Below are 57,058 nucleotides of genomic sequence, written 5' to 3'. Positions count from 1 at the left end.
CGGCAATAAACAAGCCGTGATGTTGTCACGGTCGTGCGTTGTCCTATCTTGCTGCGTCAGCGAGATCAGGAGACCGACATGGCGATCAACAACATAGCCGATCTGTTCGTGGCAACGCTCGAACAGGCCGGCGTCAAGCGCATCTATGGCATTGTCGGCGACAGCCTCAACGGTCTCACCGAGGCGCTGCGCCGCCGCGGCACCATCGAATGGGTGCACGTCCGCCACGAGGAGGTCGCGGCCTTCGCGGCCGCCGGCGAAGCCGAGATGACGGGAAGCCTCGCGGTCTGCGCCGGCTCCTGCGGCCCGGGCAATCTGCATCTGATCAACGGCCTGTTCGACGCGCATCGCAGCCGCGTGCCGGTGCTGGCGATCGCGGCGCAGATCCCGTCGGCCGAGATCGGCGGCGGCTATTTCCAGGAGACCCATCCGCAGAATCTCTTCCGCGAATGCAGTCATTATTGCGAGCTGATCTCGGATCCGAGCCAGTTGCCTTTCGTGCTGGAGAACGCGATCCGCGCGGCTGTCGGTTTGCGCGGCGTCGCGGTTATCGCCATGCCCGGCGACGTTGCCTTCCGCGCGCCGCCGAAGCGTGCGCTGTCGACGCATCGCGGGCTCGCGCTCGCAGCGCCCAAGGTCGTGCCGCAGGCCGACGAGCTGAAGGCGCTCGCGGATCTCCTCAACAGCGCCGAGCGTATCACGCTGTTCTGCGGCCGCGGCTGCGCCGGCGCGCATGCCCCGCTGATGCAGCTCGCCGAAGCCTTGAAGAGCCCGATCGTGCATGCGCTCGGCGGCAAGGAGCATGTCGAGTACAACAACCCTTACGACGTCGGCATGACCGGCTTCATCGGCTTCTCCTCGGGCTATGCCGCCATGCATGCCTGCGACGCGCTGGTGATGCTCGGCACGGATTTTCCCTACAAGCAGTTCTTCCCTGATGATGCGAAGATTGCGCAGATCGACATTCGCCCGGAAAATCTGGGACGGCGGTGCAGGATCGATCTCGGCCTCGTCGGCGACGTCAAGCAGACGATCGAGGCGCTGCTGCCGCTGCTCAAGACCAAGTCGCAGCGCAAGCATCTCGACGATGCCGTCGCGCACTACAAGAAGGCGCGTGAGGGGCTGGATTCGCTGGCCAAGGGTACGCCGGGAGCTAAGCCGATCCATCCGCAATACCTTGCAAAAGTCATCAGCGATCATGCCTCCGACGATGCCGTCTTCACCGCCGATGTCGGCACGCCGACAGTGTGGGCTGCGCGCTATCTCAATATGAACGGCCGCCGCCGGCTGATCGGCTCGTTCGTGCACGGCTCGATGGCCAACGCCATGCCGCAGGCGATCGGCGCGCAGGCCTCGCAGCCGGGCCGTCAGGTGATCTCGCTCTCGGGCGACGGCGGCTTCACCATGCTGATGGGCGACCTGATCACGCTGACGCAGATGAAGCTGCCGGTAAAGGTGGTCATCTTCAACAACGGCGTGCTTGGCTTCGTCGCGCTGGAGATGAAGGCGGCGGGCTTCGTCGACACCAATGTCGATCTGGAGAATCCCGACTTCGCCGCGATGGCGCGTGCAATGGGCATCTTTGCCAAGCGCGTCGAGGATCCCGGCGAGCTTCCGGGCGCGATGAAGGAGATGCTGGCCCACAATGGCCCCGCGCTGCTCGACGTCGTCACTGCGAAGCAGGAGTTGTCGATGCCGCCGACCATCACGGCCGAACAGGTCAAGGGTTTTAGCCTGTGGATTCTGCGCGCGGTGATGAACGGCCGCGGCGACGAAGTTGTGGATCTCGCGAAAACGAATCTGCTGCCGCGCTAGCCACGCTTCGCCGACGGCACCGGCAACCGCTCATGGCGGCGCTGGAAGCGCTGCCAGTGCAGCACGATGCCGATCAGCGCGGCCGGGACGAAGCCGAGCGCGATCAGGAAGTGCGGCAGTTCCTTCGGCGAGATGAAAGCGATGGCGATGTCCGAGATCAGCCAGAGTGCTGCAAAAATCACCGCGAAATCTGTCCGCGGGCAGCGCAGATAGTAGAACACGGCGGTGATGATCACGGCGGGCCCGATCGCGATGGCGATCATGACCGCCGTCAGCTCCTTCGGCGTCAGCGCGTCAAGCACCATCGACGCCAGCAGCCAAAGCGCTGCAAACATGGCGATGATGTCGATCGGATGCCGCAACCCAAAACCTCTCGTGGGGAACGCGCTATCGTTGAGTCCCAAGCCTTCGACGTCAAGCCCGTTCCGTCAAGCAAAATACGCCTATTCCTCGTTGTTTCCGGGCGTCGGCCGCAGCATCAAATGGCCGAAAGCGGAGGCGATCGGCTTGTCCGGATCGTCCTGCCAGGCCCGCGCCTCGAAGGCGACGATACGCCGGCCCTGTTTCACGATCGAGACGTTGGCAATCGTGTCCAGCGCCCGGCCGGAGCGCAGATAGTTGATCGTCAGCCCGATCGGCTTCGGTAGCGTCGCGATCCCGAGCTCGCGCCGCACGCCGAGGATCGCTGTGGTCTCGAGGAAGGCGCCGGTCATGCCGCCGTGAATCGCGGGGAGGATCGGGTTGCCGATGATTTTTGGCGAGAACGGCATCGTCAGCGTGCCGTCGTCGTTGATGCGAATGCCGAGACAGCGTGCGAACGGGCTGTTGGCGAACGGGCCGTTCGGATCCTCCGGCGCCTCCAGCGTCGGAATGCTGCGCGAATCCATTCTGCAGTCTGCAAGCATGTTGGTGCGGTTGGCGCCGATCATGAAGCAGGCGGTGGCGGTTGCCACCGGATCGTCCTCGGATTCCTGGTAGGCCGTGGAGCGCACGAAGGCGATCGAGCGGGTGGTGCGGTAGCAGACCGAATGCGCCTTGATGGCGAGGCCGGGCGTGGCCGGCTTCTGGTAGTCGATGCGCAAATCGAGCGTTGCGATCGCGCTGGTGCCGTCGAGCGCAAGCTGAACCGCCATGCCGCAGCTCTCGTCCAGCATCGCGGTGACGACGCCGCCATGCAGCACGCCGGTCTCGGTGTCGCCGACGAAGACGGGGCGGTAGGGCAGGCTCGACCAGGCCTCGCCCGGTGCGGACCGGTCGAGCTGGAGTCCGCTGATATGGCCGTAATCGGAACGGCGGCCCTTGATGGCCTCGGCGAGTTCCTCGAAGGGAAGCGTGGTCGATGAATTGGACATGGTGACGTTCTAGACCAGCGCCGCGCGCCGCGCAAAACCCCGCATGTATCGCCGCACGAACGCCTTGCAAGGCCGGTTTGGCCTCGACAGAGCCGGCCGAAGCAACGATGGTGGGCGCTTCGCTTGTCGACTAGCCACAAGGAGTGCCCATGGCCGATCCCGAAACACCCGCTACCAGCCAGGGGCCCGTCACCATTTCCAGCTCGAGTTCCGAGCGGGCGCCGATCATCTATTTCGACGGCGCATCCTGCTTCGGCCATCACAACGGTGCGATCCAGATCGAGCTCGCCGCGAACCTGCTGATGCCGGTCGGCGCGGCCGTCAGGGTCGACGTGGTCCAGACCGCGCATCTGCGCTGCAGCCCGGCCGCGGCGCTGGCCTTGCGCGAAGCACTCGACAAGGCGCTCGCGATGCTCAAGCTGGGACAGCAGCAGCCGGACGAAGCGATCCCGGCGGTGAAGAACTGACGCTCATGGAACGCGATCGCATCTCGATGCGATCGCCGAACCTCAGCTCACATGCACCTTCGGCTTCCTGCCGCCGTTCCACTTGCCCTCGAGCGCACGCTCGATCTGGGCGGCGAGTTGCAGCAGCAGGCCGTCATTGGCCTGCTTGGCGATGGCCTGAATGCCGAGCGGCAGGTCGTGCTCTTGCGCGGCCATCGGCATCGAGATCGCCGGCATGCCGCAGAGATTGGCGAGCGGTGTGAAGGCGAAGAAGCGCCAGAGATTGCCGAACCAGTCGAGCACATCAGGATTGTCAGAGATGGTGAGATATTCCTTGGTGCCGACCTTCGGCGTCGGCAGCGCGGTGATCGGCGTCAGGATCACGTCCCACTGCTCGAAGAACGCACCGAAGCCGCGCGATGTCGTGTTGAACACGCCCTGCATCTTCGCGCGCTCGGCGAAGCTCGTGTAACGTCCGGCCTCCCAGATCCGGATGTTCATGGGCTCGATCAGATCTTCCGGCGGCTTTTCCAGCCCGCGCGCAGCGAGCATGTTGGAGATCACGACGGCAAAATTCGAGATGTAGCAGGTGGTCTGCGCCTCGAACGCGGCGCGGAAATCGAGCTCGGGCAGCGCGTAGTCGACGTGATGGCCGAGGCCTTCGAGGAAGCGGCCGGTCTTCTCCAACTCGGCTGCGATCTCAGGCGTCGCGGTGTAGTCGCCCCAGGTGTGCGATAGCGCGATGCGCAGCTTTGACGGATCGCGCTTGATCATCTCGCCGTAAGGCTGCGCCGTGGTCCAGAACGGCATGAACTCGCCGGGCGCGGGCCCGCGGGCATGGTCGACGAAAGCGGCAGTATCGCGCACCGTGCGCGACTGGCAGCCCTGGATTGAGACGAGGCCGGTGAGATCAGACATGTGCGGCGCCAGCGAGAATACGCCGCGCGAGACCTTCAGCCCGATATTGCCGTTGACGCCGGCGGGAATGCGGATCGAGCCGCCGCCGTCGGTCGCGTGAGCGATCGGCACCACGCCGGCCGCGACCATCGCGGCGCTGCCCGCCGACGAGCCGCAGGTGGTATAGTCGGTATCCCAGGGGTTGCGGGTGACATAGACGGCGGGATTGTCGGCCGATGAGCACACGCCGAATTCCGGCGTCGTGGTGCGTCCGATCAGGTTGAGCCCCGCCTGGCGGAATTTTCCGGTCAGGAACGTGTCGGCCGCGGCGCGATTGCCGCGCATCAGCAGCGAACCCATTTCCTGGAGCCGGCCCTTCATGGTCGGACCCAGATCCTTCATCAGGAAGGGCAGGCCGGCGAACGGACCGGCGAGATTGGCACCGTCCTTGGCGGGATCGGCGATCACGTCATCGAACAGCTCGACCACGCCGGACAGCGCCGGATTGACCTTGGCGACGGCGGCTGCAGCCTGACGTGCCAGTTCCTTCGCCGTCAACTCGCCCTTGCGGACGCGCGCCGCCAGGCCCACGCCATCGTGCTGCGCCCATTCGTTCCAGCTCATCGGCAACGTCATGAAGTCAAAATCCCTTTGATACGGGCGCCACCTTTTTCGCAAGGGCACGCGTGAATCAACTGAGCCGGCGCGAGGGGCAGGGTTGCGCCGGGCGGAGAGGTCGCGGGGGCTTTAGAGCAGCCGTGCGATCACCGCAACCGGTCCGCCGCCGGCCGGCCCCTGATGCTCGGCGCCGCCCGAGACGTAGACCGCGCTGGTGCCGGCGAGGCCGGCGATCAGGCCGCCGACCGCCGCGCGGGCGTGGCGTGTCGAGCTGATGTCGGTGTCTTCCAGCATGGTGTGGCGGAAGCCGCGCACGGTGCCATCAGGCGAGGCCTCGGCTTTGGCGAAGATGTTGACGAGCTCGCGGCCTGCTTTTGCCTGTGTGCCAAGTCCGACGCCGCTCAGCGCCGACGCCACGGCCGGCGCGTCGATCGCGTCGCTCATCACGGCATGCCCGATCTCGAACTCGCTCGCTGAGCCTTCCGAGTTGCCGAGCACGATGACGACGTTGTGCATCAGGTCGATCCCGGACGAGGTTGAAGCGACCTTCGAGAACAGATCGTAGCGCCGCAGCACGTCGTCATCGCGGACGTCGGATGCGATCTCACCGAGCGCAACCGCAACGCCGAGCGCGGAGGCGCCGCGCGAATAGGCCATCGAGCTGTAGGCGCTGATCGTCGCCGTCTTGTTGCCGCGCGCGGCGGCCGCCGCGACGCGCTCGCTGGTGAGCAGCGGGCACTTGATCTGGACGAAATGGACATCAGTGGGATCAGTGATGCCGGCATCCGCCATCGCGGCCTTCACCGCCCTGGCGGTCTCGCTGATCTGTGCCGAGCGGCCGAGCTCTTCAGGCAGGAAATCGCGCGTCTGCGCCATGCCGATGCTGAGGCGCTTGCCGGTGATGCCTATGGGCGACATCTCGACGTCCTTGCGTGTGAACACCGTGATATGCGGGCTGAGCACGCCCTCGGTGCCGCCGGACATCACGAAAGCGATGCGCCGCTCGACCTCGTGCGGCGTCAGGCCGAGCTTTGGCGCCAGCGCCGTGCACAGCGCCGCGACCGCATATTCCCGGGTGAAATCATTGACGCCGCCATTGCCCTCGGTCTTGCCGAGGACCGCCAGAATGGAGGCCGGATCGATCGCGCCTGTAACGATCAGGCTCATGAGGCCGGCTACGTCGCCGGGGCCCGTGGTGGCGACCTTGAAGACGCCGACCGATGTTGTCCGCATGGATAGTCCTCGTGGGGAATTCGGTGGTCCGGCAAGTCAAACAGCCGTGGAAGCGGGGTGGATGTCAAGGTGCCGCGGCAATCTCCATCGTCGTCCTGAAAGCCAGGACCCCATTACCGCATGGTGGCGTTTGGCGAAGACTCGTCGTTCGGTACTGATATCGACCTCAATCGATAGATCACGCGGTATGGGTCCTGGCTTTCGCCAGGACGACACTGGTGGTGTGGCGCGCACTGTCTCGGATAAGGGCGTTGGGTTACCATGACATCGCTCCTTGCTCCGTCATTGCGAGGAGCCTTGCGACGAAGCAATCCAGAATCGCTCCGCGGCGACGGTCTGGATTGCATCGCTGCGCTAAGAAGTAACTAGGCTGGATCAGGCGGCCTAAGAAGTAACTAGGCTGGATCAGGCGGCCTCCGGAAGTGGCTGGAGCTGAGCGGCATAACCAAGCTTGGCTAGCTGGGCGACGAGACGTCTGGCCTTTGCGGCGGTTGAGCGATGATCGAAATGCGCGGCGCCTAAGTCGTGGTGCTCGGTTCCGTCCTTCAACATATGATAGATGGCGGTGAGCAGGGAGGCTGCCACGGCGCAGATGGCTTTCTGTGGTCCACGGCGGCGGCTCAGGCGGTTGAAGCGGGCATTGTAGAAGCTGTCCTTCTTTCGCTTGGCGGCCCAGGCACACTGCACGAGCATGGTCTTCAGCCATGGCGCTCCTTTGCGCAGCCGCGTGCGTTTGCGCTTGCCGGCGCTCTCATTCTGTCCCGGACACAACCCAGCCCAGGCGACGAGATGGCCTGCGCTCGGGAAGCGGCTCATGTCGCGGCCAATCTCGGCCAGGATCGATGTGCCAGCCAAGGTGCTGACACCTGGGATCGTACAAAGGAGCGAGATCAGATCGCGAAAGGAGGCCTGGCCGTCGGCGGCCTCCTTATCCAGCCTGGCAATCGCGGTGTCGACTTGCCGATCGATCTGATCGATGGCCGCACTCAGGGCATCGTATTGCCCGATGTGCAATTGCAGGAGAAAACGATGATGCTCAGTCAGCCGACCATGGAGCGCGTCATAAAGCTGTTTGGGAGAGGCCTTGATCTGCGCATGAGCCAACGCTGCCAGCTTGCTCGGGTCACGCACCCCCGCGATCATCGCCTCGATCATGCGTCGGCCGCTGACACCCATGACCTCGCAGATCACCGAACCGAGCTTGATGTTGGCAGATTCCAGCGTCTTGTCGATTCTCTGCACATGCCGCGTCTGCTCGCGCGTAAGCTGTTTGCGGGTCCGCATCAGCGAGCGCAGCTCCTGCAGCCGTTCCTTGGGTACGAAGCTCGCCTTCAGCAGGCCGCATGCCACGAGATCGGCGATCCACATCGCATCGTTCATGTCGGTCTTGCGGCCAGGCACGTTCTTGATATGCGCGGCGTTGGCCAGGATGAGCTCGAAAGCGCCATCGCTCAGAATGTTCCAGACCGGCTTCCAATACACGCCGGTGGCCTCCATGGCGACATGCGTGCACTTGCTTTCTCTCAGCCACTCGAGCAAGGCCAGCAACCCTGCCGTCGTCGTCTCAAAGGTGCGGCATTCCCGCTCCACCTTCCCTGCCGTCGTTCTCCGCACACAGGCAACGACCGTCGCCTTATGCACATCCAATCCGGCCACTCGTTCGTATAAGACATCCATTGGCGCCTCCAACGCTTGCACTGCCGGCGTGGGGCCTCATCGATAGGAAGTCTAAGAAGCGGGCTCCGGGGCTCTCGCCCCGGGCTCCAGTTGGGGTCATCAAGGCATCCCGGGTCCAAACTCGCAATCGGGCTCTCGGCACCAGACAGCAGCCGACCTCGCTGCCGGCAGCTCCCCATCTTCCGACCTCGACGCCGTTACATCAAGCGCGGGTCGGCCACCGGCCGGTGCTAAACTCGCAATGACGACGTGGAGGGAATATGCGCCGAACCTCACTCTCGTGCCCCCGGATCCGCCGACATCCCCACGATTGTGGCGAGATCGCATCGGTTCGACAAAAAATCCTCTGTCGACGGTTCCGCGCCGCACCTTGATGAATCAACCTTGGTTGGTCCATAAGCGGCGTCCCGCAGCCGGATTTCGGTTTGCGTCGCGTGCTTGGATATAGAGGAAATCTCGCGTGGCAAATATCAACCAGAAAATTGCGCAGGAGCTTGGGGTACGGGCGGAGCAGGTCGAGGCGACGGTGACGTTGCTTGACGGCGGCGCCACGGTTCCCTTCATCGCGCGCTACCGCAAGGAAGCGACCGGTGCGCTCGACGACGCGCAATTGCGCACCCTGGAGGAGCGCCTGGGCTACCTGCGCGAGCTCGAAGACCGCCGCAAGGCGATCCTCGAATCAGTCCGCGAGCAGGGCAAGCTCGATGCCGCCCTGGAGGCCTCCATTCTTGCCGCCGACAGCAAGGCGCGCCTGGAAGACATCTACTTGCCGTTCAAGCCGAAGCGCCGCACCAAGGCCGAGATCGCCAAGGAGGCCGGCCTCGAGCCGCTCGCCAACCAGCTTATCGCTGAGCCCGGCAACGATCCCAAGGTCGTCGCCGAAGGCTTCATCAACGCCGAGAAGGGCGTCGCGGATGCCGTGGCCGCGCTCGATGGCGCCCGCGCCATCCTGGTCGAACGTTTTGACGAAGACGCCGATTTGATCGGCGTGCTCCGCGAGGAGATGTGGACCAACGCGCGCATGGCCTCGAAGGTGCGCGACGGCAAGAAGACCGAGGGCGAAAAATTCGCCGACTATTTTGAATTCTCCGAGCCGCTGACCAAGCTGCCGTCGCACCGCATTCTCGCGATGTTCCGCGGCGAGAAGGAAGAGATCCTCGATCTCCAGATCCAGGCCGAGGCCGAAGTGCCGCCAGCGGGCGTACCCGGCGCCTATGAACTGAAGATCATGAAGCGGTTCGGCATCGCCGACCTGAAGCGCGCCGGCGACCGCTGGTTGATCGACACCGTGCGCTGGGCCTGGCGCACCAAGATCCAGGTGCATCTCAATATCGACCTGAGGATGCGATTGTGGAATGCGGCCGAGACCGAGGCCGTGCGCGTGTTCGCCTCGAACCTGCGCGACCTCCTGCTGGCCGCGCCCGCCGGCACCCGCGCCACCATGGGGCTCGATCCCGGCTACCGCACCGGCGTCAAGGTCGCCGTCACTGACGCGACCGGCAAGGTGGTCGATACCGCCGTGGTCTATCCGCACGAGCCGCAGCGGCAGTGGAACGAGTCGCTTGCGATCCTCGGCAAGCTTGCGATAAAGCACCGCGTCGAGCTGATCGCGATCGGCAACGGCACCGCCTCGCGCGAAACGGACAAGCTCGCGGGCGATCTGGTCAAGGGCCTGGCCGAGTTGAAGATGTCGAAGATCGTGGTGTCGGAGGCCGGCGCGTCGGTCTATTCGGCCTCGGCTTTCGCCTCGGAGGAATTGCCTGATCTCGACGTCACCCTGCGCGGCGCGGTCTCGATCGCCCGTCGTCTGCAGGATCCGCTAGCCGAACTCGTCAAGATCGAGCCCAAGGCGATCGGCGTCGGCCAGTATCAGCACGATCTCGGCCAGGCCAAGCTCGCCAAATCGCTCGACGCGGTGGTCGAAGACTGCGTGAACGCGGTCGGCGTCGACGTCAACACCGCTTCGGCACCGTTGCTCGCCCGCGTGTCGGGCGTCGGATCTGGTCTGGCGCAGAGTATCGTGGCGCACCGTGACGCCAACGGCCCGTTCAAGTCGCGCAAGGCGCTCAAGGAAGTGCCGCGGCTCGGCCCGAAGGCGTTCGAGCAGTGCGCCGGCTTCCTGCGCATCCTCGGCGGCGAGGATCCGCTCGATGCCTCCGGCGTGCATCCGGAAGCCTATCCGGTGGTGCGCCGGATTCTCGCAGCGACCAAGAGCGACATCAAGGCGCTGATCGGCAGCAGCGAGGTCGTGCGCACGCTGAAGCCGAAGGATTTCGTCGACGAGACCTTCGGTCTGCCGACCGTCACCGACATTCTGCGCGAGCTGGAAAAGCCCGGCCGCGACCCGCGTCCGGCGTTCAAGGCGGCTGTGTTCAAGGAAGGCGTCGAGGAGATCAAGCATCTCCAGAAGGGCATGATCCTCGAGGGCACCGTGACCAACGTCGCCGCCTTCGGCGCCTTCGTCGACATCGGCGTGCACCAGGACGGTCTCGTGCACATCTCGGCGATGTCGAAGACCTTCATCAAGGATCCGCGCGAGGTGGTGAAGCCCGGCGACATCGTCAAGGTCAAGGTGCTGGACTTCGAGGTCGCCCGCAAGCGCATCTCATTGACGCTGCGCCTCGATGACGAGGTCGGCGCCAAGAAGGACGCGCCCGGCATGCAACGCGATAACACGCGCAACACCAACCGCATGACGTCATCGGCCCCGCGCAAGCAGGAATCTTCCAGCGGCGGCGGCGCACTCGCGGAGGCGATGCGCCGTGCAGCCGAAAAGAACGGCGGCAAGCGGGCGTAAGAGGCGAGTAAGGCAAGGTCTATCCACGTCGGCACTGCGAGCGCAGCGAAGCAAGGGCTCCTCGGAATGACGGTGAGAGAGCTGCGCGGCCTTTCTAACTCCAGCGTCAGAATCTGGCGCATTTGTAAGTTGAAGGAGAGGGCGCCTTCTTCTCATCTGATCCTCCCCGCGCGGCACATGTTGCCGCGCTGCATGGAGGATTTCCGATGAACAACAGGCGTCTCACTCGCCTTGCCGCGGCGACCGTCGTCGCGGTACTGGCACTCGCATCGCCCGTTCTCGCCCGAGGTGGTGGCGGAGGCGGTTTCGGCGGCGGCGGGCATTTCGGTGGTGGCGGCGGGATGCACGGCGGCGGCTTTGGCGGTGGTGGCCACTTCGGTGGCGGCGGCATGCACGCGGGCGGCTTCGGCGGTATGCATGTCGGTGGCATGGGCGGCGGTGCGCACTTCGCCCATGTCGGTGGACCACGCTTTGGTGGAGCTGCCTTCGGCGGTGCGCGCTTCGCGCATGCGGCGATCGGGCCGCGCTTCGCAGGGCCCGGCTTCCACGGTCGGCCGTTCATCGGCCGTCACGCCTTCTTCTTCCGCCACCATCATTTCCGGCGTTTCGCCGTCTTCGGCGCGCCTTACTATGCCAACTATTACGACGATGGCTGCTGGCGCAGGAGCTTAACGCCTTATGGGTGGCAATGGGTCAATGTGTGCGGGGAGAACTGGTACTAGCATCGCTGGCCCGCACCATTGTCGCGATCGCCACCGGGTGGTTCCGCTCAGCCCCGGAACGGGATAGTCTGGTGGCGATCGTCGCGCGGAGTTTGTCATGACCGGAGGCCACCGTCGTATCCTGGTCGTCGAGGACGATCCGGAAACCGCAGGCCAGCTCGTCGAGGAGCTGACGACGTCCGGTTACGACGTCGACCTCGCCGCCACGGGGCGTGAAGCCCTCAGCCACGGCGTCGCCCGTGACTATGCCGTGATCACCATCGACCGCATGCTGCCCGATATCGACGGCATCACCGTGATGCGGCAGATGCGTGACGATGGCGTTGCCTCGCCCTTCCTGATCATCTCCGCGCTCGGTGAGGTCGACGACCGCGTGCGCGGCCTGCGCGCCGGCGGCGACGATTACCTCGTCAAACCGTTCTCCTTCGTCGAGCTGCTCGCGCGCCTCGAGGCGCTCGGCCGCCGCAGCGAGACCATCGCCAAGGAAACCATTCTGCGCGTCGGCGATCTCGCCGTCGACCTGATCGCGCGCAACGCCAGCAGGCGCGGCCGCAAGATCCCACTGCTGCCGCGCGAATTCCAGCTGCTCGAATATCTCGTCCGCAACGAGGGCCGCGTGGTGTCGCGCGCGATGTTGCTCCAGCATGTCTGGGACCTGCACTTCGATCCCTCCACCAACATCATCGACGTCTATGTCGGGCGCGTCCGCCGCAAGGTCGACGATGCCCAGGCCTATCCATTGATCCACACCATCCGCGGCATCGGATATTGCCTCCGTGCTCCTGGCTAACACGCTTCGTTCCTCGACCTTCCGCCTGGCGCTGATCGCGATCGCGATCTTCGGCCTGATCGTCGCGGCGATCATGGCTTACGTCTATTTCGGCACGCTCGCCTATGTGCGGAGCCGGGTCGGCGATGTCGGCGACCACAGCGGATTCACTGCGATGCTCGAGCTCGCGATGATCGCGGTCGCCGTGTTGCTCTTGGTACTGGCCGGCCTCGCCGCCGTGCTGGTGACGCGGCGCACGGTCGGGCGAATCGAGGAGATCAATGCCACCAGCCGCGCCATCATGCTGTCCGGCCTCGACCGGCGCATTCCCTTGCGCGGCAGCCACGACGAATGGGACCGCGTCGCAGAAAACCTCAACCAGATGCTCGATCGCATCGAGACGCTGATGGGCGAGGTCAAGCAGGTCAGCGACAATGTCGCCCACGATCTGCGCACGCCGCTGACGCGCATGCGGGGCCGGCTGGAGAAGGCCTATCATGCTCCGCGCAACAGCGAAGCCGATGCCGGCCTGATCGGCGACACCATCGCGGATCTCGACGCCGTGCTCGGCATGTTCGCCTCGATCACGCGGATCTCGGAGATCGAGACCCGCGCCCGCAGGAGCGCGTTTCGCGCGCTCAACCTTGCCGAGATCGCCGGCGAGGTCGTCGAGCTCTACGACGCTGCCGCCGAACAGGTTGCGACGCGCCTGAGCCTCAGCGGTGATCGCGAGGTCGCAATCACCGGCGATCGTGACCTGCTGTTCGATGCCATCGCCAATCTCGTCGACAACGCGATCAAGCATGGCCGCCCGGGCGGACAGGTGACCGTGACCTGCCGCAATGCCGGCAACGGCGCGATGATCGCCATCGCCGACGATGGCCCCGGCATTACCGCCGGCCAGCACGATCACGTGTTCAAACGCTTCTACCGGCTCGAGCAGAGCCGCTACACGCCGGGCAACGGCCTGGGCCTGAGCCTGGTCGCGGCGGTGTCTCGCCTCCACGGCGCCGAGATCGCGCTGCATGACAATTCGCCGGGGCTGACAGTCCAGCTCAGCTTCCCGCTGGCGCTATAACTCGATCACGCCACGGCGCGCCGCATGCGCCACCGCATCGGTGCGCCCGGTGGCATCCAACTTGTCGAGCAGCGAGCCGACGTGGAATTTCACGGTATGCACGGAGATGTTGAGCTGCCGCGCGATCATCTTGTTGGAGGCGCCTTCCGCCATCAGCGCCAGCACGTCGAGCTCGCGCTGCGTCAGCGCGATGTCCACGGGCATGACGCGCGGATCGCGCGCAATGACTGTCGCCGTGGCGGTCTCGCCGGGGGCGGCAAGGCGAAGCCCCGCGACGCTGCCGAGCAGCGTCGCGAGGCGGTCCGCCAGCGCGGGATCGTCGATCTCCAGGGACAGCACGATCTCGGGTGCGTTGTCCTCGCTCACGCCTCCGGCCTTTCGCCAATCGTGACCTTGAAGCTCGCCGGCTCGCCGCCGCGGCGGATCGCGACGTCGATCACCTGGCCGACGCTCGCGGGTCCCAGTGTTCGCAATAGCGCGCGCACGCCGGAAAGTTTTTGGTCGTTGACTGCTACGATCACGTCGCCCTGGCGGATGCCCGCCGTGGCCGCCGGACCGGCCTTGTCGACATTCATCACCATCGCGCCGATGCCGTCGTCGAGGCGCAGCGGCTGCAGCCCGAGCCCGAGATACCCGCGCGCGATGCGGCCGCGCGTCTCAAGCTGGGCCGCGACGCGCTCTATCGTTGCCGTCGGAATCACCAGCACACGCCGCGGTCCGAGCACGGCCATGCCGAAGGCCGCGCCAGAGGCATCGAGGGCAAGGCCGCCCTCCTGGCTCGGACGCAGGCGAACGTCGAGCTCGATCCGCGCATCGATCTCGCCGCCGCGCAAGGAGCGCCAGCTCTTGCCGGAGACCGACACTATCCCCAGCGCCGCACTCTGTGCATCGCGATTGGTGGCGACCACGACCGACAGCGTGCCGAGGGCAGGGACCGTCGTGGCCAGCTTGACCGGGGCGATGGTGGTCTCGGCGCGCAGCAGCGCGATATCGGTGGTGTGGTCGCGGCCGACGATCGTCGCAGCGGTCGTGCTGCCGTCGGCAAGGACGATCTGGACGTCGCCCTCGTCGGCCAGCGCCTCGTCGGCGGTCACGATCAGGCCGGGCTTCCAGACGAAGCCGGTCGAGCGGGAGCGGTGCGAATGCACCGAGACGAGGGACGGCGCGATGCGCGCCACGACATCCGCGAGTGCGGACGACAGCGAGGTGAGAGGAGTGAAGTCGGTCATGGAAGGCTCCTGTAAGCTGTTCACAATCTGGGATGTTTCCGGCAATTGCGAAACTGCCCGGGTGGCCAGTCCTCCCAAGGCCACGGCCGACGAACATGTGATTGGGAGTCACTCACGGGAACGTGTACGTCCGCGCCCCGCGCTAAAACGGTTCATTCCCGTCAATGCCGGAGCGCCGGTCTCGCCGCCGTGCCGAGGACGTTGTCCCAGCGGTAGGAATAGCCGAAGCCGATGATGTAGTCCGGCGAATTCCGGTTGAGGCCGAAGGCCAGGTGAAAATCGACCTGCTCGGTCCGGTTCAAGAGATAGCCGCCGCCGACATTGAGCAGCGCCGTGCTCGCGCCGCGCGAGGGATAGTCGCCGACATATTCGGCGAACAGCGCGAGCTTCTCGCTGACCTTCCGTTCGATCACGAAGGTCGCCTCGCTGGTCTGGCGGTTGGCAAGATCCGATGGGCGGAAGAAGCTCGTGAACATGCCGCTGATGCCCCAGCCGCCGCCGAGCTCGTAGGACCAGGGAAACTGCAGATACGGCTGAAAGCCTGCGCCGGTGATCGCCGGCGCGCCGGTCGGCAGGCCGACGCCGAACACCACCGAGAGGTTCGCGGGCTCAGGCAGCCCACTGACCTGCCATTTCACGCCGGGGCTGACGTTGGTGAAACCGGTGTCGACCGTGCCGGTCAGCCTCCCGACATAGCTCGGCACGTCGACCAGCACTTCGAGGCAGGGTGCGACGCCGAAGCGGAGACGGCTGTTGCTGCTGTCGAAGCTCTTGCCGGCGCCCTGGCCGGATGTGTTGACGCCGTTCTCGATCTGGATGCTGCCCGCAGGCGCGACCAGGCTGGAATTGGTCACATCAGGACGATCGGTGGCGATCTCCGATTGCGGCGATGGGCATTCACCGGCCTCGGCCATGCCAGGGCATAGCGCGGCGGCGAGGAGGCTGGCGCAACGCAACGAAGCCCGCCAACGTTGCAGGACAATTTCCAAAACCACGAATATGCTCGTCGAAGGCAGGTGGCTTGCTGGCAATAGGGGCCCGTGATAGCACGCGCTGGATCGCACGCTTGCCGAACAAGACTCGAGCTTCCCGGACTTTATTCCCGACATGACCGATCTTCGCGGCGTCTTTCCCTATCTCGTCTCGCCCGTCGATGCCGACGGCACGGTGCGGACGGACGTGCTCGCAAAGCTCTGCGACGATTTGATCGGCGCCGGCGTGCACGGGCTGACGCCGCTCGGCTCGACCGGCGAGTTCGCCTATCTCAACGCCGCGCAGCGCATGGCGATCGTGCAGACCACGATCGAGGCCGCGAAGGGTCGCGTGACTGTAGTAGCGGGCGTCGCGTCGACCTCGACGGCAGACTCGGTGGCGCAGGCGAAGGCCTATCAAAAGCTCGGTGCCAATGGCATTCTGGCGATCCTTGAGGCGTATTTCCCGCTCACTGAGGCCCAGGTCGAATCCTATTTCCGCAGCATCGCGGACGCAGTGGACATTCCCGTCGTCATCTACACCAATCCGCAATTCCAGCGCTCGGACCTGACCCTCGATGTCATCGCGCGCCTCGCCGAGCATCCGCGCATCGGCTATATCAAGGATGCCTCGACCAACACCGGGCGGCTGCTCTCGATCATGAACCGCTGCGGCGATCGCTTGCGCGTGTTCTCGGCCTCCGCCCACATCCCGGCCGCGGTGATGCTGATCGGTGGCCTCGGCTGGATGGCGGGACCGGCCTGCATCATCCCGCGCCAGAGCGTCGCGCTCTACGACCTCTGCAAGGCCGGTCGCTGGGACGAGGCCATGGTGCTCCAGCGCAGGCTGTGGCGGATCAACGAGGCCTTCGCCCGCTTCAATCTCGCAGCCTGCATCAAGGCCGGGCTCGCGATCCAGGGCTACGACGTCGGCGATCCCGTCCCGCCGCAGGCCGCACTGTCGGCCGATGCGCGCAAGGTCGTGGAAGCGGCGCTCAGGGAGCTGACGTGATCGTCATTCCGGGGCGCCCGAAGGGCGAACCCGGAATCTCGAGATTCCGAGTTCGATGCTGCGCATCGCCCCGGAATGACGATCCTTCGATTGGCATGACAAATCCGTGGTCCGGCCGCCCAAAACCGCGGCTAGTACGCATCCGATCGATCCGCTAAAAGGCAGCCCGAATTTCAAGAGACCCCGAGGACCCAGCGGAATGAACATTCTTCCCGGCAATTTGCGTTTCGGAGCGGGCCAGCCCGTCAAGCGTTTGGAAGACCAGCGGCTGCTTACCGGGAAGGGGCAATTCATCGACGACAAGCCGGAGGAGGGCGCGCTGTGGTTGCACGTGCTGCGCTCGCCCCATGCGCACGCGAAGATCGTCTCGATCGACACCAGCGCGGCGGCATCGATGCCCGGCGTCACCGCGATCTATACCGGCGCCGATCTGATCAAGGACGACGTCGGCACCATCCCGACCCTGAGCATCTTCAAGCGCCCCGACGGCAAGCCGATGACGGTGCCGCCGCGGCGGCTGCTCGCCCATGAGGTCGTGCGTTACACCGGCGAGGCGGTAGCTTCGGTGGTCGCCTCGTCACGCGCTGAGGCCCAGAGCGCAGCCGAGGCGATCGTGGTCGAGTATGACGTGCAGCCCGCGGTGGTCGATCCCGTCGAAGCCGTAAAACCCGGCGCGCCCGTGGTATGGCCGGGCGCCCCCGATAACATCGTCGGTGCAATGAGCTATGGCGATGCGGCCAAGGTGGACGAGGCTTTCGCCAAGGCCGCGCATACCGTCGAGCTCGATCTCGTTAGCCAGCGCCTTGTGCCCTCTGCGATGGAGCCGCGCTCGACCATTGCTGAGATCGACAAGAAGACCGGCCGTCTCCTCCTGCACGTGCAGTCGCAGACGCCGGCCTCGACCCGTGATGTGCTGGCGGAAGCCGTGCTCAAGCGTCCCAAGGACAGCGTGCGCGTGCTGGTCGGCGACATCGGCGGCGGCTTTGGCCAGAAGACCAACCTCTATCCGGAAGACGGCATCGTCGCTTACGTCGCGACCAAGCTGAACAGGAAGATCCGCTGGCGCGGCGACCGCACCGACGAATTCGTCGGCGGCACCCACGGCCGCGATCTCACCTCGACAGCGTCCTTCGCGCTGGACGAGAACGGCAAGGTGCTGGCCTATCGCGTCACCTCGATCGGCTGCACCGGCGCCTATTCCTCGGGGGCGGCCAATATCATTCCGCTGGTGCTCGGGCCGTTCGTGCAGACCGGTGTCTACGACCTGCCGCTGGTGCATTTCGAAGTGAAGTCGGTGATGACCCACACCGCACCGGTCGGCGCCTATCGCGGTGCTGGCCGTCCCGAGGCCGTCTTCATCGTCGAGCGCCTCTTTGACGCCGCCGCGCGAAAAATCGGCATGGATCCGCGCGCGATCCGCAAAGCGAACTACATCAAGCCGGCGCAACTGCCCTACACCAACGCCGCCGGTCAGGTGTACGACTCCGGCGCCTTCGCCCACATGCTCGATCGCGCTGTCAAACTCGCCGACTGGGACGGCTTTGCCGCGCGCCAGAAGGCCGCGAAGAAGAAGGGCCTGCTCTACGGCCGCGGCCTGACCTCCTACATCGAATGGACCGGCGGCCGTGCCCATACCGAGAAGGTCAGCCTGCACGCGACCTCGGAAGGACGCGTCATCCTGCACTCCGGCACCATGGCGATGGGGCAGGGGCTGCAGACCACCTACACCCAGATGATCTCCGATACACTCGGCATTGCCATGGACAAGATCGACGTCGTCCAGGGCGACACCGATCTGGCGATGGGGTTTGGCAGCGTCGGCTCGCGCTCGCTGTTCGTCGGCGGCACTGCGGTCGCGGTTTCCTCCAACGATTTGATCCAGAAGGCCCGCGAGAAGGCGGCGAATGTGCTCGAGACCTCGGTCGAGGACATCGAATACCAGGGCGGCATGCTCACAGTGGTCGGCACCGACCGCTGCATCAGCCTGTTCGACATCGCCGAGAAGGAGACCGGCGCAAAGCTCAGCGTCGATTCCGAAGGCGAGGTCGATGGTCCCAGCTGGCCGAATGGCACGCATATTTGCGAGGTCGAGATCGATCCTGAGACCGGCGTGTCCAAGGTCGTGCGCTACACCACCGTCGACGACGTCGGCGTCGCCGTGAACCCGATGCTGGTGACGGGGCAGATCCATGGTGGCGTCGCGCAGGGCATCGGCCAGGCGCTCTATGAAGGCGTGTCGTATGACGCCGATGGCCAGCTGCTGACCGCGAGCTACCAGGATTACTGCATCCCGCGCGCTGACGACGTCCCGCCGATCATGGTGACGCTGGATGATTCCGCGCCCTGCCGCACCAATCCGCTCGGCGCCAAAGGCTGCGGGGAGTCCGGCGCCATCGGCGGTCCTCCTTGCGTCACCAACGGCGTGATGGACGCGCTCGCCGAGCTCGGCATCACCCAGCTCAACACACCCCTGACGCCGCAGAAGATCTGGAAGGCGATCAAGGACGCGAAGGTGGCGGGCTAAGCACTTTCAAGTGCGCCGTCATTGCGAGCGCAGCGAAGCAATCCAGATTCCCTCCGCGGAAAGATACTGGATTGCTTCGTCGCAAGGGCTCCTCGCAATGACCGCTGAGGGAGTTGTGGCCCCGATCGCGCTTCCGCCTTCGCGCCGTCCGGACATCTGGCGTCGTGTATGCGCAATCTGGTAGCTTGCGCCCGATTCCACCGGGAGAAATTTGATGCGCAAGATCCTGACCGTGCTGGCGGCGCTGGCCTCGCTCAGCCTCACCAATTGCGGCTACAACGCGATCCAGAGCGAGGATGAGCAGATCAAGGCGAACTGGTCCGAGGTGGTGAACCAGTATCAGCGCCGCGCCGATCTCGTGCCCAATCTGGTCAACTCGGTGAAGGGCTTTGCGCAGCAGGAAAAGGACGTGCTGCTCGGCGTCACCAATGCCCGCGCCAAGGTCGGCAGCATCCAGGCGACGCCCGAGGTGCTGAATGATCCCGCCGCCTTCCAGAAATTCCAGGCGGCGCAAGGCGAGCTCTCCAGCGCATTGTCGCGGCTCCTCGTGGTCACGGAAAACTATCCGCAGCTCAAGTCGGACGCTCTGTTCAAGGATTTGATGTCGCAGTTGGAGGGCACCGAAAACCGCATCACCGTGGCGCGCAACCGCTATATCAAGGCGGTGCAGGATTATAACGTCACCGTCCGATCGTTCCCGAACAACCTCACCGCAATGATGTTCGGCTACAAGGAGAAGCCGAATTTTTCGGTCGAGAACGAGAAGGAAATCTCGACCGCGCCGAAGGTCGATTTCAATCCAGCGCCCGCGCCGTCGAAGTAAGCGCGCGCCGTTTTGCCAATGGGCTTCACCCCACCCACCGCTGTCATTCCCCGCGACCCGGCTACGCCAAGGCTTCGCCGAGGTTTCGGTCTTGGGCGCGCCGAAGCGTTAGCGCAGGCGGTAAGCGGGGAATCCAGTACGCCGCGGCTTCTCGGCAATCCGCTGGCGTCCCTGGAGTACTGGATCGCCCGGTCAAGCCGGGCGATGACACTGAGTGTGTGGCGCGCAACCATCGTTGCTGCAGTGCTCTTCCTCGCCTTCGTCGTCCCCGCCTCAGCCGACGTCGCAATCCCGCAGCTCACCGGCCGCGTGGTCGACCGGACCGGCACGCTATCGAGTGGTGACATTGCGTCGTTGAGCCGGAAGCTCAGCGACTTCGAAGCAAAGAAGGGCAGCCAGATTGCCGTGCTGATCGTGCCGACGACAGACCCGGAGACGATCGAGCAATTCTCGATCCGTGTCGCGGAGGCCTGGAAGATCGGCCGCAAGAAGGTCGACGACGGCGCGATCCTGGTGGTAGCCAAAAACGACCGGCATCTGCGCATCGAGGTTGGCTACGGTCTCGAAGGCGCGCTCACTGACGTCACCTCGCGGCGGATCATCGACGAGGTCATCACGCCAAAGTTTCGCGAGGGTGACTTCGCCGGCGGCATCTCGGCGGGCGCCGAGCGGATGATGCGGGTTATCGATGGCGAGCCGTTGCCGGTTCCTTCACGCAGCGTGAATTTTGCCAATCTGGACGGGATCGGGCCGCTCGCCCCGGTCGTCCTGTTTGCCTCGCTCGTCGTCGGCGGCTTCCTGCGCGCGCTGCTGGGGCGATTGCTGGGCTCGGTCGCGACCGGCAGCGTGATCGGCCTCCTGGCGTTGCTCATCATCGGATCCGGTGCGTTAGCCTTGCTCGCCGGGATCATCGGTTTTGTCCTGTCCTTCATCGCCGATCTGTTTCCGGCATCCACGGGGTCGTCGCGCGGCGGGTCGTGGTCGAGCGGTTCCTCGTCGGGAGGCAGCTGGAGCAGCGGATCATCGTCCAGTGACAGCGGCAGCTTCAGCGGGGGCGGCGGCAGCTTTGGTGGCGGCGGCGCCTCGGGGAGCTGGTAGTCATGAGCATTGGGCGTATCACCCGGCATCTGCTCCAGCACCATTGGCGCGCCAGGCAGGCGTTTCCGCAAAGCGTGCTCGACCGTATCGAGCAGGCGATCAGGCAAAGCGAAACGACGCATTCGGGCCAGGTCCGCTTCGTCGTCGAAGGCGCGCTCGATGGTCGTCCGCTGTTTCGCAATCAGCATGCCCGCGAGCGCGCGCTCGATGTGTTTTCGCATTTGCGGATCTGGGACACCGCGCACAACAATGGCGTGCTGATCTACCTGCTGCTCGCCGACCGCGACGTCGAGATCATCGCAGATCGCGGCATCGATGCGAAGGTCGGCGCTGCCGGCTGGGAGAACATCTGCCGCGCGATGGAGGCCGAGTTCAGCGCCGGCCAGTTCGAGCGCGGCGTGATCGACGGCATCGCGGCGGTGTCGCGAGAGCTCGCCAAGCATTTCCCGCCAGGCAGTGCGCATCCGAACGAGTTGCCGGACAGGCCGGTGGTGATGTGAGGAATTGCTGACACTCTCTCACCGTCACCCTGAGGCGGCCGCCTCTTCGGCGGCCCTCGAAGGGCGACGGCCCGGCTGCGGCAGCGCGGCCGCCCATCCTTCGAGGCTCCCGGCGCGGCGCGACGCACCGCGCCACTCGCACCTCAGGATGACGGATTGAAGTAAGTGCGCGTCTTCAATCATCCAGCTTGTTCAGATCCCGCACCGACTGCATGATCGGCTCGAAGTTCGACCTTGCGTCCAGCGCGTCGAACAATTGCGCGGTGTCTTCCAGCAGGCCGTGCGACCGCGCAATCGCAATGCGCACGTCGTCTTGCGGCGTGTCCGACAGCCGTCCGTGCCCGGACAGCAGGATCTTGGTGTTCAGCCCCTTGATGCGCTCCAGGGACTGGATGTAGTCGGAGATGCTGCCGGAGCCGAATACGCCGCCCATTACGCCGCCGGGCATCAGCGTATCTGCGGCAAACAACAGGCCCTTGTCCTGGTCGAACAGCGTGATGCAGGCCGAGGTGTGGCCCGGCGTGTACATCACGTTGAGGCGGAAATTGCCGAGGTCGATCAGATTGCCTTCCTCGAGCCAGATGTCGACATTGATCGGCACGTTCGGCTCGTTGAACATCTTGCGCAGCATGGAAAAGTCATCGCGCAGCATGATCTTGTTGGCGGCAAGCCGATGGGCGGCAACGTAGGTGCGGCGCTCGTTGAAGTGCCAGGACGCGCCGATATGGTCGAGATGCTCGTGGCTCAGCACCACCATGTCGATCTTCTCGGGCGGGCAGTCGACGAAATTCAGGCATTCGACCATGGCCGGATAGTTCGAGGACAGGCCGACATCGATCAGGATGGTGCGCGCGGAGCCGCGCACCAGATAGGCATTCGCCGCGCGGTTGGAGAAGCGGATCTGGTAGACGTCATCGGCCGCCTGGATCAGCGAACAGGTGTCGTTCTTCATCAGGGTCGGGAATGCCGTCGGCTTACGCTCGCTCATGATTGCGCCGCCCGGTAGGTGACCGCGTTGGAAGCACGCAGGCGTTTCGACAGCGCGTCCATCACCATCAGCGCGAACGCCGGTTGCTGGCTGACGAGATAGACGAAGCGGGCGTGGTTGATCCGCATCACGCGCGTATTCGGCGCCGACGCGATCGCCGTCGCCGAGCGGGCTGAGCCGTCGATCACGGCCATCTCGCCGAAGAACTCGCCCTTGCCGAGCTTGATGATGCTGGTCTTGCGCGCGCCGTCGACCTTGGCGATCTCGACCTCGCCCTCGAGCACGACGAACAGCTCGCGCCCGGTCGAGCCCTCCTCGAAGATGACGTCATCGATGGCAAACGCGTTGATGCATTTCTCGATCGTCATGGCACCCCCAAACGCCTTCTGGCTGACGGGACGGCCCATGTTAGCCGGGGAACAATAACGGGCAAACAACCCCTTCGGCTAAGGCGCGCGGCCTACCGCAGGGCAGCATCCGCTGACAATTTGTTGCCCGGCGCCACGCCGGTTCCACTTTCCCGACCCAATTCGGCCTCGGACGAGTTCCTAAAATTTCGGTAAGCGGGTCCCGAGGTAAGGAATTCGCAAGCAATGAAAGTTACCAAAAAGTCAACCAAGACTGGAGTATTTGAGCCGTGAGCGAAGCAATGCCCGAACTGGCCGGCCAAGAGACTGGCGACCGGAGTGATGCCGCCGACGCCGCCGCAACCGCGCCGCAGGCCGTCGAGGCTGCCGCCGGCATCGAGGCCCCCTCGATCGCCCCCGACCATGAGACGCCGCCCAAAGCGGACGCTCCGAAGGTCGAGCCGCCAAGGATGGAGGCTTTAGGGATCGAGGCTTCAAGGATCGAGGTCCCCAAGATCAACGCAGCACCTCAGGCCGAGACCAAGCCCGAGCCCAAACCCGGTAAGCTGATCGTCATGGCGCCCTCGGAACGGTCCTGGGACCGCGAAGAGTTTGCCCCGCATGTGAAGACGGACGAGGTGCGTGACACCGGCAGCAAGCGCCGCCTGTCGGCGATGGCCGCGGTGGTGGCGATCGCGGCCTGCGTCGGCGCCATCAGCGGCGCGCTCGCGACCGCCGGCATGATGCATTTCGCCAACCCGGCGCCGGCGCAGGTCGCCGATACCAGTGCGCTGGATGCGTCCGTCTCCCGGATCGACGCCGACATCGTCGCGCTCAAGGCCAATGTCGAGCACGCCTCGAAGACCGGCGTCAGCCAGTTCAACCGGGCCAACGACCGTCTCGACAAGCTCGAGAAGGCGCAGGCCGAACCGATGGCCAAGCTCGCCAAGCTGTCCGAGACCGTCGACAAGCTCCGTGCCACACCGCCGGCAGCCCCCACGCAGGCCGTCGCCGCGGTGCCCGCGAAGGAGACCACCGGCTCGATCGCGCCGGCTCCGACCCAGGTTGCGACCGCTGCTGCTGCGCCGGCTCCCGCACCCGCCGCGCCCAAGACCGAGGTCGGCCGTCTGCCGACGATCGAAGGCTGGAGGCTGCGTGACGTCGCCAATGGCGGCGCGCTGATCGAGGGCCGCGGAGGTCTGTACGAGGTCTATGCCGGCGATCCCATCCCCGGAATCGGCCGCGTCGATGCGATCCGTCGCCAGGACGGCCGCTGGGTGGTCGTCACCGGCAAGGGCCTGATCGTCGCGCGCTAAGCGTCCGATCCGACTTTTCAAAGAGGCGCTTCACCACCACGTGAAGCGCCCTTTTACTTGAATAGGCTGCCATGCGCGGTGTTAGTGGAGGCATGAGGCGCGCGCTGCGAATTCTCCTGGCTGCCCAAATCCTTCTGGCTGCCATTCTGCTGTTTGGCAGCGTCATGTCGCTCTCGGCAGCGGAGAACGCGCCGCTCGCACGCGGCACCGCGATCACCGATCCCGATCTCCTCCGCAAGCTCGACCAGAGCGATGCTCTGTCGATTTCCCGCCTGCTGCAGCCGGAGCGGAACGCGAATGTTCCGCTGACCAGCGATCTGCTGTTCGCTTCGCTGCCGCAGCTGAAGGCGATTCCGCCGGCGATCGATGCGGAGTTCGATCGCTACATCGCGCAGCACAAGGCGGTCGCGCCAAGCGAGACCATCGGCGGCGGCAAAGGTTTCGACGTCCAGCTGTTCGATCGCGCCAATCTGAAATCCGCCGAGACGCGCTTCGTGCTGGCCGGCATCGTCAACCGCATGGATCGCGCCTATGTCTCGGAAGAGTCCTGCGGCGAGATCCGGCTGATCTATCGCCTTGCGCGGTTCGAGACCAGACCGGACGGCAGCAACGTCGCGACGCGCCTGCCGATGACGTTCAATCTCGTGATGAAAGCTCGCGATGCACAGACGGATGGCAGTGGTAAGCCTGTCACCTGCGCCGAGGTGGCGCGGCGCTGGCTTGATAATGGTGATTGGCAGGGGCTGATCGGCAGCCGCTCGGCCCCTTACGATGCGATGATCGATCGCATCGAGACCAACATCCAGATCTCGATCGCAGCGAAATCGGCGCTGCACGATTTCCGCTCCGACTATCTGCTCAAGGTGTTCAAATACGACGCCGCCACCAGCACGTTCGAGGAATCGACGCTGGAGAACCAGATCGATCGCGACCGCATCCTCGCCGATGACGCGCTCCGGCGCGACTTCAAGGCCTGGCTGCTGACGCCTGCGAATCTTCGCGAGTTCGATCGCGGCACCGTGCTGATCCCGGAGCAGTATCTCGCCAAGGCTGCGGTGGCGCCGACACCTGCGGGCCTCGACGCCTCATCGTTGCAGCCGGAGTTCGGCTTGATGCAAGGGGAAGGCGAAGGCGAGGGCAAAGGCGAGGGCAAGAGCGATCCCGTCTTTACCGACGACGACGTCGTCGGCGCGCTGAAGCAGGCCGCGGCACGCGGCATCACCATGGAGAACATCCGCTCGGTCGCGGGCTTCCAGCGCCGCCTCAACGATGTCACCTGCTCGGGCTGTCACCAGACCCGCGGCATCGGCGGCTTTCATTTCCCCGGCGTGGACTGGCTGACGGCCGGGGCATCGAACTCCACCATCGTGCCGGCCTCGCCGCATTTTGTCGGCGACCAGCTCCGCCGCCGCGACATCCTGACCGCCTTCGCCACCGGCAAGCACCCTGATTTCTCACGCGGATTTGCCAGCCGGCCGCAGACGCGCGGAAGCCGGGAGCTCGCCGGCACCGAATATCAGGACGGCTGGGGCGCCCATTGTTCCCTACAAAACGAGGGATCGGGAACGCCGGACAAGAGTTTTACATCATGGACCTGTGCTAAAGGTCTCACCTGTCAGGCCGCCGCGGCCTCGCGCCGCATTGGCATGTGCTTCATCAAGACGCGTTAGCAAAATAGCGATTTGGACGATCCATGACGGACACTAGCGACGCCGACAAGGAGCGCAATCGCGAGATCGCTCGCAATGAGGAAGCCAAGCAGGTCACCGGCAGCATCCGCGTCAGCACCTGGGCTGTCGCGGTGGTCGTCATCATCGGCGGGATCCTGTTCACGCTTGGCTGGCTGGCGCTGAAGTAATCGGCACCCTCACTTCGCGTAGTTGGTCATCCGTTTTCCCGGAAGCAGCTCATACGCCGGCTTCCAACCGGGCAGGGCGGCCATGCGGCCGAGGCGCGGCTGCACACTCATCGTCGTCCCGGCGAAGGCCGGGACCCATAACCACCGAACGTCGTTTTGCGAAGACTCGGAGTGACCAGCTTCGTGCGACGACTCCCTCTCTGGGATATGGGTCCCGGCCCCCCGTGCGCAATTGCGCACTAGGCCGGGACGACGGAGGAATATGCGGCCCGCCTCTAACCAACCGCCCCCTTCGACCGCAGCTGCTTGATCGCAGCTTCATCGTATCCCGCGGCACGCAAAATCTCGTCACTGTGCTCGCCGACGCCGGGCGGCTTGCGCGGTTGCACCTTCTTGGTGCCGTCGATCCAGATCGGGCTGGAGATGGTGAGCATGGTGTCGTTCTCGAACGGAACCAGCACCTCGTTGTCGAGCATCTGCTTGTCGTTCGGGATGTCGTCGAGAATGCCGACGATGCCGAACACCAGTCCGTTGCCGTCGAGGATCTTGCGCCATTCGACGAGATCCCTGGTGGCGAAGGTCTCGTCAAAGATCTTGATCAGCTCGATCGAGCGGGCGTGACGGTCGGGCTTGGTGGCGAAGCGCGGATCGGTGATCAGGTCTTCGCGGCCGAGGCACTTCGCCAATGTCGGAAACTGCTTTTCCTCGCTGAGCAGTGACAGGATCAGCCAGCGGCCATCCTTGCACTGATAGTGATTGGCGACCGCGTTGAGCGCGCGCTCGCGCGGGCGCCGCTCGCCGAACTTGGCGCCGCAGAGCTTTGCCTGCGCCAGCACGCTCGCAGCCCACACGCCGTTGGCCATCAGATTGGAGGCGACATGCGAGCCCTTGCCGGTCTTCTCGCGCTGATACAGTGCGGTGACGATCGCGCTGTACAGCGCCATGGCGGAGGGATGGTCACCCATCCCGGCGACCGAGCGTGCCGGGGTCGTGTCGATGTCGGCGCGGACGAGATCCATCAGGCCGGAGCGCGCCCAATAGGCGTTGCTGTCGAAGCCGGGCTTGTTGGCTTCCTCGCCCTTCTCGCCATAGCCGGTGAAAGAGGCGTAGATCAGCCGGTCGTTGAGATGGGCGAGATGGTCAAAGGTGATGCCGAGCTTGGTCCGCACCGGCGGCGGCATGTTGGTGATGAAGACGTCGGCCTCTTCGACCAGTCTGTAGAGCACGGCCTGCGCCTCGGCCTTGGAGAGGTCGAGCGCGAGGCTCTTCTTGTTGCGGGCCTCGAGCAGCCAGGCGAAATTGTGCTCGCCAGTGGGATAGCCGGGCAGGTTGGGCAGATTGCGGTAGGGGTCGCCGGCGCCGGGCGGCTCGATCTTGATGACATCGGCGCCGAAATCGGACAGCACGGTGGCAGCCGCGGGCGCCGCGATGAAGCTCGCGCAGTCCAGAACCTTAAGCCCTGCAAAAATGCCTTTTTCCATCGCGGCGTTGCTCCCTCGCTCTTGTTGTTTCCCGCTGGCTGGAATTGGCGCGGGCAGATCACGGGAGCATTAGACCGATGTTTCGATGGGATGCAACGCTCCTTCCGAGCCTCATTCCTCGCCTGCGAGTAGTGCAGCGTTGCCGCCGGCTGCCGCGGTGTTGATGGTCACGGTCTGCTCGGTGGCGAAGCGCGCGAGGTAATGCGGGCCGCCGGCCTTCGGGCCGGTTCCGGACAGGCCGTTGCCGCCGAACGGCTGCACGCCGACCACGGCGCCGATCATGTTGCGGTTGACGTAGATGTTGCCGACCTGAACACGGTCGATGATGGCCTCGACCGTGTCGTCGATGCGGGAGTGGACGCCGAGCGTCAGGCCGTAGCCGGTGCGTTCGATCGCTTGCAGCACGCGCTCGAGGGTCTCGGCGCGGTAACGCACCACATGCAGGATCGGGCCGAATACTTCCTCAGTGAGCTGGCCCGCGTCGCGGAGCTCGAAGATGTGGGGCGCGACGAAGCAGCCCTCTGGAGCTGCGCCCGCAAAGTGCAGCCGCGCCTCCTTCTTCATCCGCGCGATGTGGGCATCGAGGCGCTGCTTGGCCTCGGCGTCGATCACCGGGCCGACATGGGTCGCGAGATCAGAGGGATCGCCGATCTTCAATTCGCGCGCCGCGCCAGCGATCATCTCGATCATGCGGTCGCCGACGTCCTCCTGCACGAACAACAGCCGCAGCGCCGAGCAGCGCTGCCCGGCCGAGCGGAACGCCGAGGTGACGACGTCGTCAGCGACCTGTTCAGGCAGCGCGGTGGCATCAGCGATCATGGCGTTGATGCCGCCGGTCTCCGCGATCAGCGGCACGATCGGCCCGTCCTTGGCGGCGAGCGTCCGGTTGACGTGACGTGCGACTTCGGTCGAGCCGGTGAAGACGACGCCGGCGATATCAGGGTGTGCGGTCAGCGCGGCACCGATGCGGCCCTCGCCTGTGACGAGATGCAGCGCGCTCGCGGGGATGCCGGCCTCATGCAGAAGAGCTATGGCCTCGCGCGCGATGCGTGGCGTCTGCTCGGCGGGCTTTGCCACCACGCTGTTGCCGGCCATCAGCGCCGCCGTGACCTGGCCGAGGAAAATCGCCAGCGGAAAATTCCACGGCGAGATCGCGACGAAGACGCCGCGGCCACGCATGGCAAGCGCGTTGCTCTCACCGGTCGGGCCCGGCATCGCGACCTCGCTGCCGAACAGCTTTCGGCCTTGTGCCGCGTAGTAGCGGCAGAAATCGGCGGCTTCGCGCAGCTCGGAGAGCGCGTCGTCGAGCGTCTTGCCGCCTTCGCGCTGAAGAGCCGCGATGAAATGCGCAGCTCGGCTCTCCAGGAGATGCGCGGCCTGCTCCAGCGCTGCCGCGCGTGTTGCCGCCGGCGTCCGGCTCCAGGCCGCAAAGCCCGCGCGCGCTGCGGCGATCGCCGCATTCGCCTGTTCGGGCGATGCGTCCGGGACCAGATTCAGGTCGGGCGTCGCGGCCTTGACGTCGGTGAGCAGCCGGTCGAGCGCCGTGCGCTCGCCGAATTCGATCCCGCCCGAATTATGCCGCTCCGGCGCGAACAAATCGCCCGGCAGCGGGATCTTTGCGTGATGCGCGTGATCCGGCCGGACGATGAGATTGACCGGGCGCTTCAAGAGTGCCGGGACCGGGACGCGGTAGTCGGCCGCCTGCGCCACGAAGGACGAGTTGGCGCCGTTCTCCAGGAGACGCCGTACCAGATAGGCGAGCAGGTCGCGATGGCTGCCGACCGGCGCATAGGTGCGGTAGGCGATCTCAGGGCGGTCCTCGGCGAGCTGCTCGTACAGGGCTTCGCCCATGCCGTGCAGGCGCTGGAATTCGAAGCCGCCGCTGTCGCCGGCGAGCTCCAGCACGGTCGCGACGGTGACGGCGTTGTGGGTCGCAAACTGCGGGAAGATGCGCGGCCGCAAGGCGAGAAGTTTTGATGCGCAGGCGACGTAGTTCAAATCCGTCATCGCCTTGCGCGTGAACACCGGATAGCCGTCGAGCCCGCGCTCCTGCGCGCGCTTGATCTCGGTGTCCCAATAGGCGCCCTTGACCAGGCGCACCATCAGCTTGCGGTCGTGCGCACGGGCAAGATCGTGGACGTAATCGATCACCGCGCTCGCGCGCTTCTGATAGGCCTGGATTGCGAGCCCAAAGCCGTCCCAGCCTTTGAGCGAGGGATCGGCGAGCGTTGCCGCGATCACGTCGAGCGACAGCTCCAGCCGGTCGGCTTCCTCCGCATCGACGGTGAAGTTGAGGTCATACGCCCTAGCGCGCTGCGCGAGGTCCAGCAGTTGCGGAACGAGCTCAGCCATCACGCGCGCGCGGCTGATTGCCTCGAAGCGCGGATGCAGTGCCGAGAGTTTGACCGAGATGCCCGGCCGATCGGGCAGGGCATGATTGCCCGCCGCCTTGCCGATGGTCAAAATCGCGCTGGCATAGGCGTCGAAATAGCGCTTGGCGTCGTCCGCCGTGCGCGCGCCTTCGCCGAGCATGTCGAAGGAGTAGCGCTGCCTCTCGCCGGAGCGCGGCTTGCCCCGCTCAAGCGCCTGCTCGATGGTCTCGCCCAGCACGAAATGATTGCCCATCAGCCGCATCGCCTGGCGCGTGGCGGTGCGTACGGCGGGCGCGCCCAGCCGCTTCACCAGACGGCCGATGGTGCCGTCGGGCGTCTCGCCGGGCTGGATCACGCGCGCCGACAGGCCGAGCGCCCAGGCCGAGGCGTTGACGAGGAACGCCGTGGACTTGGTCTCGTGATGGATGAAATCGCCTTCGCCGAGCTTGTCCTCGATGAACTGGTCGGCGGTGCGCGCGTCCGGCACGCGCAACAGCGCTTCCGCCAGCACCATCAACGCAAGGCCTTCCTTGGTCGAGAGCGCGAACTCGCGCAGCATGTCCTCGACCCCGCCAAGCCGGTCGTCGCGCTTGCGGATCGCCTCGATCAGCCGGGTCGCGGTGCGGTCGATCCGCGCTTCCTGCGGCGGGGCGAGATGCGCCGAAGGAAAGAGCCGTGCGGCGATGTCGGCATCGTCGGGCGCATAGGGGGCGGAGAAGGGAGGCGGGATGTTCGGCATGGCGTGTCCTGTGGCTGAAATCAGGATAAAGCCCGCATGACCGTGGTTCGATAGACAAGTTAACCGTTTTGTCTTAGAAAATGAAGATCATTGACGTATCGACCGTATAAAATATGGAACTTGATCGAACGGACCGGAGAATCCTCTCGATTTTGCAGGAGGATGGGCGAATCGCCAATGTCGAGCTGGCCGAGCGCATCGGGCTGTCGCCGACCTCGATCGGCGAGCGGCTGAAGCGCCTGCAGCGCGAGGGCTTTGTCGAAGGCTATGGTGCGCGGCTCAATCCGCACCGGCTTGGTCTCGGCCTGCTGGTGTTCGTCGAGGTGCTGCTCGACAAGACCACGCCTGATAATTTCGAGCGCTTTGCGCGCGCGGTGAAACTCGCGCCCGAAGTGCTGGAGTGTCACATGGTTGCAGGCGGCTTCGACTATCTCTTGAAGGCGCGGCTGGCCGACATGACCGCGTATCGGCGCTTCCTCGGCGAGACCTTGCTGTCGATGCCGGGTGTGCGCGAGACGCGCACCTATGCGGTGATGGAGGAGATCAAGCGCGACGCACCGTTGCCGGTTGGCTGACGAAATGCGGTCGCGATTGTCACTGCTGCGGCGTTGATTGGCGATCTCTATGGGCAAATAGTTTCCGCGCGCAGTCGCAACGCCTGTCGTCGAATGCACTGATCGTCTTCTAAAATTTTTTTGGCCCAACTCCCGGACAGAGCCGGGAGGCAGCAAAGTCTGGCGGGCTTATACTTTGAGGTTCTCTGCGGACGTCTTGCCCCGGTTTGCGATCTCTTCATACTCAACCGTCTGGCCCTCGTTGAGGGAGGACAGACCGGCCTTCTGCACTGCCGAGATATGCACGAACACATCCTTGCCGCCCGACGCAGGCTGGATAAATCCATAACCCTTCGTCGGATTGAACCACTTGACCGTACCTTTAGCCATCACGTCTTCTCCGCGGGTCTTCCTCCGAGATCGCGAACCGCCAGTCCCCGCCAACCGGCCGGTTCGGTCCTATAGGATACGCGGAATGTGGCGGGCTTGGTAGATCAAACCACATCCGCATTTCGCGGAAATTCGCTCAACTTCGCGGCGTTTTTGCCGGTTTTGCCCGTTTCGCGGTCAATTCTCCGGGACGCAGCACGCCCTCCGTCAGTAGGTCGCGGCGAGATAGTCCACGATCTTGCCGACGTCGGCATCGTCGATCGGCGCGCCATAAACCTTGATCATCTTGGTCACCTCGGCCTGCCAAAACCCTTTCTTGTCCTTCATCGGCGGCTGCGTGGCGATGTAGTCGGACGAGTGGCAGGCGGCGCAATTGCCCTGAACCACCTCGAGATTGGGCCCGGGGTTGAAAGCTCCGACCTCATCCGGCGTCTTGTAATTGACCGGCGCTGCCAGCGCCGAACCCACCGCGGCGGCGACGGTAAGCGCGATGGCAAGGAGAACGGTGCGCTGCATGATCATTCTCCTCAGGCGACGCTGACGCGGACGGTTTCGACGACGTTGCGCAAATAACCCGCCGGGTTCCAGCGCGGCGTCTCCGGCTGCGTCTCGCCGGAATTGCTGGTGGCGCGCACCTTGAGCTCGACCTGGCCCGCGGCAAGCTTCACCGGCAGCTTCCATTCGCGGAACGAGTAGTTGCCGAGATCCTTGCCGAGCCTGGCGGTGGTCCAGGTCTTGCCACCATCGGTGGAGACCGAGACGTCCTTGATGCCCTTGCCGCCGTCGAAGGCTATGCCGCGCAGCGTTGTGGGTCCGGCCTTCAGCTTGGCGCCGTCGGCCACGCTGGTGATGAAGGAGCGGATGGTGAAGCGGTTGATCGGGATCGTCGCCTTCGGCGCGGTGCCGGGCTCGACCGCATTGTTCGGCGTGTCCGGAATGCGATAGGCCGACTTCATCCAGAAGCCGTCATAGACAGTGTCGACGACGGTGATCTCGTTGAGGTGCTTGACCCAGTAGGTGCCGTAATAGCCGGGCACGACCAGACGCAGCGGGAAGCCGTTGAGGAACGGCAAATCGTCGCCGTTCATGCCGTAGGCCAGCATCACCTCGCCGTCGGTGGCGTGATCGATATCGAGCGCCTTGATGAAATCGGGCGTCTTGTCGCTGACCGGGCCGTCCATGCCGTTGAAGGTGACCTGCCTGGCGCCGGTCTGTACGCCCGCCATCTCCAGCACGGCCTTCAGCGGCACACCGCGCCAGCGCGCATTGCCCATCGCGCCATTGGCGAGCTGGCCGCCGGCGACGCGCGGCTCCGAGAATCCGCGGCTGTTGCCGGAGCACTGGTTGACGGCGACGATCTCGGTCGCCTTCATCTTGCGGATGTCCTTGAGCGACAGCTTCAGCGGCTTGTCGACCTTGCCCTTGATGTCGAGCGTGAACTTGTCGGGGTCGAGATTGTAGGGGAGGTCGGCGAGGTGATAACGCACGAAGAAAGCGTTGTTCGGCGTGATCGGGCCGTCATTGAACACTGCAAAGGGCGTCTCGAGCTGCGGCGGCCGGCTGGTCAGGCCGATCATCGGCCGCTTCTGCGGATATTTTACCAGCGGCCGCTCGCCATTGGCGAAGGGGAGTGTAACGGTGTCGAGTGCCAGCGCTTTGGTGGAATTCACTGTGGCCGCCAGTGCGGCAAGGCCCGCTCCTTTGAGCATGTCGCGTCGGTCGAACATTCTGGTCTCCTCCCGGAGCTTTCCGTTGGCTTGCGGTCATCACCGCAAGACTCGCGCTCATCTGTCGCAACGACTCACGTGAAGTCAATTCGTGCTTTCGCAGCAAGCCCATGCCGTTGCGCTGCAACACGCCGGTGTTGGTGCTGCACCTCTCCCGCTTGCGGGAGAGCATAGGCCGCCTTCGGCGGCCGTCCTCCTAGGGGACGCCGAGTCTTCGACTCGGCTATGCCGAAGGCGCGGGTGAGGGCTCTCGCCTCCTGGGGATTGTCCCCGTTGCGGAGACACCCTCTCCCCAACCCTCTCCACCATGTCCCCGGTCTGAACACCCGCAAGCGGGCGAGGGAGCGCACTTCCCGCGCGGTTCGCGCCTTACGCCGCGACGCGCTCGCCGCCGGCAATGAGAGCCGACAATGCCCTGGTGTCCGCAACGACGCGCACCACCATCGGCTCGTCGCGGCCGCGGATCGCGACCTCCTGCTTCGGCAGGGCATCGTCGTGAAGGCCGGCGGTGCGGCTGACCTCCTCGGAGACGATCGCCTCGCAGGCCAGCGTCTTGGTCATGTCCTGAAGCCGGGCCGCGACGTTCACGGCGTCGCCGAGCGCGGTGAAGACGATGTGGTCGCGGTAGCCAATGTCGCCGATGATGACCTCGCCGCCGTGGACACCGATGCCGAAGCGGATCGGCTGGCGCAGATCGTGGCTCAGCAGCTCGTTGAGCTCGTCCACATGGGTCGCGATGGCTGCCACCGCCTTCAGGGCCTGCCGGCAGGCGGCTTGCGGATCGCTGGTGAGGCCGAACAGCGCCAGCATGCCGTCACCGACGAACTGGTTCGGCTGGCCGCCATTCTCGATCACGGCCTGCGACACCGCGCCGAGGAAGCGATTGACGATGAAGACGGTATCGAACGGCAGCCGCTTCTCGGCCAACTGCGTCGAGCCGCGCATGTCCACGAACAGGCTGACGAGATAGCGCTCCTGGCCGATTCTGGCCGGCGCGGACGCATGCGCGTTGGCCGACAGCATGTGCGGCATGAACAGCTGGAAGAAGGAGAGGTCGGAGTTCGGCCGCAGCTGGCAGGCAAGCCGGATCGAGGGATCGGCGGTGCCGACGCGGGCCAGCACGAAGGCCTCGCGCTGTGACGGCTCGGGCAAGGTGCCGTGGTCGCCGATGATGCGGATGCGGCAGGTCGAGCAGCGGGCGCGGCCGCCGCAGACGCTGGCATGCGGCACGTTGTGGCGAAGGCTCGCTTCCAGCACGGAGAGGCCCTTGGGCACGCGCACCGTCTTGCCGTTGCCGTAGGACAGCGCGATCATGCCGCCGCGCCGCTCGCGCCAGCCGCGCACGCCGCGCCCGAGCAGCACCAGTCCGAGCAGGCCGACATAGCTGATGGTCAGGGCGCCGGTGATACGGTCGAGTGTATCGGCTTCCGCGACCGTGCCGACCTGACGCTGCGTGAAATTATGCGTGCGCCACTCGCCGTCCTCGCTCTCGGCGGCGACGCTGCGGCCGCCCTGGTAGATGCCGAGCAGCGCCAGCGTCGGGATCAGCACGGCTGCCGCCAGCAGGTACGGCGCCGCACGGATGAAGAACGGTTTGAGCCGGAGCCAGAAATAGATGCCGATACAGCCGTGCACCCAGGCGACGATGAGCAGGATCGTCATCGTCCAGAGGCGGTTGGATGACACGACAAAGAACAGATAGAGTTCCTGCGGATACAGCTTCTCATGCCCGTACAGCGTCTGGGCGAGCCGCACGCCGATCACATGCGCCATCACCAGCGCCGGGATGCTCAGCCCCAGCACGAGCTGCAGCGGCTCGATCGTCTTCCAGCGGAATTGGCGGCGCTGGTACAGCGCATAGATGCCAAGCCCCATATGGGTGAGGGCTGCGCCATAGAACACGATCGCGACGGGGAGGAACTGCCAGAACGACGTGTGGTAATAGACCCCGATCTGCATGGCATCGACGGAGATATTGCCGAGCGCATGGTTGAGGAAATGGCTGACCACGTAAGAGAACAGGATGACGCCGCAGACCAGCCGCACCTGCCGCGCGCTGGTCGAGCGGACGAGTTCGGGCAATCGTGACAGGGCGGTGGCGGCCATGATTCGTTGTACCAGTTCACTGAGGAGAACAGCCAGGGGAGAGTTAAATTCCACCTGTGAACGAGCGGCCGGATCACATAACCGACAAGGTTACGCAATCGTAAGTATCGTAGGGTGGGCAAAGGCGCTCTTGCGCCGTGCCCACCATTCCGACGCATGCCAGGCTGTGGGCACGCTTCGCTTTGCCCACCCTACGGTTCTGTCCCGCGCGGCAGACATGGATGGCAACATCCCCACATTGACTCCCCCTCCCAACTCAGGGAAAAGCGCGGCCGTGACGATCGCTCCCGACATCACCGTGAAGCCCGACGGCGCGTCGCGCCGGCCGCTCGTCATGGCCGCGCTGGTGATCGCCGCGATGACGGTGTTGCGCATCGTCTATGCCTCCGCGATCGAGCTGCGCACCGACGAGGCCTATTACTGGACCTGGTCGAAAGAGGCGGCGCTGAGCTTCCTTGATCATCCGCCCGGCATCGCCTGGCTGATCCGGCTCGGTACCGCGATCTTCGGCGATACCGTGCTCGGGGTCCGCTTCGGCGGCATCGTCGCGATGCTGGTGACGCAGTGTCTGCTCGCCGACATCGTCCGCCGCCTCACCCATGATGTGCGCGCGATCGTGGTGGCGGTGCTGATGCCGGAGGCCGCGCTCTATTACGGCCTGCTGATGGCCAAGGTTGCCCCCGACGTCGCCATGATCCCGTTTGCGGTGGCGATGATGTGGTCACTGGTGCGGCTGGCGCAGAGCGGGGATGGCCGCTGGTGGCTTGCGGCCGGCCTGTTGGCCGGCCTGTCGCTGCTGTCGAAATTCACCGCCATCATGTTCGCGCCCGCGGTCGCTGCGTTCCTGCTGGTGCCGGATTGGCGCTGGCGCTGGCTGCGCAGCCCCTATCCTTATCTCGCGATGCTGATCGCGATCGCAATGTTCTCGCCGGTGCTGATCTGGAACGCGCAGCACGACTGGGCCTCGTTTCGTTTCCAGGGCGTGCGCGCTACCACCAATTACGGTATCTCGTTCCGCACCATCGGCGACTATGTCGGCCTGCAATTCGGCCTCGTCGGCTTCGTCATGCTGCCGGTGGTGCTGTTGGGCCTCGTCATGACGGTGTGGCGCGGCTACCGCAGGCGCGAGCCGGTTGCGATCCTGCTGTCGACCGCGGTGCTCGTGCCGTTCGTCTATTTCTTCTTCAAGTCATTGACGCTCCGGGTCGGCGACACCTGGCCGATGTTCATGTGGCCGATCGGCTTCGCCGCCGCCGCGGTGAACCTTGCGATGCTGTCGAAAGAAGGCTGGTCGGCGCGAATGATCCGGTCGTGCACCTTCTGGGTGGACGCGGCGCTGGTTTCGGGGATCGCCTTCGTCGTGCTCGTGTTCCTCTATTACGTCGCGGCGCCCTGGAATTTCCTCGGCAAGATGGATCCAATCGGCGCCGAGGCCGGCTACGAGCAGATCGCCGCGCGCGCACAGGCCGCGTTGGATGAGACCGGCGCGACCTGGATCGCGACCACGGACTATCGCACCTACGCCATGATGCGCTGGCTGTTCCGCGGCCGCGTCCCCGTGGTCGAAATCAACGAGCGCGGCCGCTTCCAGGATTTCCGCGATCCCGGCATGGACCGGATCAAGGGGCAGGTGGGGATCTATATCGGTCGCCAGCCCGATGATCATTCGCCTCTCTGGGAGTCGATCCCGGCGACGCGCGCGCCATTGGGGCAGGTCGAACGCCGCTGGCGCGGTGTCCTGATCGATACCTACACGATCGATAAGCTCACCGGATGGACCCCGGAGCTGTCTCCGCCAAAGGACTCACCGCTGTTCCAGTGGCGCGTGCTGGCCCTGCGAGTTAGTCCTCGTCCTCTTTCCTTCGCAGCAGATCCGTCGCGAGATCCGACAGCCTTGGCGGCGGCAGGGCTGCGAACGGCAGCGGCCTCGTGACATCGATCGCGGCGAGACCCAGCCGCGCCGTCAAGAGCCCGTTGAGCATGCCTTCACCGAGCCGCTGCGACAGTTTTGCTGCAATCCCGTGGCCAAGCATCTGCTGCACCAGGCTGTCGCCTGCGGCGAGGCCGCCGGTGATGGCGAGATGGGCGATGACGTGGCGGAGCAGGCGGATCATGCCGAGCGCGCCGGGCCGGCCGCCATAGAGCCGGGCGAGCTGGCGGATCAGGCGCAGCGAGGCCACGAACACGAACAGCACGTCGAACAGAGCGCGCGGCGACACCGCCGTGACAATCGAGACCCGCTGCGCCGCCGACGACACCAGCCGCCGTGCCTCCGCATCCAGCGGCGATATCAATTCGCGTTCCGCGAGCCGGATCATGTCGGCACCGTCGATGATCTCACTGGCATGACTTTCGAGTGCGGCACGGGCGCGGGCAAGCTGCGGGTTCTGGTGCGCAATCGCGATCAGATCCTGCACGATGGCGCGGCTCTCCTTGCGATCGTCGCTGGCGAGCACCTCGGCAGCACGCCGATGCAGTTTTTCGATCGTGGCAAGGCGTGCAAGGCCGAACGCCTCGCGCCCGATCACCACCGCGAGCGCAAGCGTGGTGACGAAGGCGAGCGCGAGCCCGACGAAGCCGAGGCTCTCGCTGCGCGCGAACAGATCTTCGATCAGACGGACAACGCCGAGCCCGGTGCCGAGCAGCGTCAAGCCGGCGACGCCGGACCAGAACAGCGCGCCCCACGGAAAACCGCGCCGCGCCGGAAGCGCGGTTTCTATCGGCACGGGCAACGTCGCCGGATCGGGTTCCGGCGTGATCTGAATGGTGGTGCGGCCCGGCCGACTGGTCTCGTCGGCGTTGCTGACGACGACCCCGGGATCGTCGAGCCGGAACGTCGCCGGCCGCCGTGGCTTCGATCGGTCGTTCATGCGAGCTTGTCTCCGATCAGGAACTGCAAGGCACGGTCGAGGCGGATGTGAGGCAGCGCCGGCTCGTTCGTCCCTTCACGCTCGAGCTTGGGTGGGCGGAAGCGCAGAAAGCGGAAGTCGCTCTTCTCGGCGGCTTCCGTCGAGAGGCCACGGAACGCATCGCGGCCGTCGAACAGCGGTTCGGGATCCAAAGGCAGGTCGCCAGGAAACGTCGCGACCTCCGTGTTGCCGTCAAAGAACTCACCGTTGGCGCTTTCGCCCGCGGCCGGCGTGCCCAGGATCGAGGGTAATTTGTCGCGGCCATGCGCGACCTGTGCCTCGCGTGTGGCGCGGACGGCGGCGAGCGCGACGACGTCGATCTCCGCGCCGGTATCTTCCGCGCGCGCCACGGCGCGCGTAACCGCGCGACGCAGCACGGCCTCTAACCGGTCGTGACTGGAATGATGCAGATGATCGGCCTTGGTCGCCGCAAACAGGATGCGGTCGATGCGCGGCCGGAACAGGCTGGAGAGGAGCGTGCTGCGGCCGATGTTAAAGCAGTCGAGAATGCCGGCCAGCGCGGCTTCGAGATCGTGCAGCGCTTCGGGTCCGGAGTTGAATGCGGAAAGCGCATCGGCGAGCACGATCTGACGATCGAGCCGGGCAAAGTGATCCCTGAAGAACGGCCGCACCACGACATCCTTGTAGGCCTCGTAGCGGCGCACCATCATCGCCCACAGCGATCCCTCCGGAGCCTGGCCGCCGACGGGCACGTCGAGCGGCGCGAACGTTAGCGCCGGCGTGTCGGCGAGACTGCCGGGCATCAGGAAACGGCCAGGCGGCAACAGGCTCATCGCAAACCGCTCGTCGCGGCAGGCGCGCAGATAATTGGTGAAGAGCTTTGCGGCCGTCAGCGTCGCCTGTTCGTCCTCGCGCGCTTCGGGCTTGAGCGTTGCCAGATGCACGTGCCAGTCCGCGGCCAGATGGGCGCGCGGCGCTTCGCGCGACAGCGCCAGGCTTTCCGCCGACCATTGCTCAAAACTCTTCTGCAGCAGCGGCAGGTCGAGCAGCCATTCGCCGGGATAGTCGACGATGTCGAGCGTCAATGTGCGGTCGGCGCCGTTCGGGCGCTGATAGTCGATGACGAGACGCAGCTCGCTGATGTCGACGGTCGAGTTCGGCCAGCGTCGCTCCTCGATCAGCGCGTGCAGATGGCTTTCATAGGAGAAGCGCGGCACGGCATCGTCCGGCTGCGGCGCCAGATGCGCCCGCGCGATCCGGCCCGAGGCATAGGCCTCGAACACCGGAAACCGGCCGCCGCGCGTCAGCCCGTGGATCAGCGCGGTGATGAATACGGTCTTACCGGCCCGCGACAGGCCGGTGACACCAAGCCGCACCGTCGGATTGAAGAAGTGCTCGCCATAGTCGATCAGCGCCCGGGCCGATAGGCGCGCCTCCTCGACCATATCCTGGAAACTGAATACCATATGAACGCGGGGATCTCGGGCGGGGGCAAATACGCAAAATGGACTAGTCACAAAAGTGGCAACTGCCTGACGAAAATCAAGCTTCATACTTCCACCGCCTTCTTGGGCGAAGCAGCCGTTGAACGCCGCGTTAACTGCGAAAGACCAATATTGGACACTGATCGACGCTTTCGGACCGCCATGTCTGTCTTTACGCTGAAACAGTTCGCCTCGAACTCCGTCCATGCCGCCGCCGATGCGATGGGCTGGAACTACGACCGTGCCGAGATCATCGCTGACGGTATCATCCATGCCATCGGTGTGCTCTCCGGGATCATTGCTGCGACTGTTCTGGTGGTGCTGGCGGTGGTCTATGCCGATGCGACCGACATCGCTGGGGTCTCGATCTATGTCGCCGGCCTGCTCTCGATGCTCGTGCTGTCTGCGAGCTATAATCTCTGGCCGATCTCGCCGGTGAAATGGCTGCTGCGGCGGTTTGACCATTCCGCGATCTATCTCCTGATCGCCGCGACCTACACGCCGTTCATCCTGGAGGTGAAGGACAGCGTGTTTGCGCTGGCACTGCTTGTCTGCGTCTGGTGTGTCGCGATCGTCGGCATCGTGCTGAAGCTTCGCTATCCCGGCCGGTTCGATCGCGTCGCCGTGGGCATCTATCTTGCGATGGGCTGGAGTGGCGTGATGCTCTATGGCCCCGTGGTCAAGGCGCTGCCCGCGCTGGTGCTTGGTTTCATCCTGGCGGGCGGCCTGCTCTACAGTTTTGGCGTGATCTTCCACGCCTGGCGGCGGCTGCGCTTCCAGAATGCGATCTGGCACGGCTTTGTCTTGGCCGGCGCGGCATGCCATTATACCGCGGTGCTCGACCTCGTGCTGAGCTGAGCGCGTCCCGCGCAGCGGGATAACACAAATCAAGAAAAGAGGAGACGTCGCATGCAGGTGACCGGCAAGGTCGTGGTCGTCACAGGCGGCGCAAACGGCATCGGCAAGGCGCTGTGCGAGGCCTTTCACAAGGCGGGTGCCGCCAAGGTCGTGGTCGCGGACATGGACGCTGCGAACGCGCGCACCGTCGCCGCCACGGTCGATGGCGCAGCCTTCAAATGCGACGTCGCGCAGGAAAAAGATGTTTCGCATGTCATCGAGGAGACCGAGCGGCAGTTCGGTCCCATCGCGTTGTTCTGCTCCAACGCGGGCATCGGCGGCGGCTTCGATCCGATGTCGGTTAATGCCGGCGGCGCCTCCGATGAACCATGGCAGCGCAGCTGGGCGATCCACGTGATGGCGCATGTCTATGCGGCGCGGCATCTCATCCCCCGCATGAAGGCGCGTGGCGGCGGTTATTTCCTCAACACCATCTCGGCCGCGGGCCTGCTGTCGCAGGTCGGTAGCCCGGCTTATTCGACGACGAAGCACGCCGCGGTCGGCTTTGCCGAGAACCTCGCGATCTCGCACAAGGCTGACAACATCAAGGTCTCGATCCTCTGCCCGCAGGGCGTCGACACCAACATGCTGCGCTCGATCCCGAAGGGCCCGCAATCCGGCGACGGTGACCTCACGCCGGAGCAGGTTGCCAGCGACGTCCTCGCCGGCCTCGAGCAGGAGACCTTCCTGATCCTGCCGCACCCCCAGGTGCTCGGCTACATGCGCAAGAAGACCGAGAACTACGACCGCTGGATCGGCGGCATGGCCAAGATCCAGGCGAAGATGCGGGAGGAGTTCGGGAAGTAGGGAGGGCTGGTGCCACAATTGACGCTGTCATGCTCCGCCCAGTGCGCAATTGCGCACAAGGCGGGCGATGACAGCTGAGTGTGCGGAGGCCCCTAATGCTTCTGCCCGTACAGCACCGGCACCGCCGAATCCACGACGACCTCGAGCAGGCTCGTGCCCTCGTGCGCCATTGCGCGCTTGAGCGCCTCACCCAACTCCGCCGCCTTGCTCACCCGTACCGCGTGGCAGCCCATGCCTTCGGCCAGCCGGACGAAATCGATCCCCGGCAGCTCCAGCCCCGGCACGTTCCGCACCTGCATCACCCGGCTGAACGAGCGCATCGCGCCGTAGCCGGAATTGTTGATGACGACGATGGTGAGCGGCAGCTTGCGCTGCGCAGCGGTCCACAGCGCCTGGATCGAATACATCGCCGAGCCGTCGCCGATCAGGCAGACCGTGCGGGTCTTCGGCTTGCCGAGTGCCATGCCGACGGCGGCGGGCAGTGAATAGCCGAGGCCGCCGCTTGCCATGGTGTAAAAACTGTCCTGGCCGCGCATCGGCAGGAATTTCTGCATCGCCGGCCGGTGCGAGGGCACTTCCTCGACCAGTGAGGCTCCATCCGGCATCGCCTGCGACAGCGAATGCAGCAGGAACTCGACCGGCAACGGATCGGCAGCTTGCGGCGCCGGCGGCAACGTGCGGCCTTTTGGCGTGGCGCGTTTGCTCTCCGGCAGCAGGTCGAGCAGCGCGCTTAGCGCCGGCTTCATCGTCGCGATGATGCTGGTGCCGACGGGCGTCACGGCAGCGGCATCCGGATCATCGGTGATCTGGAAGATCGTCGCGCCGCCATCAAAAATTGCGGCATGGCCCTCGACATGGAAGGTGAACACCGGCGCGCCGATGGCGACGACGAGGTCGTGCTCGCGCAGCGCGTCGGAGAGTTGCGCCGGCGAGGCATGCAGGAAGCCGGCAAACTGCGGATGCCGCTCGGGGAACGAGCAGCGCGCCGAGAACGGGCTGACCCAGACGCTCGCCTTCGCCTTCTCGGCGACGCGCACCATCAGATCGACCGCGCCGGCGCGGTCGACGCCGGGGCCGACGACGAGGGCAGGGTGCTTTGCGGCACCGAGCGCGGCAACCAGCGCCTTCATGGCGGCGGCCTCGGGCCCGATTTCGCGGCTGACCTTGCGCGCCTCGATCGGCGCCGCGGCATGCGTCCAGTCGTCGATCGGGATCGACACGAAGGTCGGCCCGCACGGCGGCTGCATCGCGGTGTAATAGGCCCGCGCGATTGCGGCCGGCACGTCCTCGGGCCGCGCCGGCTCGACGCTGTACTTCACATAGGGCCGCGGAAACTCGGAGGCGCGTTCGGCGTAAAGAAACGCCTGCAACGGCAGGATCGAGCGGGCCTGCTGGCCGGCAGTGATGACGAGCGGCGTCTGGTTGCGGTGCGCGGTGTAGATGTTGCCGAGCGCGTTGCCGACGCCGGCCGCCGAATGCAGGTTGACGAAGCCGGCATTGCGCGTCGCCTGGGCATAGCCGTCAGCCATGCCGACCGCCGAGGCCTCCTGCAGCGCCAGCACATAGTCGATGTCATCGGGCCAGTCGCTCAGGAACGGCAGCTCGGTCGAGCCGGGATTGCCGAAGACTTTTTTGATGCCGAAGGCGCGCAGCAGGTCGAGCGTCGCCTGCTTGACGGTGACGGACTTGCTGCCGGTCTTGCCGTTCTTGGACATTGGTTTCCGTCCCAAGTTGTTGTTTGGCGTGCTACTAGCCTCACTGTCATTGCGAGGAGCCCTTACGACGAAGCAATCCAGACTATCACCGCGGAGAGATTCTGGATTGCTTCGCTGCGCTCGCAATGACGAGGAGGGGGAAGCGGTGGCTCACCACACCGCCGTGCCCTTCATCGTCGGTTGCCTCTCCGCGTTCGCGGTCCACAGCTCCATGCCGTCGGCGGTCTCGCTGGCGTTGATGGAGAACTCGCTGCCCGCGAACAGCGGCTGCACGCCGCGATAGGTGAGCTTCTGCGGCGGCTTGCCGCTGCGCAGCTTTGCCGCCATCTCGATGATGAGCGCCGCCTGCAAGGGCCCGTGGAAGATCAGGCCCGGATAGCCCTCGACCTCAGTGACGTAATCGCGGTCGTAATGGATGCGGTGGCCGTTGAAGGTCAGCGCGGAGTAACGAAACAGCAGCACGGGATCGGAGACATGGGTCTCGCGGTGCTGTGCGTTCGGCGGCGGGGGCGGAGCCTTTGCGGTCGCGGGCGCGTTGGCCGTCATCTCGCGATAGACGATGTCCTGCCGCTCGCGGATGGCGACGCCACGGGGTGAGGAAATGCTGTGCTCCACCGAGACGAAGCACAGCGTGCCGGTCGAGCCTGATTTCACCTGCACGTCGGCAATGCGCGAGGTCCGCGTCGACTCATCGCCGACGCGCAAGGGCTGCAAAAATTCGATTTCGCCGCCGGCCCACATCCGGCGCGGCAGCGGCACCGGCGGCAGGAAACCTCCGCGGGTCGGGTGGCCGTCGGGCCCGAGCATCGACATCGGAAACACCGGCTGCGCCAGGCACCAATGCACTGTGAACGGCGCAGCGTCACCCGTCCTGGGTTCGCCGACCTCCTGGAACAGCGTCGCGCGCAGGCCTTTGACGAGCTGCGCGGTGACGATGTCGGTCGCCTCTTCGCTGCGGCCGATCCATTGCTGCAAGTGATCGATGTCGAGCTTCCCGGTCATGACGCCTCGCTCTGTTATTTCCTGACTTGGGGATTTTCGCCGATGCCGGGCACCGCGCCGTAAGCGCGCGGCTCGCCGACGATGATCGGGGCCGGCGCGGGATAGCTGACGCGGCCGTTCGGGGTATCCACCTCGATGCGCCTCAGATGCGGATGATTGGTGAGGTCGGTCATGGTGTTGACCTCGGCAAACGCGATGTCGGCGTCGGACAGCCGCTTCAGCAGCTCGTCGCGCGTCATCCTGCCGAAGATATCGGCAACCGTCTTGTCGGTGAAGTCGCGGTTGCGCACGCGCTCCACCATGTTGGCGACGCGGGGATCGGCGAGGAGATTGGGCTGGTCCAGCACCTCGGTGCAGAGCGTCTTCCATTCGCGCTCGCTCTGGATCGAGATGAGAATATCCTTGCCGTCCTGCGAGGTGAACACGCCATAGGGCGCAATCGAGGGATGGCGCAGGCCCATGCGCTTGGGCGGATTGCCGGCCTCGGCGTTGAGCAGCGGCACCGTGCACCAGTCTGCCATCACGTCGAACATGGAGATGCGGATGTCGCAGCCCTTGCCGGTCCGCCCGCGCGCGATCAGTGCCTCCAGGATCGCCGCATGCGCGGTGGCGCCGGTCGCGACGTCGACGATCGACATGCCAACGCGCGAGGCGCCGTCGGGATTGCCAGTGATCGAGGCAAGTCCACTCTCGGCCTGGATCAGCAGATCATAGGCCTTGCGGTGCGCGTAGGGGCCATCATCGCCGTAGCCGGTGATCGTGCAGGAGATCAGCCTGGGATAGTCCTTCAACAGCCGTTCGCGCGAGAAGCCGAGCTTGTCCATCGAGCCCGGCTTGAGGTTCTGCACCAGCACGTCGGCGCTTGCGATCAGCTTCTCCAGCTCGGCGCGTCCCTCCTTGGTGGCGAGATCGACCACCGCCGATTGCTTGCCGCGATTGAGCCAGACGAAATAGCTGCTCTGCCCATTGGCCGCCGCGTCATAGCCGCGGGTGAAATCGCCTTCGGGCCGCTCGATCTTGATCACCTCTGCGCCGGCATCCGCCAGGCGCGAGGAACAGAAAGGTGCTGCCACCGCCTGCTCGACCGCAATCACCCTGATCCCGTCCAGTGCTCCCATGATTGCTGCCTCAGTACGAGCGCGGCATGCCGAGCACGTGCTCGGCGACAAAGGACAGCACGAGATTGGTCGAGATCGGCGCCACCTGATACAGCCGCGTCTCGCGGAACTTGCGCTCGACGTCGTATTCCTCGGCGAAGCCGAAGCCGCCATGGGTCTGGATGCAGGCATTCGCCGCTTCCCAGGACGCATCGGCTGCGAGCATCTTGGCCATGTTGGCCTCCGCGCCGCAGTCGAGCCCGGCCTCGTATTTGCGCGTGGCCTCCTTCACCATCAGCTCGGCCGCGCGCATCGAGGCGTAGGCCTTGGCGATCGGAAACTGGATGCCCTGGTTCTGGCCGATCGGCCGGCCGAACACGGCGCGTTCCTTGGCGTAATTCGTTGCCTTGGCGATGAACCATTTGGCGTCGCCGATGCATTCGGCCGCGATCAGGATGCGCTCGGCATTCATGCCGGAGAGGATGTAGCGAAAGCCCTTGCCTTCCTCGCCGATCAGATTTTCCGCCGGCACCTTCATGTCGGTAAAGAACACTTCGGTGGTGGCGTGGTTCATCATGGTGCGGATCGGGCGGATCTCGAGGCCATTGTTCTTGGCCTCGCGCATGTCGACGATGAACACGGAAAGACCATCGGTGCGCTTCTTCGCCTGCTCCTTCGGCGTGGTGCGCGCCAGCAGCACCATCAGGTCGGAATGCTCGGCGCGGCTGGTCCAGATTTTCTGGCCGTTGACGACGTAGCTGTCATTGCCTTCCTTGCGCGCGAAGGTCTTCAGCGATGAGGTATCGGTGCCGCTGGTCGGCTCGGTGACGCCGAAGGCCTGCAGCCGCAATTCGCCGCTCGCGATCTTCGGCAGGTACTTTGCCTTCTGCTCGTCATTGCCGTGCCGCAGCACGGTGCCCATCGTGTACATCTGGGCGTGGCAGCCGCCGCCGTTGCAGCCGGCACGCTGGATCTCTTCCAGGATTGCAGCCGCAGCCGAAAGCTTCAGGCCCGCGCCACCATATTCCTCGGGGATCAGCACCGAGAGGTAACCGGCCTGCGTCAGCGCGTCGACGAAGGCCTTGGGGTAGGCCATCTCGCGATCGAGCTTGCGCCAGTATTCGCCGGGAAACTGCGCGCAGAGCTTTGCGACGGCCTCGCGGATGTCGGCGTGATCTTCGTGTTCGTCACTCATGGCGTTTCCCGTTGATAGCGGCAGTTAAGATAACGCCGGCCAACCCTCTGGCGTTGTGAAAACATCGCCAGCCCCCTATGCTCATTTGCTATAGCGTATGGAGTAGCCTTCCAGGATTGGCAAGCATGGATTTCCGTCAGCTCAGGACCTTCAGTTGCGTGGCGGAGCTCGGCAGTCTGAGCAAAGCGTCCGACACGTTGCGCGTGGCGCAGCCGGCGCTCAGCCGGCAGATCAAGCTGCTGGAACATGAACTCCGCACGGAACTGTTCACGCGCAATGGCCGCGGCATGGTGCTGACCGAGGCCGGCCGGCTGCTGCTGGCGCGCACGTCGGGCATCGTGCGGCAGATCGACCAGATCCGCGACGACATCCAGTCGGCCAAGGGGCTGCCGTCCGGCCAGGTCGTGCTCGGTCTGGTTCCGACCGTGAGCTGCGTGCTGTCGGCGCGCTTTGCGCGGCGCTGCGTCGAAAAATATCCTGGCATCTCGCTGCGCATTGTCGAGAGCTACAGCGGTCATATCGTCGAATGGCTGCATCGCGGCGAGATGGATCTCGCCATCCTCTACGGCCGCTCGGCCGATCTGCATCTCAATGTGCAGAGCTTGGGGCGCGACAACATCGTCGCGGTCGGCCCGCGCGGCTGCGGTCTCGCGCGCAAGAAGAACGTCGATATCGGCTGGCTGCTGCGGCAGCGGCTGGTGCTGCCCAGTCATTCCCACGGCCTCCGTGCGTTGATCGAGCACGCGGCCGCGCAACGCAAGATCAAGCTCAACGTCCAGCTCGAAGCAGATTCGTTCCGGGTGCTGACGAGCCTGGTCGAGGAGGGGCTCGGCTTCGCGCTGCTGCCGCCATCCTCGGTCCACGCCGAGGTCGCAGACGGACGGCTGGAAACCGCTGTCGTCTCCAAGCCGATGACGCGCGAGCTCATTTTTGCCTCTCCGATCGACCGCCCGCCCTCGACGGCCTCGCTGGCCGTCACCGCACTGCTGCGCGACGAGGTTGCCGCCTGCCGCAAGGAAGGCGTCTGGGACATCAAATTGAGTTAGATGCGCTGGTGTCGTAGAACAGTCAGGCGCCGTCTTGCCTTCGCATCTGGCGCGACCTGTCATGCCGAAATTTTATAGCTGGGCCGTGGGCCGCTGCGCATTTGACGCGCATGTGTATCCAGAGTCTCGTCATTGCGAGGAGCCCTTGCGACGAAGCAATCCAGGAATCTTTCCGCGGTGACAGTCTGGATTGCCTCGCTACGCTAAGAAGAAAGTGGGTGAGTTCCAGCAGACTCCGTCAGGAGCAATCACCCATTTTCATCCAGCGGGGTCGGCCGTCTGGCCGGTGCTCAACTCGCAATGACGGAGTGTGCGGCGGCAGCGAGGCCTACCCCGGTATCCTCACCGGCAACGACTCATATCCCTTGATGAAGCTCGAATAGATCCGCTTCGGCTCACCGACCACCTCGATGCGGTCGAACCGCTTCAGCATTTCTTCCCAGATGATCCGCAGCTGTAGCTCGGCGAGCCGCATGCCGACGCAGCGGTGGATGCCGAAGCCGAAGGAGAGATGGGTGCGCGGACGCGCGCGATCGATGATGAACTCGTTCGGATTCTCGATCATCTCTTCGTCGCGGTTGCCGGAGACGTACCACATCACGACGCGGTCGCCCTTCTTGATCTGCTTGCCGCCGATCTCGGTGTCAGCAAGCGCGGTGCGTCGCATATGCGCGAGCGGGGTCTGCCAGCGGATCACCTCCGGCACCATGGTATCGATCAGCGTCGGGTTGGCGCGCAGCTTGTCGTACTGCTCGGGATTCTCGTTCAGCGCCAGCACCGATCCGGTCATGGTGTTGCGCGTGGTGTCGTTGCCGCCGACAATGAGCAGGATGATGTTGCCCATCAGGTTGTCGGGGTCCATGAAGCGCGTAGCGTCGCTGTGGGCCATCAGCGACAGCAGATCGTTGCGCGGCGCCGAGTTGACGCGCTCGTTCCACAGCTTGGACATGTAGGCATAGCACTCGTCCATCTCGCGGCGGCGCTCTTCGGCGGAGGCGACGATGCCGCTCTTGGGCAGCGCGGTCGCGACATCCGACCACCGCGTCAGCTTGCGTCGCTCTTCCCAGGGGAAGTCGAACAGCGTCGCCAGCATCTGGGTCGTCAGCTCGATCGAGACGCGCTCGACGAAGTTGAAGGTCTCGTTGCGGGGCAAATTGTCGAGCACGGTTTGCGAGCGCTGGCGGATCAGCTTTGCGAGCTCGTCCAGATGCGTCGGTGTGAACATCGGCGACACCGTCTTGCGCTGCGAGGAGTGCTTTGGCTGGTCCATCGCGATGAAGCTCGGCCAGTCATAGCCGGGCGGCACGTCGCGGATGCCGATTCCGCCGAGGGACGAGTCGGACGAGAACAGGCCGTGATTGGTGTCGACGTGCATGATGTCGTTGTACTTCACCACCGACCAGTACGGCTCGATCGGCGCGTTGGTGCAGTAATGCACCGGCTCTTCCTTGCGCAGTCGCTCGAACCAGGGCCACAAGGTGTCGTCCTGGAACAGCCGCGGCGCGCCCGGATGAAAATTCTTCAGCGGCGTTGCATAGGCTTCCTCGCGCGCGCGCCGCATGCGTTCGGCCTTGTCGGCCTTGACCGGGGTCTGAATGTTCATGGGCAGTCGCTCCAGTGTGTTCGTTCACGCCGTCGCGGTGGCGGCGCGAGGGGCGGCGTCGTCGCAAGTGCCAATGTTATACACTATAATTCAGAGCTCACGCCGCAATCTTGACGGGCAGCGTTTCCAAACCCTTCACAAAGCTCGAATACACCCGCTTCGGTTCGCCGACCACATCGATGTGGTCGAACCGCTTCAGGATCTCTTCCCAGATAATCTTGAGCTGGAGTTCGGCAAGGCGCAATCCGACGCAACGGTGAATACCGAAGCCGAATGAGAGGTGGGTGCGCGGGCGGGCGCGGTCGATGATGAAGTCGTAGGGCTTCTCGATCGCCTCCTCGTCGCGGTTGCCCGAGACGTACCACATCACGACCTTGTCACCTTTCTTGATCTGCTTGCCGCGGAACTCGAAATCCGCAAGTGCAGTGCGGCGCATATGCGCCAGTGGCGTTTGCCAGCGGATCACCTCCGGCACAAAGCTGTCGAGCAGCGCGGGGTTTTCACGCAGCTTGCGGTATTGCTCCGGATGCTGGCTCAGCGCAAGAAGCGAGCCCGACATGGTGTTGCGGGTGGTGTCATTGCCACCGACGATCAAAAGGATGAGATTGCCGAGGAAGTTTTTGGCATCCATGTCGCGCGTCGCGGCGCCATGCGCCATCATCGAGAGCAGATCGCTCTTGGGCGGCTGCTCGATGCGCTCCTTCCAGAGACGCGCGAAATAGCCGGCGCATTCCGCGAGCTCAGCCTGGCGCTCGTCCTCGGTGGCGACAAGTCCGTCGGGACCGGGAATGGTGGTGGCGATATCCGACCAGCGCGTCAGCTTGCGGCGGTCTTTCCAGGGGAAGTCGAACAGCACCGCGAGCATCTGCGTGGTAAGTTCGATCGAGACCTGGTCGACCCAGTCGAACACCTCACCGCGCGGCAGATTGTCCAGGCACTCGGCCGAGCGCTTGCGGATATTGAGCGCGAGATTGTCCAGATGCGTCGGCGTGAACATCGGCGCCACAGTCTTGCGCTGCGCCGCATGCCGCGGCGGATCCATCGAGATGAAGCTCTCGCGGCGTAGGTCCGGATCGATGTCGCGGATGGTGATGCCGCCAAGCGAGGAGGCCGAGGAGAACACCGAATGGTTGGTCTCGATCTCCATGATGTCGTTATAGCGTGTCACCGACCAATACGGGCCGAACATCGAATCCTTGCAATAGTGCACCGGGTCTTCACGGCGCAGCCGGTCGAAATAGGGCCAGAACGTATCGGTCTTGAACAGCTCGGGATCGCCGGGATCGTATTGCTCCAGCGGAAGTGACGACGCGCGCTCGCGCAATGCGTCGTTCGTTGCCGCGTTCTCGATGGTCCCGTGCATGACCGCTCTCCCTGACGTGAACCGCGCGATTTTCTTGAATTCTGCGCTGCGGTATTTGGGCTGCAATTACAGCCCGTTGTCTGCGCCGGAGCAAGGGCGAGTTTTACCACATCCAACCTTCGCGGCAGCGTCGGGCGGCGGTCACGTTCTTGCGCGAACGTGACCTCCCGCACGCCGCTTGCCGTGAATCGTGCGAGAAAACGCTCGAAACCGAGGTAAATCGAACCCGCCCATCTTGGGGATCGACCAACCTCTGATCTATAGTTTGACCGGGTCAGATCCGCATCCTCTGGATGATGCTTCGCATCGCCAGGCGCAATCCGACCGCTCCCCGCTGGGGAGAGGTAAGGTGCGGACAGCCGACCAAATGTGCGCTGAATTACCGCGTCCCGTAAGCGCGGTCGCCGGCATCGCCGAGGCCCGGCAGGATAAAGCCGTTCTCGTCGAGGCCTTCGTCCACCGCGGCGGTCCAGATATGCACGTCCGGGTGCAAGCCGCGCAAGCGCTCGAGTCCTTCAGGAGCTGCGATCAGGCAGGCGAGGCGAATGTCCTTGGCACCGCGCTCTTTCAGCCGGTCGACTGCCGCCACGGCCGTGTTGGCGGTCGCGACCACAGGCGTCACCACGATCGCGAGGCGCTCACCGAGATCGGAGGGCGATTTGAAGAAGTATTCGACCGCGGCAAAACTGTGTGGTTCGCGGTAGAGCCCGATATGGGCGACGCGCGCGGTCGGCACCAGATCCATCATGCCGTCGACGAAGGTCGTGCCGGCGCGCAGCATCGGCACGAACACCAGCTTCTTGCCGGCGATCTTCGCCGAGTGCATCGTCGCTAGCGGCGTCTCGATCACGGTGTCGGCAAGCGGCAGGTCGCGCGTTACCTCGTAGCACAGGAGCATGCCGATCTCCTTGATCAGCTCGCGGAACGATTTTGTCGAGATCGATTTGTCCCGCACCAGCGTCAGCTTGTGCTGCACCAGCGGATGATCGACGATCGTGACGCCTTCCATGATCGGATGCTCTTGCTTCTTCCCTTCTCCCCCTGTGGGAGAAGGTGGCGCGAAGCGCCGGATGAGGGGTCGTCTCCGCGAACTCCAATGAGAGATGTGCTCGCGGAAGCAACCCCTCACCCGGCTTCGCTTTCGCGAAGCCACCCTCTCCCACAAGGGGCCCACAAGGGGAGAGGGTCTAGAAAACCGTGCCGTCGCTGATCACCTTGAGCGGCGGTGAACCGTCGTGACGGCGCGCAAAAGCGATCGCCCGACCCGCGGCCCAGGTGCCGCCTTCCAGGATGCTGGCGAGCGGCAGAGACTGCGGCGTGCGGCCGAGCTTGGCGCGAACAAGTTCGGCAACACGATCCAGCAGCGCGACGGTGAGTGCGCGCCACTCGACGACGAGCAGCGAATCCACTGCATGCGCACGATCGGCATCCGCGGCGTCGCGCAGCCGCAGCACCTCGTGATCGACGAACAGGCCGCCATTGCGGTATTCGGCAAGCCCGGTCAGGCCGTCGATGTCGGTGACTTCAAATCCTGCGCGCTGGAGCGGCTCGATCAGCGAATAGCTCAGCCACTGCGACAGCTTGTGCAGCGGCACGAGGCCGGCCGTCACACCATCAGCCTTGATCGCCGGATGACGCCAGCAATCGCCGAGCGGAACGCCCGCGAGCTCGAGCCGCGAAGGCCAGATCGGTCCGAGCTGGTTCAGCACCGCGGAGAGAATCGCGGGCGCGGGGATGGCGCCGTTCGTGGCTTGCGCGGCGATATGGTCGAACAGGCCGCCCGGTCGTGGCGTGTCATGCATGCCGAAGACATCGGGGCGCGCCGCGACCTGCTTGCCCAGGCGCCGCAGCAGATCGGTGCGTCCTTCGAGGCCGAGCAGCGGATTGGCGTCGGTCGCCTGAAATGCCGACGTCAATGCGGCAAGCGGCAGTGTTGCGATCACGCCGGCATCCGCCCTGAACGGGGCGTTCGCATCGGCGGAAAAGAGACCACTGGCAAACATGTCGAGGCTCGCGAGCGCCAGCCCCTCGGATCGGCCGATGCCTTGCCCCGTCACCGCGTCGCGATAGCGCCATGTCGCACCGGCGCCGGCATCGAGCAGCACGCTGACAATGGCGAGGTCGAACTCAGCGCGCGCGCGTGCCGCGCGATCAGGCCAGGATGCTGGGTCGGCCAGCTGCGCCCAGCGGTCGATGCCGCCGAACACAAAATGCCGCCACCGCGCATGGAAGGGAATGTCCAGCGTCGGATAGGCTTTGCGCGTGACGGCCAGCACGGCGTCGGCAACGCCATCCATGCGATCGAGATCGATGGTGAAATGCGTGAGCCCGCCGTGCAGGCCGATGTCGAGCATTTGCCCGGCGCGCGCGCGGACCGCCTTTGCGGTGAGCAGCGCGCGTGCCTCTCGTTCCAAAACGTCTGCCATCAATCGATCAGTATTTTTCCAGCGAACGTCCGACCACGCCGTCGACGTCCTTCTCGGGCGCAATGTCGGTCGAGTAATAGCCGGCGGCCTTCTTCGCGGCGATCTCGACATAGGCGTCTGCCGGGATCAGCTCCGGCGGGATAGGCACGCGCTCGACGATGTCGATGCCCTGCGAGGTCAGCGCGTCGTACTTCATGTCGCTCATGGACAGGAAGCGGTCGATGCGCTTCAGGCCGAGCCAGTGGATGGTGTCGGGCATCAATTGCTGGAAGCGCGCGTCCTGGACGCCGGCGACGCATTCGGTGCGCTCGAAATAGGCGGCGGCGGCGTCGCCATCTTCCTGGCGCTTGCGCGCATTGTAGACCAGGAATTTGGTGACCTCGCCGAGCGCGCGGCCTTCCTTGCGATTGTAGATGACGAGCCCGAGTCCGCCCTCCTGCGCGCCGCGCGCGGATTCCTCGATGCCGTGGATCAGGTAGGGCCGGCAGGTGCAGATGTCGGAGCCGAACACGTCGGAGCCGTTGCACTCGTCATGCACGCGGCAGGTGATCTTGGTGCGATGGTCCGGCAGCTTGGTGACGTCGCCGAACATGTAGATGGTGGTGCCGCCGATCGGCGGCAGAAACACCTTCAAGTCCGGCCGGGTCACCAGCTCGGGGAACATGCCGGCGGTCTGCTCGAACAGCGTGCGGCGCAGCTCGGTCTCGCCGGTCGCAAAGCGTTCCGCAAGGCCGGGCAGGTACCAGACCGGATCGATCGCGATCTTCACCACCGAGACGCTGCCATTGGCGTGCACGACCTCGCCGTCGGCGCGCAGCCGCTTGGCGGCCAGCGCCTCGCGGATCTCGGGCAAATCGAGCCGCGCCCGCGTCACCGCGATGCTCGGGCGGATATCGACGCCTTCGGCGATGTCCTTGCTGAAATTCTCGGCGACGAGATGGCCCCAGGGGTCGAGCGCGACGATTTTGGCGGGATCGCGCCACTGCTCAAACGGTCCGATGGTCGCGGCCGGAAACGTGTTGGTGAGATCAGGGCGCCGGATCGGATCGAGCGCGCCGGCGGAGACGGCGAGTGCGCGATACATCGCATAGGAGCCGCCATGGCTGCCGATCACGTTGCGATCCTGTGCGCGCGACACCGTGCCGATGATCGGCCCGCGGGCGCGTGCATCGGCTGCGCCCCAGTGAATCGGAAAGGCGGCCTTGCGGCCCGGCTCCGGGTGCGAGGTGAGGCGGATGTGGTCGGTACGGTTCGCGCGGCTCATGCCAAACTCCCAAAAAGCCAACGGCCCGCCGCTCGGACGGGCCTGGCTCGCTCGCGCTGCCGGAACAGAGCCCCGGCGACGCAATCCAACATATTGTAGCGGCCAGCCACGACAGACAAGTTAATCGTATGGGGCGGGCAGGGCCGTCATTGCCAAATTCGACCAGATGGAGATATGGCGCGCCTTTCCAGTTTGCCACGTCCCGGGAGCAGTCGAATGACAGCGCTCGACCTCCGGAGATTTATATAAGGCCATGAAATATCTTAACTATTTCGTTGTCGCAAGCTTAAGGCACGCGCCCGGCGGCGGTTGCGCTGGCATCAAACTAGGCAAGGCGCAGGCAATCAGACATATCCTGCCGCTTCGGCCCCACCCTGGAGTGCGCCATGTCTGCCGCCAGTTACATCGATCCCCGCAATGGAAAGCTCTATCCGCTTCACGAGCCGCGCTGGTGCTCGGACGAGCGCACGCCGCTGCTGGTGACGCCGGTGGCGGGGATTTCGCGCGACGACATCGACGGCCGTACGCGATCGCTCTGGCGCTACCGGGCGGCGCTGCCGGTGGAGATCAAGGATCCGATTTCGCTCGGCGCGGGCTGTACGCCGCTGGTGCAGCAAGGGTGGGGCGATCTGCGGCCGTTCTTCAAGCTCGAATGGTTCAATCCGACCGGCAGCTTCAAGGACCGGGGTTCGGCGGTGATGCTGTCGTTCCTGCGGCAGATCGGCGTCGACGCCATTCTGGAGGACAGTTCCGGCAATGGCGGCTCGTCGATGGCAGGTCTCGGTGCGGCGGGCGGCATGCGCGTGAAGATTTTAGCGCCGGCCTCGACGTCGCCGGCCAAGATCGCGCAGGTGCGCGCCTACGGCGCCGAGGTGCAGCTCGTCGAGGGGCCGCGCGAGGAATCGGAGGCCGAGGCGATCAGGCAGTCGAGCCAGACTTTCTATGCCAGCCACAACTGGCAGCCGTTTTTCCTCGAAGGCACAAAATCGCTCGCCTATGAGATCTGGGAAGATCTCGGTTTTCGCGCGCCCGACAATGTCATCGTGCCCGTCGGCGCCGGCAGCAGTCTGCTCGGCTGCGCCTTCGGCTTCCGCGAGTTGTTGAGGGCGGGGCAGATTGCAAAACTGCCGCGCCTGTTCGCGGCTCAGCCGCTCAACTGTTCGCCGATCGATGCCAGCTTCAAGGCCGGCGTCGATACGCCTGTCGCGCGCGAGGTCAACAAGACCATCGCCGAGGGCACCGCGATCAAGAATCCGCTGCGGTTGCGCGAGATCATTGGCTCGCTGCGCGAAAGCGGCGGCGGCACAATTGCGCTTACCGAGGACGAGATCGTCGCCGCCTTGCGCCGTCTTGCGCGGCAGGGCCTGTTCGCCGAACCGACCAGCGCCAGCGCGGCTGCGGCGCTGGAGAAACTCTCCGCCGCCGGCGCCATCAAGGCGAACGAGACCACGGTCGCAGTCCTCACCGGCACCGGGCTGAAGGCCGCGACCACGGTCGCCGATCTCGTGCAGTAGTTTGTAGGGTGGGTTAGCCCTGCGGACTGCGCGAAGCGCAGACCGCTTGGCGTAACCCACCACTTCTCTTAACGCGAAGACAAAAGAGGTGGGTTACGCTGACGCTAACCCACCCTACGAGCTCTGGCCGCTCATTCCTTCAACTCATTCACCCGCTTCACCCAGGCGCGCACGTCGGTCAGCACGTCGGGGAGCACCGACCTCACCTCCACCACGGTCATGCCGGGCTTGATGCGGGGGTCGTAGAGCAGGTTGAGGATGTACTGGTCGTAGACGTCGAAATAGCCCATCGACACATTGTCGTTGAACATCGTCCACGGCACGCTCGCGGTGTCGTTGATCGGTCCGAGCGACTGCAGCAGTTCCTCATAGGCGCAGTCGAGGAAGGTGAAGTCGCCATTGTCGACGGTGAGGATGACGTCGGAATGCTCGATCTCGAATTGATCGTTCTTGCGGAAGCCTGACAGGCATTGCGGATCGAGCGAGGTGCGGATCTCGCGCGCCTTCTCCGCGCCGTAGAAGCTCGAGATGGTGCGATAGAGATCGCGGTCGCGCACGAGCTTCACCCGCACATTCGCCGCCTCGGCGGTGTCGGTCATGGCGATGTCGAGATGCTGCACGCGCGTGCCGATGTCGGCCACGACCTTCGCGAGTTGCGCCTTGCGGTCGGCGCGGTCGGTCTCGGCGAACACGCGCACCGGCCCGTCGAACTTGCGGATGCGGTCGACGCGGCCGGCGAGGTGATATTCGGCGCCGAAGGCGGTTTTGAAAAAACCGTCGACGATCTCGGCGTCGGTAAAGCTCTTCTTCTCGGCGCGCTGCCGTGAGGCGATCGCGGGCAGCTCGCCGGCGGTCGCGTTGGATGCGGTGTCAGGCACGCATGTGAGCGCTGCAAACGCCAGCAGGGCGAAGCGAAGGGCAGCCGAGGGCGGGACCAATGCGCTCATCGTTGCGCAACGCTGCCGTATTCGAGGCTTGCGCACAAGTCCGCATATTCACGCGCCCTGCGGGTTCCCATAGTGCGTCGCGCTTCGCCCAACCTCTCCCGCAAGCGGGAGAGGGAGCGCACCTCGTGCGTGGAGGCAATTGCGCCCTAGTTGTTGAGCACGACCACGGTGGTGCCGACCCCGACGCGGCCGTAGAGGTCGGTGACGTCGTCATTGGTCATGCGGAAGCAACCGGAGGACACCGCCTGGCCGATCGTCTCCGGCTCGTTGGAGCCGTGGATGCGGTAGAGCGTCGATCCCAGATACATCGCGCGCGCGCCGAGCGGATTCTCGATGCCGCCCTTCATGTGGCGCGGCAGGTCGGGCCGGCGCGCGACCATCTGCGACGG

49 protein-coding genes (1 of these 49 running past the window's edge) are annotated in these 57,058 nt (G+C 64.9%); 20 read left to right on the top strand and 29 right to left on the bottom strand.

What is annotated here, in order from left to right; genetic code table 11:
* Nucleotides 1-78 precede the first annotated feature (78 nt).
* Nucleotides 79-1,815, top strand: coding sequence for a ubiquinone-dependent pyruvate dehydrogenase (gene poxB, locus JJC00_RS32980; RefSeq protein WP_200469940.1), 1,737 nt, complete (start codon nt 79-81; stop codon nt 1,813-1,815).
* Here poxB and JJC00_RS32975 read toward each other — a convergent pair.
* Both JJC00_RS32975 and JJC00_RS32970 read right to left on the bottom strand, forming a co-directional pair.
* The gene (locus JJC00_RS32975; protein WP_200469939.1) at nt 1,812-2,177 is read right to left on the bottom strand and encodes a hypothetical protein; all 366 of its coding nucleotides are present in this window, start codon (nt 2,175-2,177) and stop codon (nt 1,812-1,814) included. The two genes, poxB and JJC00_RS32975, sit on opposite strands and share 4 nt — an antisense overlap.
* Before the next feature lie 81 nt (nt 2,178-2,258).
* The gene (locus JJC00_RS32970) at nt 2,259-3,167 is read right to left on the bottom strand and encodes a PaaI family thioesterase (RefSeq protein ID WP_200469938.1); all 909 of its coding nucleotides are present in this window, start codon (nt 3,165-3,167) and stop codon (nt 2,259-2,261) included.
* Nucleotides 3,168-3,316: 149 nt separating this feature from the next.
* On the opposite strand from JJC00_RS32970, the gene JJC00_RS32965 reads away from it, so the two are divergent.
* On the top strand, nt 3,317-3,634 hold the full coding sequence (locus tag JJC00_RS32965; protein WP_200469937.1) for a hypothetical protein: 318 nt from the start codon (nt 3,317-3,319) through the stop codon (nt 3,632-3,634).
* A gap of 42 nt (nt 3,635-3,676) precedes the next feature.
* Here JJC00_RS32965 and JJC00_RS32960 read toward each other — a convergent pair whose 3' ends face one another.
* From JJC00_RS32960 to JJC00_RS32950, 3 genes are all read right to left on the bottom strand, one after another.
* A complete protein-coding gene (locus JJC00_RS32960; protein ID WP_200469936.1) occupies nt 3,677-5,146 on the bottom strand; it encodes an amidase in 1,470 nt (489 codons plus the stop codon).
* 111 nt (nt 5,147-5,257) lie between these two features.
* Nucleotides 5,258-6,361, bottom strand: a complete 1,104-nt coding sequence (locus JJC00_RS32955; protein WP_200469935.1) for a ring-opening amidohydrolase — start codon at nt 6,359-6,361, stop codon at nt 5,258-5,260.
* A 405-nt stretch (nt 6,362-6,766) separates the two neighbouring features.
* On the bottom strand, nt 6,767-8,038 hold the full coding sequence (locus JJC00_RS32950; RefSeq protein ID WP_200469934.1) for an IS110 family transposase: 1,272 nt from the start codon (nt 8,036-8,038) through the stop codon (nt 6,767-6,769).
* Nucleotides 8,039-8,498: 460 nt separating this feature from the next.
* Between JJC00_RS32950 and JJC00_RS32945 the strand changes: the two genes are divergently transcribed.
* From JJC00_RS32945 to JJC00_RS32930, 4 genes are all read left to right on the top strand, one after another.
* On the top strand, nt 8,499-10,835 hold the full coding sequence (locus JJC00_RS32945; protein WP_200469933.1) for a Tex family protein: 2,337 nt from the start codon (nt 8,499-8,501) through the stop codon (nt 10,833-10,835).
* 206 nt (nt 10,836-11,041) lie between these two features.
* Nucleotides 11,042-11,557: a hypothetical protein gene (locus tag JJC00_RS38450; RefSeq protein ID WP_246774005.1), complete on the top strand. Its 516-nt coding sequence runs from the start codon at nt 11,042-11,044 to the stop codon at nt 11,555-11,557.
* 97 nt (nt 11,558-11,654) lie between these two features.
* The gene (locus JJC00_RS32935) at nt 11,655-12,347 is read left to right on the top strand and encodes a response regulator transcription factor (protein WP_200469931.1); all 693 of its coding nucleotides are present in this window, start codon (nt 11,655-11,657) and stop codon (nt 12,345-12,347) included.
* A complete protein-coding gene (locus tag JJC00_RS32930; protein ID WP_200469930.1) occupies nt 12,334-13,404 on the top strand; it encodes a sensor histidine kinase in 1,071 nt (356 codons plus the stop codon). Before JJC00_RS32935 ends, JJC00_RS32930 begins: the two co-directional genes overlap by 14 nt.
* On the opposite strand, the gene JJC00_RS32925 is transcribed toward JJC00_RS32930, so the two are convergent.
* The 3 genes from JJC00_RS32925 to JJC00_RS32915 form a co-directional block, all read right to left on the bottom strand.
* Complete coding sequence (locus JJC00_RS32925) at nt 13,399-13,770, bottom strand: response regulator transcription factor (protein ID WP_200469929.1); 372 nt, start codon at nt 13,768-13,770, stop codon at nt 13,399-13,401. The two genes, JJC00_RS32930 and JJC00_RS32925, sit on opposite strands and share 6 nt — an antisense overlap.
* Nucleotides 13,767-14,633 carry a S1C family serine protease gene (locus tag JJC00_RS32920; protein WP_200469928.1) on the bottom strand — a complete coding sequence of 289 codons (867 nt, stop codon included), beginning with the start codon at nt 14,631-14,633 and terminating at the stop codon, nt 13,767-13,769. Before JJC00_RS32920 ends, JJC00_RS32925 begins: the two co-directional genes overlap by 4 nt.
* Before the next feature lie 161 nt (nt 14,634-14,794).
* Entirely contained in the window at nt 14,795-15,547 is a 753-nt protein-coding gene (locus JJC00_RS32915; RefSeq protein ID WP_200469927.1) for a transporter, read from the bottom strand.
* A gap of 193 nt (nt 15,548-15,740) precedes the next feature.
* Here JJC00_RS32915 and JJC00_RS32910 point away from each other — a divergent pair, with 193 nt between their 5' ends.
* The 5 genes from JJC00_RS32910 (at nt 15,741) to JJC00_RS32890 (ending at nt 21,561) form a co-directional block, all read left to right on the top strand.
* Complete coding sequence (locus JJC00_RS32910) at nt 15,741-16,616, top strand: dihydrodipicolinate synthase family protein (protein ID WP_200469926.1); 876 nt, start codon at nt 15,741-15,743, stop codon at nt 16,614-16,616.
* A gap of 199 nt (nt 16,617-16,815) precedes the next feature.
* A complete protein-coding gene (locus tag JJC00_RS32905) occupies nt 16,816-19,140 on the top strand; it encodes a xanthine dehydrogenase family protein molybdopterin-binding subunit (protein WP_200469925.1) in 2,325 nt (774 codons plus the stop codon).
* 214 nt (nt 19,141-19,354) lie between these two features.
* Nucleotides 19,355-19,963: a LemA family protein gene (locus JJC00_RS32900; RefSeq protein ID WP_200469924.1), complete on the top strand. Its 609-nt coding sequence runs from the start codon at nt 19,355-19,357 to the stop codon at nt 19,961-19,963.
* A 204-nt stretch (nt 19,964-20,167) separates the two neighbouring features.
* Nucleotides 20,168-21,061, top strand: a complete 894-nt coding sequence (locus JJC00_RS32895; RefSeq protein WP_200474311.1) for a TPM domain-containing protein — start codon at nt 20,168-20,170, stop codon at nt 21,059-21,061.
* A 2-nt stretch (nt 21,062-21,063) separates the two neighbouring features.
* Nucleotides 21,064-21,561 carry a TPM domain-containing protein gene (locus tag JJC00_RS32890; protein WP_200469923.1) on the top strand — a complete coding sequence of 166 codons (498 nt, stop codon included), beginning with the start codon at nt 21,064-21,066 and terminating at the stop codon, nt 21,559-21,561.
* 175 nt (nt 21,562-21,736) lie between these two features.
* On the opposite strand, the gene JJC00_RS32885 is transcribed toward JJC00_RS32890, so the two are convergent.
* Entirely contained in the window at nt 21,737-22,549 is an 813-nt protein-coding gene (locus JJC00_RS32885) for an MBL fold metallo-hydrolase (RefSeq protein WP_200469922.1), read from the bottom strand.
* Nucleotides 22,546-22,917: a cyclic nucleotide-binding domain-containing protein gene (locus JJC00_RS32880; RefSeq protein WP_200469921.1), complete on the bottom strand. Its 372-nt coding sequence runs from the start codon at nt 22,915-22,917 to the stop codon at nt 22,546-22,548. Before JJC00_RS32880 ends, JJC00_RS32885 begins: the two co-directional genes overlap by 4 nt.
* 281 nt (nt 22,918-23,198) lie before the next feature.
* On the opposite strand from JJC00_RS32880, the gene JJC00_RS32875 reads away from it, so the two are divergent.
* The 3 genes from JJC00_RS32875 to JJC00_RS32865 all read left to right on the top strand — a co-directional run bounded on the left by JJC00_RS32875 (nt 23,199) and on the right by JJC00_RS32865 (nt 26,070).
* Nucleotides 23,199-24,212, top strand: coding sequence for a hypothetical protein (locus JJC00_RS32875; RefSeq protein WP_200474310.1), 1,014 nt, complete (start codon nt 23,199-23,201; stop codon nt 24,210-24,212).
* A gap of 92 nt (nt 24,213-24,304) precedes the next feature.
* Nucleotides 24,305-25,882 (top strand): hypothetical protein, encoded by a 1,578-nt coding sequence (locus tag JJC00_RS32870; protein ID WP_200469920.1) that lies wholly within the window; start codon nt 24,305-24,307, stop codon nt 25,880-25,882.
* A 23-nt stretch (nt 25,883-25,905) separates the two neighbouring features.
* Nucleotides 25,906-26,070: a hypothetical protein gene (locus tag JJC00_RS32865; protein WP_200469919.1), complete on the top strand. Its 165-nt coding sequence runs from the start codon at nt 25,906-25,908 to the stop codon at nt 26,068-26,070.
* A gap of 275 nt (nt 26,071-26,345) precedes the next feature.
* Here the strand turns inward: JJC00_RS32865 and JJC00_RS32860 are convergent, their stop codons facing one another.
* Together JJC00_RS32860 and putA are read right to left on the bottom strand one after the other, a co-directional pair.
* Nucleotides 26,346-27,551, bottom strand: coding sequence for a CaiB/BaiF CoA transferase family protein (locus tag JJC00_RS32860; protein ID WP_200469918.1), 1,206 nt, complete (start codon nt 27,549-27,551; stop codon nt 26,346-26,348).
* 111 nt (nt 27,552-27,662) lie between these two features.
* Entirely contained in the window at nt 27,663-30,662 is a 3,000-nt protein-coding gene (gene putA / locus JJC00_RS32855) for a bifunctional proline dehydrogenase/L-glutamate gamma-semialdehyde dehydrogenase PutA (protein WP_200469917.1), read from the bottom strand.
* A 113-nt stretch (nt 30,663-30,775) separates the two neighbouring features.
* Between putA and JJC00_RS32850 the strand changes: the two genes are divergently transcribed.
* Entirely contained in the window at nt 30,776-31,237 is a 462-nt protein-coding gene (locus tag JJC00_RS32850) for an Lrp/AsnC ligand binding domain-containing protein (RefSeq protein WP_200469916.1), read from the top strand.
* A 168-nt stretch (nt 31,238-31,405) separates the two neighbouring features.
* Here JJC00_RS32850 and JJC00_RS32845 read toward each other — a convergent pair whose 3' ends face one another.
* From JJC00_RS32845 to JJC00_RS32830, 4 genes are all read right to left on the bottom strand, one after another.
* Nucleotides 31,406-31,606, bottom strand: a complete 201-nt coding sequence (locus JJC00_RS32845) for a cold-shock protein (RefSeq protein WP_008134691.1) — start codon at nt 31,604-31,606, stop codon at nt 31,406-31,408.
* Nucleotides 31,607-31,813: 207 nt separating this feature from the next.
* Nucleotides 31,814-32,122 (bottom strand): cytochrome c, encoded by a 309-nt coding sequence (locus tag JJC00_RS32840; protein WP_200469915.1) that lies wholly within the window; start codon nt 32,120-32,122, stop codon nt 31,814-31,816.
* Nucleotides 32,123-32,133: 11 nt separating this feature from the next.
* Nucleotides 32,134-33,333 (bottom strand): molybdopterin-dependent oxidoreductase, encoded by a 1,200-nt coding sequence (locus JJC00_RS32835; protein ID WP_200469914.1) that lies wholly within the window; start codon nt 33,331-33,333, stop codon nt 32,134-32,136.
* A gap of 369 nt (nt 33,334-33,702) precedes the next feature.
* Nucleotides 33,703-35,439: an adenylate/guanylate cyclase domain-containing protein gene (locus JJC00_RS32830; RefSeq protein ID WP_200469913.1), complete on the bottom strand. Its 1,737-nt coding sequence runs from the start codon at nt 35,437-35,439 to the stop codon at nt 33,703-33,705.
* A 334-nt stretch (nt 35,440-35,773) separates the two neighbouring features.
* On the opposite strand from JJC00_RS32830, the gene JJC00_RS32825 reads away from it, so the two are divergent.
* Nucleotides 35,774-37,372 carry a glycosyltransferase family 39 protein gene (locus JJC00_RS32825; protein WP_246774308.1) on the top strand — a complete coding sequence of 533 codons (1,599 nt, stop codon included), beginning with the start codon at nt 35,774-35,776 and terminating at the stop codon, nt 37,370-37,372.
* On the opposite strand, the gene JJC00_RS32820 is transcribed toward JJC00_RS32825, so the two are convergent.
* Together JJC00_RS32820 and JJC00_RS32815 are read right to left on the bottom strand one after the other, a co-directional pair.
* Complete coding sequence (locus tag JJC00_RS32820) at nt 37,281-38,309, bottom strand: YcjF family protein (RefSeq protein WP_200469911.1); 1,029 nt, start codon at nt 38,307-38,309, stop codon at nt 37,281-37,283. The genes JJC00_RS32825 and JJC00_RS32820 overlap by 92 nt on opposite strands.
* Nucleotides 38,306-39,775: a YcjX family protein gene (locus tag JJC00_RS32815; protein WP_200469910.1), complete on the bottom strand. Its 1,470-nt coding sequence runs from the start codon at nt 39,773-39,775 to the stop codon at nt 38,306-38,308. Before JJC00_RS32815 ends, JJC00_RS32820 begins: the two co-directional genes overlap by 4 nt.
* Nucleotides 39,776-39,955: 180 nt before the next feature.
* Between JJC00_RS32815 and trhA the strand changes: the two genes are divergently transcribed.
* Together trhA and JJC00_RS32805 are read left to right on the top strand one after the other, a co-directional pair.
* Nucleotides 39,956-40,651, top strand: a complete 696-nt coding sequence (gene trhA, locus JJC00_RS32810; protein WP_200469909.1) for a PAQR family membrane homeostasis protein TrhA — start codon at nt 39,956-39,958, stop codon at nt 40,649-40,651.
* A gap of 51 nt (nt 40,652-40,702) precedes the next feature.
* Complete coding sequence (locus JJC00_RS32805) at nt 40,703-41,497, top strand: SDR family oxidoreductase (protein WP_200469908.1); 795 nt, start codon at nt 40,703-40,705, stop codon at nt 41,495-41,497.
* 92 nt (nt 41,498-41,589) lie between these two features.
* On the opposite strand, the gene mdlC is transcribed toward JJC00_RS32805, so the two are convergent.
* The 4 genes from mdlC to JJC00_RS32785 all read right to left on the bottom strand — a co-directional run bounded on the left by mdlC (nt 41,590) and on the right by JJC00_RS32785 (nt 46,506).
* Nucleotides 41,590-43,212 carry a benzoylformate decarboxylase gene (gene mdlC / locus JJC00_RS32800; RefSeq protein WP_200469907.1) on the bottom strand — a complete coding sequence of 541 codons (1,623 nt, stop codon included), beginning with the start codon at nt 43,210-43,212 and terminating at the stop codon, nt 41,590-41,592.
* Nucleotides 43,213-43,362: 150 nt separating this feature from the next.
* Complete coding sequence (locus JJC00_RS32795; protein ID WP_200469906.1) at nt 43,363-44,214, bottom strand: FAS1-like dehydratase domain-containing protein; 852 nt, start codon at nt 44,212-44,214, stop codon at nt 43,363-43,365.
* A 14-nt stretch (nt 44,215-44,228) separates the two neighbouring features.
* Nucleotides 44,229-45,332, bottom strand: a complete 1,104-nt coding sequence (locus tag JJC00_RS32790) for a CaiB/BaiF CoA transferase family protein (protein ID WP_200469905.1) — start codon at nt 45,330-45,332, stop codon at nt 44,229-44,231.
* Between the two features lie 10 nt (nt 45,333-45,342).
* Entirely contained in the window at nt 45,343-46,506 is a 1,164-nt protein-coding gene (locus tag JJC00_RS32785; protein WP_200469904.1) for an acyl-CoA dehydrogenase family protein, read from the bottom strand.
* Between the two features lie 125 nt (nt 46,507-46,631).
* Here JJC00_RS32785 and JJC00_RS32780 point away from each other — a divergent pair, with 125 nt between their 5' ends.
* Complete coding sequence (locus JJC00_RS32780; protein ID WP_200469903.1) at nt 46,632-47,552, top strand: LysR substrate-binding domain-containing protein; 921 nt, start codon at nt 46,632-46,634, stop codon at nt 47,550-47,552.
* Nucleotides 47,553-47,880: 328 nt separating this feature from the next.
* Here the strand turns inward: JJC00_RS32780 and JJC00_RS32775 are convergent, their stop codons facing one another.
* The 5 genes from JJC00_RS32775 to JJC00_RS32755 form a co-directional block, all read right to left on the bottom strand.
* Nucleotides 47,881-49,155, bottom strand: coding sequence for a cytochrome P450 (locus JJC00_RS32775; RefSeq protein WP_200469902.1), 1,275 nt, complete (start codon nt 49,153-49,155; stop codon nt 47,881-47,883).
* A 97-nt stretch (nt 49,156-49,252) separates the two neighbouring features.
* Nucleotides 49,253-50,518 carry a cytochrome P450 gene (locus JJC00_RS32770; RefSeq protein ID WP_200469901.1) on the bottom strand — a complete coding sequence of 422 codons (1,266 nt, stop codon included), beginning with the start codon at nt 50,516-50,518 and terminating at the stop codon, nt 49,253-49,255.
* Between the two features lie 379 nt (nt 50,519-50,897).
* On the bottom strand, nt 50,898-51,527 hold the full coding sequence (gene upp, locus JJC00_RS32765; protein ID WP_200469900.1) for a uracil phosphoribosyltransferase: 630 nt from the start codon (nt 51,525-51,527) through the stop codon (nt 50,898-50,900).
* 178 nt (nt 51,528-51,705) lie between these two features.
* Nucleotides 51,706-52,944: a URC4/urg3 family protein gene (locus JJC00_RS32760; protein WP_200469899.1), complete on the bottom strand. Its 1,239-nt coding sequence runs from the start codon at nt 52,942-52,944 to the stop codon at nt 51,706-51,708.
* 7 nt (nt 52,945-52,951) lie between these two features.
* Nucleotides 52,952-54,208 carry a GTP cyclohydrolase II gene (locus JJC00_RS32755; protein ID WP_200469898.1) on the bottom strand — a complete coding sequence of 419 codons (1,257 nt, stop codon included), beginning with the start codon at nt 54,206-54,208 and terminating at the stop codon, nt 52,952-52,954.
* A 386-nt stretch (nt 54,209-54,594) separates the two neighbouring features.
* Here JJC00_RS32755 and JJC00_RS32750 point away from each other — a divergent pair, with 386 nt between their 5' ends.
* The gene (locus JJC00_RS32750; RefSeq protein ID WP_200469897.1) at nt 54,595-55,722 is read left to right on the top strand and encodes a threonine synthase; all 1,128 of its coding nucleotides are present in this window, start codon (nt 54,595-54,597) and stop codon (nt 55,720-55,722) included.
* Nucleotides 55,723-55,853: 131 nt separating this feature from the next.
* On the opposite strand, the gene JJC00_RS32745 is transcribed toward JJC00_RS32750, so the two are convergent.
* Nucleotides 55,854-56,669 (bottom strand): DUF2927 domain-containing protein, encoded by an 816-nt coding sequence (locus JJC00_RS32745; RefSeq protein ID WP_200469896.1) that lies wholly within the window; start codon nt 56,667-56,669, stop codon nt 55,854-55,856.
* A 146-nt stretch (nt 56,670-56,815) separates the two neighbouring features.
* A protein-coding gene (locus JJC00_RS32740; protein ID WP_200469895.1) for a L,D-transpeptidase crosses the window boundary here: on the bottom strand, nt 56,816-57,058 show its end. Its footprint extends 333 nt past the window's final position; 243 of the gene's 576 nt are visible here — the last part of the coding sequence; the start codon falls outside the window, past its right edge; the stop codon is at nt 56,816-56,818.

Origin of the sequence: Bradyrhizobium diazoefficiens, assembly GCF_016616885.1 — a bacterium.
Classification (GTDB): domain Bacteria; phylum Pseudomonadota; class Alphaproteobacteria; order Rhizobiales; family Xanthobacteraceae; genus Bradyrhizobium; species Bradyrhizobium diazoefficiens_F.
The sequence above is the reverse complement of the archived record's forward strand: the minus strand, read 5'-3'. Positions and strand labels throughout refer to the sequence as shown.

Coding starts and splice junctions, on each gene's coding strand:
- poxB (WP_200469940.1), top strand. CDS start 79: ATGGCGATCAACAACATAGCCGATCTGTTCGTGGCAACGCTCGAACAG.
- JJC00_RS32895 (WP_200474311.1), top strand. CDS start 20,168: ATGACACTGAGTGTGTGGCGCGCAACCATCGTTGCTGCAGTGCTCTTC.
- mdlC (WP_200469907.1), bottom strand. CDS start 43,212: ATGTCCAAGAACGGCAAGACCGGCAGCAAGTCCGTCACCGTCAAGCAG.
- JJC00_RS32820 (WP_200469911.1), bottom strand. CDS start 38,309: ATGAACGACCGATCGAAGCCACGGCGGCCGGCGACGTTCCGGCTCGAC.
- JJC00_RS32830 (WP_200469913.1), bottom strand. CDS start 35,439: ATGGCCGCCACCGCCCTGTCACGATTGCCCGAACTCGTCCGCTCGACC.
- JJC00_RS32780 (WP_200469903.1), top strand. CDS start 46,632: ATGGATTTCCGTCAGCTCAGGACCTTCAGTTGCGTGGCGGAGCTCGGC.
- JJC00_RS38450 (WP_246774005.1), top strand. CDS start 11,042: ATGAACAACAGGCGTCTCACTCGCCTTGCCGCGGCGACCGTCGTCGCG.
- putA (WP_200469917.1), bottom strand. CDS start 30,662: ATGCCGAACATCCCGCCTCCCTTCTCCGCCCCCTATGCGCCCGACGAT.
- JJC00_RS32915 (WP_200469927.1), bottom strand. CDS start 15,547: ATGGCCGAGGCCGGTGAATGCCCATCGCCGCAATCGGAGATCGCCACC.
- JJC00_RS32840 (WP_200469915.1), bottom strand. CDS start 32,122: ATGCAGCGCACCGTTCTCCTTGCCATCGCGCTTACCGTCGCCGCCGCG.
- JJC00_RS32790 (WP_200469905.1), bottom strand. CDS start 45,332: ATGGGAGCACTGGACGGGATCAGGGTGATTGCGGTCGAGCAGGCGGTG.
- JJC00_RS32815 (WP_200469910.1), bottom strand. CDS start 39,775: ATGGTATTCAGTTTCCAGGATATGGTCGAGGAGGCGCGCCTATCGGCC.
- JJC00_RS32745 (WP_200469896.1), bottom strand. CDS start 56,669: ATGAGCGCATTGGTCCCGCCCTCGGCTGCCCTTCGCTTCGCCCTGCTG.
- JJC00_RS32845 (WP_008134691.1), bottom strand. CDS start 31,606: ATGGCTAAAGGTACGGTCAAGTGGTTCAATCCGACGAAGGGTTATGGA.
- upp (WP_200469900.1), bottom strand. CDS start 51,527: ATGGAAGGCGTCACGATCGTCGATCATCCGCTGGTGCAGCACAAGCTG.
- trhA (WP_200469909.1), top strand. CDS start 39,956: ATGTCTGTCTTTACGCTGAAACAGTTCGCCTCGAACTCCGTCCATGCC.
- JJC00_RS32880 (WP_200469921.1), bottom strand. CDS start 22,917: ATGACGATCGAGAAATGCATCAACGCGTTTGCCATCGATGACGTCATC.
- JJC00_RS32875 (WP_200474310.1), top strand. CDS start 23,199: ATGCCCGAACTGGCCGGCCAAGAGACTGGCGACCGGAGTGATGCCGCC.
- JJC00_RS32755 (WP_200469898.1), bottom strand. CDS start 54,208: ATGAGCCGCGCGAACCGTACCGACCACATCCGCCTCACCTCGCACCCG.
- JJC00_RS32900 (WP_200469924.1), top strand. CDS start 19,355: ATGCGCAAGATCCTGACCGTGCTGGCGGCGCTGGCCTCGCTCAGCCTC.
- JJC00_RS32905 (WP_200469925.1), top strand. CDS start 16,816: ATGAACATTCTTCCCGGCAATTTGCGTTTCGGAGCGGGCCAGCCCGTC.
- JJC00_RS32955 (WP_200469935.1), bottom strand. CDS start 6,361: ATGCGGACAACATCGGTCGGCGTCTTCAAGGTCGCCACCACGGGCCCC.
- JJC00_RS32920 (WP_200469928.1), bottom strand. CDS start 14,633: ATGACCGACTTCACTCCTCTCACCTCGCTGTCGTCCGCACTCGCGGAT.
- JJC00_RS32775 (WP_200469902.1), bottom strand. CDS start 49,155: ATGAACATTCAGACCCCGGTCAAGGCCGACAAGGCCGAACGCATGCGG.
- JJC00_RS32950 (WP_200469934.1), bottom strand. CDS start 8,038: ATGGATGTCTTATACGAACGAGTGGCCGGATTGGATGTGCATAAGGCG.
- JJC00_RS32890 (WP_200469923.1), top strand. CDS start 21,064: ATGAGCATTGGGCGTATCACCCGGCATCTGCTCCAGCACCATTGGCGC.
- JJC00_RS32760 (WP_200469899.1), bottom strand. CDS start 52,944: ATGGCAGACGTTTTGGAACGAGAGGCACGCGCGCTGCTCACCGCAAAG.
- JJC00_RS32785 (WP_200469904.1), bottom strand. CDS start 46,506: ATGAGTGACGAACACGAAGATCACGCCGACATCCGCGAGGCCGTCGCA.
- JJC00_RS32865 (WP_200469919.1), top strand. CDS start 25,906: ATGACGGACACTAGCGACGCCGACAAGGAGCGCAATCGCGAGATCGCT.
- JJC00_RS32960 (WP_200469936.1), bottom strand. CDS start 5,146: ATGACGTTGCCGATGAGCTGGAACGAATGGGCGCAGCACGATGGCGTG.
- JJC00_RS32770 (WP_200469901.1), bottom strand. CDS start 50,518: ATGCACGGGACCATCGAGAACGCGGCAACGAACGACGCATTGCGCGAG.
- JJC00_RS32835 (WP_200469914.1), bottom strand. CDS start 33,333: ATGTTCGACCGACGCGACATGCTCAAAGGAGCGGGCCTTGCCGCACTG.
- JJC00_RS32850 (WP_200469916.1), top strand. CDS start 30,776: ATGGAACTTGATCGAACGGACCGGAGAATCCTCTCGATTTTGCAGGAG.
- JJC00_RS32750 (WP_200469897.1), top strand. CDS start 54,595: ATGTCTGCCGCCAGTTACATCGATCCCCGCAATGGAAAGCTCTATCCG.
- JJC00_RS32805 (WP_200469908.1), top strand. CDS start 40,703: ATGCAGGTGACCGGCAAGGTCGTGGTCGTCACAGGCGGCGCAAACGGC.
- JJC00_RS32860 (WP_200469918.1), bottom strand. CDS start 27,551: ATGGAAAAAGGCATTTTTGCAGGGCTTAAGGTTCTGGACTGCGCGAGC.
- JJC00_RS32870 (WP_200469920.1), top strand. CDS start 24,305: ATGAGGCGCGCGCTGCGAATTCTCCTGGCTGCCCAAATCCTTCTGGCT.
- JJC00_RS32885 (WP_200469922.1), bottom strand. CDS start 22,549: ATGAGCGAGCGTAAGCCGACGGCATTCCCGACCCTGATGAAGAACGAC.
- JJC00_RS32910 (WP_200469926.1), top strand. CDS start 15,741: ATGACCGATCTTCGCGGCGTCTTTCCCTATCTCGTCTCGCCCGTCGAT.
- JJC00_RS32825 (WP_246774308.1), top strand. CDS start 35,774: ATGGCCGCGCTGGTGATCGCCGCGATGACGGTGTTGCGCATCGTCTAT.
- JJC00_RS32795 (WP_200469906.1), bottom strand. CDS start 44,214: ATGACCGGGAAGCTCGACATCGATCACTTGCAGCAATGGATCGGCCGC.
- JJC00_RS32935 (WP_200469931.1), top strand. CDS start 11,655: ATGACCGGAGGCCACCGTCGTATCCTGGTCGTCGAGGACGATCCGGAA.
- JJC00_RS32970 (WP_200469938.1), bottom strand. CDS start 3,167: ATGTCCAATTCATCGACCACGCTTCCCTTCGAGGAACTCGCCGAGGCC.
- JJC00_RS32965 (WP_200469937.1), top strand. CDS start 3,317: ATGGCCGATCCCGAAACACCCGCTACCAGCCAGGGGCCCGTCACCATT.